The organism is Bradyrhizobium sp. LjRoot220 (assembly GCF_964252915.1).
GTDB lineage: Bacteria > Pseudomonadota > Alphaproteobacteria > Rhizobiales > Xanthobacteraceae > Bradyrhizobium.
In genome coordinates this window covers 1-57,144 of record NZ_CAXUPS020000016.1, presented here as the reverse complement: position 1 = coordinate 57,144, position 57,144 = coordinate 1, and the positions used below count along the sequence as shown (strand labels likewise).

The following is a 57,144-nucleotide window of genomic DNA, read 5'->3' as shown; positions in this document are numbered from 1 at the left end:
CGTGGCCAGCCTGCCCCTGATCATGTTCATGTGGGGCGAGCCGATCTTGCTTGCCACATACAGATCACACGGCGCTTCGAAGAGCTCGTCCGGCGTTCCGATCTGCACCACGCCGCCATCGCGCATCACTGCGATTTCCTCACCCATCGAGAGGGCTTCGAGCTCATCGGGTGTGGCGTAGACGATGGTGAGACCAAACTGGCGGTGAAGGCGCTTCAGTTCCGCCCGCATTTCATGGCGCAGCTTGGCGTCGAGATTGGTCAAAGGCTCGTCCAGCAACAGGATCCTGGGCCGGCGTATCAAGGAGCGACCCAGGGCCACGCGCTGCTGTTCGCCACCCGAAAGCGTATTCGGCTTTCGATTGATCTTCGTGTCGAGCCGGAGCATCGCCGCCGTCTCCTTCACGCGGCGATCGATCTCCTCACGGGGACGCTTTTCTTCGATCAGCGGATAGGCGAGGTTGTCGTAAACGGTCAGGTGCGGATAGAGCGCGAACGACTGAAACACCATTGATACGCCCCGGCCCGCAATCGGCTCATGGGTCCAATCCTTGCCAAAAATCTCGACATGCCCGCGTTCGGGAGTGATGAGACCGGCGATTGTGCGGAGCGTCGTCGTCTTGCCAACTGAGCTCGGCCCAAACAATACGAAGAAACGACCTTCCGCCACCCTGAAAGACAGGTTTTCGAGGGCCCGCACGCGGCCGTATGACTTGCCTACGTTTGTCAAACGCAGTGCAGATTTCTCAGACTGCCCCATTGCCGTTTCCCAGACCCCACCGCCGTCGTACAGGATGCCTATTCGCCGCCAACACTCACTACACGTTCCGCAAACACCGGCACTGAGCCGTATTGCTTCGATAGCTTCGTCGCCCCTCGGGCGGACTTGACTACCTTCCTTTCGGCACTTCCGAGCCGCATGACCTCTTTTCCTTTGTCCATCGCGACGCTTATCGACATCGGAGGCGACTCAATCGAACGCTGACAGCAGGCGATCGCGAGAGCGTTCAATATGAACGCGCATCGCTTGTTCGGCGGCCGCGGGGTCCGCAGCAGCGAAGGCCGCCAGTATGGCTTCGTGCTCGTCGAGAGCCTCTTCGGTGACGCGCGAATGGAACATGAGACGAAAAATGTGAAAGTGTGTGTGCTGGAAAGCGATGGCTTGACGAATGAGTTCGTTCTCGGCGCAGGCCAGGATCTTGTCGTGAAAGTCGGCATCCTGCCGCGCGAAGTTCGAGTACCGCAGGCGCTCGTCTTTGCCTTCCCTGCGGGCCATCAGGCCGGCCGCTTCGCGAAGCATCGCGAGCTTCGTGTCGTCCAATCGCGCCGCCGCCTTCGCGGCGCTGTAGGGCTCGAGACGCAATCGAAGCTCATAGATTTCGTCAAGCTGGCGCTTGGTGATCTGCGGCGCCGCGCGATAGCCGATCAAGTGCGTCTTCAGCACCAATCCTTCACCCTCGAGCCGACCTAGCGCCTCACGAATAGGCGTTTGCGAAACGTTGAATTCGCGGACCAGGCTGTCAACGGTGATGCGGGCGCCGGGCGCGATCTTGAGTGACATGAGCTGCGCAAAAATCGCCTCATACACGTCGTCCGCCAGACTGGTCGGGCGATCGATCTGCCCGCTGGCGGCGCCGGTTTGAGAAGGATTGATGACGTTCATCGATTTCGGCCTGCCTCTTGACACAAGTCGCTTCTAGCACGATCTTGCGCGATATTCAATCCTATATCATATAGGATTTAATCGATGAAGGTTGAACGGCGCCAAACCCAGGCGCGGGCGTGGGCTTGTTCATGGAGCGTAATGCCTTGGTAGCAAGTGAATTTCACCGTGCCGACGTGCTCGTTGAAGCCGAACTGACCGGGCACCCGTCGCATGGTCTGCAACGATTACATCGTATTCAACGCGGCTTAATGGTCGCGGGCCTCGCAGGTTCAGCGCTCGCGCCCGACATCCGCGCCATGCTCGACGCGGAATTCGTCTGCAGGGGCGATGTCATCCTTGCGATAAATCTGGGCTCCGCTCCGGAATTGGTACGGAGACTCTCCGACTATCTGGATCGGGTTCGCGCTGCGCCGCCGATGCAGGCCGGCGCGCCTGTCGGCAGCCCCGGCGATAGCGTGGCCCGCCTTCGTGCCGCGAACGGCTTTGAGATTGAGCCTCGCCTCTGGAGCGAACTCAACGGTCCCGCACAATCCAATTCGTCCGTCGCCGAAGGATATGCATGATGACCCTGTTCGCCGCCCTGAGGCTGCCCCGCGAGATTTTGTTTGGCAAGGGTCAGCGCCACGCGCTTTCCACCGTCGCCGCCAAACATGGACGCCGGGCGCTCCTGTGCACCGACGAGCGGTTCGCCGGCACGGCCGTTTTTTCCGAAATCGTCGCGGGCTTAAAAGCGTCGTCGGTGGAGGTTTTCGTTCATGATCGCGTGCAGCCGGACGTGCCGGTCGACACGGTCGGCGTCTGCGTCGAGGAGGCGCGGAGCTTCAGGCCCGACATGGTGATCGGCATCGGCGGCGGCAGCTGTCTCGATCTTGCGAAATGCGCAGCCTTGCTGATCAGCCATGGCGGCAAGCTTCAGGACTACTATGGTGAGTTCAAGGTGCCGGGTCCGATCCTGCCAGTGATCGCCGCGCCGACCACAGCGGGCACCGGTTCGGAAGTGACGCCGGTCGCGGTGATCTCCGATTCTGATCGAATTTTGAAGGTCGGCATTTCGAGCCCGCACCTGATTCCCACCGCTGCGATCTGCGACCCGGAACTGACGATGACGTGTCCGCCGTCCCTGACGGCAATCGCAGGGGCCGACGCCTTGACCCACGCGATCGAGGCCTTCACTGCGGTTAGACGCGGTGTCGCTTCCGACCTGCCGCAGAAACATGTTTTCATCGGCAAGACGGCGCTTACCGATCACTTCGCTCTGCTCGCCATCAAGCTGCTGGGACGCAGTCTTGAGAAGGCCTGCCGCGATGGCACCGACGAAGACGCGCGGGCGGATGTAATGATGGGCGCTCTGGCGGCCGGCTGCGCGTTCGGAACCGCGGGAACAGCGGCCGCGCACGCGGTGCAATATCCGATCGGCGCCCTGACCCACACGCCGCACGGGCTCGGCGTCGCGACCATGCTGCCCTATGTGATGAATTATAATTGCTCCGCGGCGACAATCGAAATCGCCAAAGTCGGCGCTGCTCTCGGCCTCGAGCGCTCGAGCCGGAGCGACGGCGAGATGGCCCGCGCGACGATTGAAGAAATCAGCCGCATGTTCGCGGCGATTGGGATCACGCCTACATTGGCCGGTCTTGGACTTCCCGCCGACAAGATTGATTGGACCGCCGAACTCGCCCTCGGCATCGATCGGCTGATCAAGAACAATCCCCGCCCGTTCGACCTTCCCGCGATGAAACGACTGGTGAAAGCCGCTTACGATGGCGACCTCGCCGGCAGCGCCATCTGAGCTGACAGGACCCCATCATGAACATGCCCCAGCACACGCTCAAGTCCGACCAGGAAACCATCGACCTCCGCGCTTATATGCGCGGCCTCTATATCGACGGCCAATGGCGGCAGGCCGCTGACGGCCGGCTTATCGAAGTGGACGATCCGTCCACCGAGCGCGTGATCGCCGAGGTTCCCGACGCAGCCATGGTCGACGTCGAGGCAGCGGTGGAGGCCGCCGCCCGGGCGGCCGCCGGCTGGCGCCAGACGCCGCCGCGCAAGCGATCCGAAATTTTGAGGCGGTGTTTCGAATTAATGACGCAGCGCTCGGAAACGCTCGCCGCGCTGATATCGATCGAGAACGGCAAGGCTTTGCGCGATGCGCGCGGCGAGGTCGCCTATGCCGCCGAGTTTTTTCGCTGGAACGCCGAGGAAGCCGTGCGAATCACCGGCGAATTCGGCCTCGCTCCTTCGGGCGCGAACCGCATCATCGTCGACTACCAGCCGATCGGCGTCTGCGTTTTGATCACGCCCTGGAATTTCCCCGCGGCCATGGCGACGCGCAAGATCGCTCCCGCCCTGGCAGCGGGCTGCACGGTTGTTCTCAAGCCGGCGAGCGAAACGCCCCTCACGGCCTACGCGCTCGCTGCGCTGTATCAAGAAGCCGGCGTTCCCCCAGGCGTCGTCAACGTCGTTACGGTTTCCAATCCTGGTCCGGCCACCGCCGCCATGCTGGCGGATCCACGGGTGCGGAAACTGTCGTTCACCGGCTCGACCGCAGTTGGCCGCCTCCTCCTCGCCGAAGCGGCCAAGCATGTCGTCTCGTGCTCGATGGAACTCGGCGGCAACGCGCCGTTCATCGTCTTCGACGATGCCGATCTTGAGGCTGCGCTCGACGGCGCGATGGTAGCGAAAATGCGCAACGCCGGCGAAGCCTGCACCGCCGCAAACCGCATCTATGTGCAATCCGGCATCCACGACGCCTTCGCCGAAGGGCTTCGAAAGCGCATGACGGCGCTCAAGGTGGGCGCGGGCGTCGAAGCCGCCACCGAATGCGGTCCGATGATCACGAAAAAGGCCGTCGATAAGATCGATCGGCTGGTTCAGAACGCCGTCGCGCGTGGCGCGCGCGTCCTGTGCGGGGGCTCGGTCGGAAGCGGGACGGGATTTTACTATCCACCGACAGTCCTCTGCGACGTGCCGACCGACGCCGCGATGGCGCAGGAGGAAATCTTCGGTCCGGTGGCGCCTATTTCGCGCTTCGAACGGGAGAGCGAGGCGATCGAGCGGGCGAACGATACGGAATACGGGCTCGCTGCCTACATCTACACACGCGATCTTGCCCGCGGCATGCGTGTAGCTGCGAAGATTGAAGCTGGTATGATCGCGCTCAATCGCGGCCTCATGTCGGATCCGGCCGCCCCGTTCGGCGGCGTCAAGCAGAGCGGCATTGGACGCGAAGGCGGGCAAGGACACGGCATCGCCGAATTCATGGAGGCGAAATATCTCGCCGTCACGATCTAGACAAAGGAGAGGTGCGGCGCGGTTCCTTGAACCGTGACCATGTTGCACCGTGGGTTGAGAAGCAGGATTGCGGTGGGATCAGAGCCGTCAGGCTCAGGCCCTTCGAAGACAAGAGAGAGGAGATTAATTATGCGCACCATCAAGGGACCGGCAATCTTCCTGGCTCAGTTCGCTGCCGAAGCTGCTCCGTTTGATACCTTGGATAACATATGCGCCTGGGCAGCGGGTCTTGGATACAAGGGCGTGCAGATACCCAGCTGGGTTTCCAGCTTTATAGACCTGGAAAAGGCTGCGACATCGAAAACATATGCGGATGAACTGCGTGGCACAGTCAATCGTCATGGACTCGAGATTACTGAATTGTCGACGCACCTTCAGGGGCAACTGGTCGCTGTGCATCCGGCCTATTCCGGTGCTTTTGATGGCTTCGCGCCGGCGGCGGTCCATGGCAATCCCTCCGCTCGGACGGCGTGGGCCATTCAACAATTGAAATGGGCCGCAAGGGCTTCGAGCAACCTTGGCCTGAATGCCCACGCAACCTTTTCGGGCGCGTTCGCATGGCCTTTCATCTACCCTTGGCCCCAACGCCCCGCTGGCCTGATCGACGATGCCTTTGGTGAACTTGGCCGCCGATGGTTACCAATTCTCGATGAGTTCGACCGCTACGGCGTAGACGTTTGCTATGAATTACATCCGGGCGAGGATCTGCACGACGGATCGACTTTCGAAATGTTCCTCGATCAAGTGAAGAACCACGTTCGCGCCAATATCCTTTACGACCCAAGCCATTTTGTGCTGCAGCAACTCAAGTATCTCGATTTCATCGATATCTATCACCAGCGCATCAAGGCGTTCCACGTCAAGGATGCCGAATTCAACCCAACCGGCAGGCAGGGTGTCTACGGAGGATTTCAGTCGTGGGTTAACCGCGCCGGACGTTTTCGATCGATTGGAGACGGTCAGGTTGATTTTCGATCGATCTTTTCGAAGCTCACGGCCTACGATTACGCGGGGTGGGCCGTGCTGGAGTGGGAATGCGCGCTGAAGCATCCGGAGGATGGCGCTCGGGAAGGAGCCCGGTTGATCTCCGATTACATCATACGGGTAACCGAGCGAGCTTTCGATGACTTTGCAAGCTCCGGCATAGACAGGGAAGCAAACCTGAAAATGCTTGGTCTGCCACCAAATGAGGGCATGTCATGAAAGACGGCGCGACGTCGCGGATTCGATTGGGAATGGTCGGTGGCGGGATCGGCGCCTTCATCGGCTATGTACACCGAATTGCATCGCGAATTGACGATGATTATGAACTGGTGGCGGGAGCTCTGTCCTCCGATCCTATCCGAGCTCAAGAATCTGGTAGAAGGATTGGGCTGGCTGAAGACCGGATATATACAAGCTTTACCGAGATGGCGGCGAAAGAGGCTGCCCGTGAAGACGGCATTCAGGCCGTCTCAATCGTTACACCCAATCACCTGCATTTTGCGCCGGCCAAGGCATTTCTTGAGGCTGGAATTCATGTGATTTGCGACAAGCCTCTGACGTCAACGCTGGATGACGCGCGTGCGTTGGCCAAAATCAAGCCAAGGAATGGCGCGAAGTTTCTATTGACGCACAATTACACCGGTTATCCCTTGATGCGGCAAGCGCGTGCAATGGTGGCGAACGGCGACCTCGGCAAGATTCGGGTGGTTCAAGTCGAGTATCCGCAAGATTGGCTAACTCGCCCCCTTTCAAGCAAGCAGGCGGATTGGCGCACGGATCCCGCTCGTTCAGGACAAGGCGGCGCTATCGGCGATATCGGTACGCACGCTTATAACCTTGCACGGTTTGTCACGGGTTTGAAAACGACGGCGGTAAGTGCGGACCTGTCGACTTTCGTGGAGGGCAGACCGCTCGACGACAACGTGCACATTCTGCTGCGGTTTGAAGGCAATGCACGCGGGATGCTGTGGGCCAGCCAAGTTGCCGTAGGCTGCGAAAACGGCCTGCAGCTTCGTGTTTACGGCGACAAGGCCGGGCTTGAGTGGCGCCAGGACAATCCGAACCAGATGTGGTTCACCGAATTTGGCAGGCCCAAGCAACTTCTGACGCGAGGCGGCGCCATCTCCGGTGACGCTCCTCCGATTCAGGTTCGACTGCCGAGCGGGCACCCCGAAGGTTATCTCGAGGCGTTCGCCACACTTTATAGTCAGTTTGCTCAGCTGATCCGCTCCGGAGATGCTGCCTGTCCCGAGCTGCCGTCGCTCGCTGACGGAATTGAGGGAATGGAATTCATCGCCGCCGCGGTCCAATCGAGTAACAATCAAAGCATGTGGACAAGCCTCAGCGACGTGTAAGGCGCGCGGTAGATCCGACGTCAAACGAACTCACAACGCGCTACGTTCAGGAGTGTGAAATGGCTCATAAACGCGGATAATCCTTTGGTTGGACCATAGCAGCGTCTATCCCGCAGTTCGGAGCGCTAAGAACTCGTCTTCGCCTTCCTGGCAACGATCTGCTGAAGGGCCCAGCGTGCGTTTTTTCTGACCTCGGGATCGGGATCATGATCGACAAGAACGAGAAACGGTTCTGCGGCGGGATCGGCAATTTCTCCCAACGCCGCCGCAGCTTCCTTGCGCAGATTTGCCTGCTCGTGCGTGATGCACTTGCCGATCGGAAGGACCGCGCGGTCGATCTTCATCTTGCCGAGGCTTCTGATCGCCTTGAGCCGCACCTGCCAGAAATCATCGGTCAACGCGGCAATCAACTGATCCGCCGCGACCATGCCGTTGGCGCTCTGGCCCAGCGTCTCCGCCGCCATCTCGCGGACCATCCAGTCCTCGTCCCCAAGCGCACGGGTGATCGATTCGGCCGCAGGCTTCAGATGCGAAAATGCCAGCGCGCTAACCGCCGCCCGCCTGACATGGGCATCCGGATCGCCCGTGGATGCCGTGAGCGCGGGTATCGATTCCTCAAGCTTCAAGAAGCCGATCACGCCGATCGCCTGTACGCGGACGGCGGCATCGCTGTCCCTGAGCGCCTCCAGCGCCGGCTTGAGCGTGTCCTTGCGCCGTAATTCCTTCAGCGCACGGAGCGCCCCCATGCGGACAAACGCGTGTCCGTGCGTGACCAGGGGAAGAATCGCAACGGCGCATGCCGGGTCCTTGAATTCAGCCATGCTGTCAGCCGCGGCGGAAGCGACCGCCGGCTCGGGATCCACGAGCAGTTTCGCCAGGGCCGCGGCCGACTGCGGGCCGTCGAATTCTCCCAGTGCCATCGCCACTTGCTGACGCACGCCAGCATCTGGATCGGCGACCATGCCGCTCAGATGCCCAACGGCCGCCGGATCCCCGGAATGGCCAAGCGCTATGATCGCGACCCGGCGCTCGCCCGGATCGGCAGCCCCCAGGCGTTCGCCGGCGTCTTCAAGATCGTCGTAGGATTCGAAGGGGCCCGACATGATTACCTCAGGAGGTAGGGAATGTTGACGGTAACGGCGCCGGTCGGGCAATCGGCTTCGCATGGCATGCAATACCAACACTCGTCGTAGGCCATGAAGGCCTTTCCGGTCATGTCACTGATGCGAAGCACGTCGAGCGGACAAACATCGACACACACGGTGCACCCCTTGTCGGCGATACACTTGGCATCGTCGACGACGACCGGCACGGAGGTCTGATAACTGGCGAGAGGCATTGCTAAATCTCCTGTTGCTTCGTAGCGGGACCGTTACGCACTGGCGCGGATACGTTGCTTGTCGTAGAGATCCTTCTCTTCGTCGGCGATCGGAACAACGTACGGCTCCACGTCCCGCTTCTCGCTGGTCATCCTGCCGTCCTTCTTGCTGAGAAGCGTGTGGCAGAACCAGTTCTCGTTGTCCTTCTCCGGGAAATCGGTACGCAGATGATACAGCCCCCAGCGGCTTTCCTCACGGTAAAGCGAGGCGTGGGCAGCCATGTCGGCGCAATCCAGTATCGACTGGGTCTCGAGCGCGCGAAGCAGTTCGTGCGAATTGCGCGCGATCATCTGCTGTTCCATATCCTCACGAACCTCCGCCAACCGGCGCTGGCCCAGTTCGAACTTGCGCGTGACCTTCGGCGGTTGCAGATAATCGTTCACGAGGCGACGGGCCTTGTATTCGATCTGGTTCGGCGGGATGCCGTCTTCCCGCCTGGTCGGCGCCATCACTCGGTCGCGCTCCCTGGCGACGTCGGCGGCATCGAACGTGGCGAAGTCATGGTTGTCCGCAAACTCCATCGCGTCGGTGCCCGCGACCGAGCCATTCGTAAAAGCGCCGAGCATGTAGTTGTGAGGTACGCTGGCCATATCGCCGGCGGCGTAGAGGCCAGGCACGGTCGTGCGCGCAAAATCGTCGACGAACACACCGGACGCGCTATGTCCTGAACAGAACCCGATCTCCGAGATGTGCATCTCGATCGATTCGGTCCGGTAGTCCGTACCCCGCCCCTTCTGGAACAGCCCGCGCGTCGGACGCTCGACCTTGTGGAGCGTGGACTCGATTTCCTCGATCGTTTTCTCGTGAAGATGCGAGAGCTGAAGAAACACCGGTCCCTTACCCGACGACAATTCGTTGTAGAACTCGAGCATCATCTGGCCCGACCAGTAATCGCATTCGATGAAGCGCGATCCTTCGTTGTTGGCGGTGAACGCACCGAAGGGACCGGCGACATAGGCGCAGGCCGGTCCGTTGTAATCCTTGATCAGCGGATTGATCTGGAAGCATTCGAGGTTCGCGAGTGCCGCGCCGGCATGATAGGCCATCGCATAGCCGTCACCTGAATTGGCGGCGTTCTCGTAGGTACCGAACATGTAGCCGGAGGTCGGAAGGCCGAGGCGCCCCGCCGCGCCCATGCAGAGGATGACAGCCTTGGCCTTGATGACCAGGATCTCGGCGGTGCGGGTATTGACGCTGATGGCCCCCGCCACACGCCCGTCGCCCGACGTCAGCAGGCGCGTGGCCATATACCGGTTCGAGATCAGGATTCTCGCGCGCCGGAGCTGCCGGTAGATCGCCTTCTTCACCGTCTCGCCGTTCGGCATCGGCAGCACGTAGGTGCCGATGTGGTGTACTTTCTTGACCGCGTAATCGCCATTCTCGTTCTTCAGAAATCGGATGCCGAAGCTGTCGAGCTCTTCGATGATCTTGTAGCAATTCTGCGCGTATTTATAGACGGCCTTCTGGTCGACGATGCCGTCGTTGGCGATGGTTATTTCCTTGGTGTATTGCTCCGGCGTCGCGTAACCGGGAATGACGGCGTTGTTCAGCCCGTCCATCCCCATCGAGATCGCACCCGACCGCTTGACGTTCGCCTTTTCGAGCAAAACGACATTCGCCTTGGGATTTTTCAGTTTCGCCTTGAGGGCAGCCATCGGCCCGGCCGTGCCGCCGCCGATAACGAGCACATCGCAGGAAACTTCCGAAAGCCCGTCGACGATCTCATCCATTGCCATTATTCGCTCCTGGTTCGGCGTGTTCGCCGTCTTGGTGCTAGATTTGTTCGGCTGCTCCTTCGGCGATAGCAATTAGTTGTCGCCGGTGAGAGAAACCCAATGTTTGGGCCGGTTGCCGAAATCGAGGTCAGCTTTTGAGCAACAAATAGGCAGGCACGGCCGCTATCGTTCAACGAAAGCTTTTTCGATGACGAAGTGCCCAGGCTCGCTATGACTGCCTTCGACAAAACCGCGCTCTGTGAAGATCACACGGAGTTCCTCCAGCATGCCGGGGCTTCCGCACAACATGATGCGGTCGGTCTCCCGGTCCAGCACCGGCAGTCCGGCGTCGTCGAAGAGCTGGCCCGATTCGATCAGGTCGGTGATGCGGCCGCGGTTGCGAAACGGCTCGCGGGTCACAGTCGGATAGTAGATGAGCTTGTCGACAAGCAGCGGCCCGAATAACTCGTCCTGTCGAAGCTTTTCCACGAGGCGTTCGCCATAGGCCAATTCGGAAACCTGGCGGCAGCCATGGGCGAGAATGATCGTCTCGTAGGATTCGTAGACATCGGGATCCTTGATGAGACTTGCGAACGGCGCGATGCCGGTGCCGGTCGAAAGCAGCAGGAGCCGCTTTCCCGGTACGAGATTTGCGGTGATGAGCGTACCGGTTGGTTTGCGACCGACGAGAATGATGTCGCCCTCCTTGATCTTCTGCAGGCGTGAGGTCAGCGGTCCATCGGCGACCTTAATGCTGAAGAATTCGAGGGCGTCCTCGTGATTGGCGCTGGCCATGCTATAGGCGCGAACAAGTGGCCGTCCATCGACCTCCAGTCCGATCATGGCGAACTGCCCATTCTGAAAGCGAAAACCGGGATCGCGCGTGGCTGTAAAGCTGAACAGGGAATCGGTCCAGTGCTTCACTGAGAGAACCGTTTCCTTCTGAAAAGCGCTCATCGTCCTTCTCCTCCTTCGATCGCTTGATCGCCATAACGCGCATGAGAGCGCGATGATGGAACGTTGGGTGAGAAGCGAAAATCTCGCAACGATGGACTTCAATTCTTGGTCGATTAGTTTCTATTTTTTTCGCAGCCTTAATCAGAACGAATGATACTTAACGCAGGCTAACGACAATCCGACATCCCTCCAAAGCCGGCTCGGTTCAATGACCCCTCCCGACCGGTGCAACATTGTCCTACCCCGCGCGATGTTCGCGCAGTGGTGTTCGCGATGCTGACGCGGGACAAGCAAGGAATTTCCAAAACCGGGATTCGGCGCCGGCCGGCAATTAGTTGCTATCTGTGCGATCACTCGGAACGTAACCTGTCCGAGGATGGATTTGCCGATGCCGACGTCACCGATTACAGCAGGAGCGAGTTGCGAGGTAAGCGCCGACCTCGCCTCGCTATCCATGATTGCAAACGACGAATCTCGGGTGACTCTTACGGCGGAGAAGCTTCGGCTACTCTGCAAATGCGCGCATTGCACCCGCGCGCGCTTCGACGAACGCTTCCCGGAACGTTTTCCCGGGATCGCCATCGTCGAGGTCGCTGACCTCGGCTACGGGCTGAATATTTCGTTCTCGGACGGGCACAACCGGGGCATCTACCCCAAAAGCTATTTGGCCCAATTGGCTGAGTCTTGATTCTGCTTGGGTTTTTCGCCCGCGTCTTCGGCCGCAACGATCAATCTGGCACGAAGATTGCTGCTTTTTAGATCAGTTCTTAAATGGTCTGGAGACCGGCAATGTTGTTGCAGGCTGGAAATGTGGTGAGCGGACGCTCGCCTTCGGCCGCGGCTGCGGCGACGAAATCAAGCTCATCCCTGCTTCTTTCCGAGAACCAGCAATTGATGGGCGGTCCACCGTCCCTGATGGAAAAGCTGACGATACGCGAGCGGGAGATCGTCCTCAAACAAGGGCGCCGCAAGGTCCTCAGTCGGGGGCAGACTATCTTCAGTCAGGGCGCGAAGCATGACGGCATCTTCCTGATCGAAAGCGGCCGCATCCGCGTATTTTATTCTTCACCGCTCGGACGCGAAATCACCCTCGCTTATTGGCATGCCGGCAATTTTGTCGGCGGGCCGGAGGTCTTCGACACCGGCACTCATCAGTGGTCCGGCGTCGCCTCCAGCAATTGCAGCATCGTGCAGCTTCCCGGCAAGGAACTGCGAACGCTCGCAGTTGAAATTCCCAATCTCGCGATTGGGCTGATCGAGGGCCTCGCGTTCAAAGGCAAATGCTATTCGGCGCTCGCCCAGATGCTGGGGACGCGCTCGATTACGCAGCGGCTCGCGCATCTCCTGTTGCACCTCATGGATCTGTACGGCGTCGAGGATCCGGACGGAGTCGTTATCGCGGCTGCGTTCACGCACGCCGACCTGGCGCACATGGTGGGCGCAACCCGGCAATGGGTGACGATCAGTCTCAAGCGAATGCAGAAAAAGCGGATTGTGCTGACGAAACGGTCGCAGATCGTCGTCTGCCTGCCAAATATCCTGGAAGAAATGCGCGGCCAGGCATCGGATTGAGCCTGAATGCACACGTAAGCGGCTTTGCACGGTAAAACTGCCCAACGAGTATGCAATCGGCCTTTAGCGGCAACTAATCTACTCCGATGGCAAGTCCGCATTTGCCTGGAACGCTGGCCCAACCAATCATGTGTGCAGTGCTTCCAACCGAATGGGGATGAACATGGTCCGCCAAGTCCAATCGATCTCGATAGCGATATCCATAGCGTCCGTGGCCTTGGCCTTGGCCCTGGCGCAGCCGGCCAGAGGCGAAACGGTCACAATCGGCATCGGCACTCAGGATACCACGACCAACACCGTGACGACCGGCATCGTCATCCGCCAACTGCGCCTCCTGGAGAAGTACCTTCCGACGGACGGCAAGTATGCCAAAATCAAGTTCGAGCTCGAATGGCAGAACTTCACCTCGGGTCCTCCCGTCACCAACGGCATGATGGCCAACAAGCTGCAATTCGGTGCCATGGGAGACTATCCCCTTGTCGTCAACGGTTTTACGTTTGAGAAAAACCCTGAAAGCAAAAGCCGCCTGATCGCCGTTGCGGCTTACAGCATGTCCGGCTCTGGCAATGGTCTCGTCGTCCATAAGGACTCACCGTATTACGAGTTCGCGGACCTCAAGGGTAAGTTGGTCAGCGTCCCCTTTGGGTCGGCCGCCCATGGCATGATGCTGAAGGCGCTGCAGGACCGGGGCTATCCGGCGGATTTCTTCCAGTTGGTCAGTCAAAGTCCCGAGGTCGGCTCGACGAACCTTCAGGAGAAGAAGATCGACGCCCATGCTGACTTTGTCCCGTTCGCAGAGCTGCTGCCGTTTCGCGGATTTGCCCGCAAGATCTTCGACGGCGTGGAGACGAACCTGCCGACCTGGCACGGCGTCGTGGTCCGGACCGACTTCGCCGAGAAGTATCCCGAGGTCGTCGTTGCCTACATGAAAGCGATCATCGCCGCTAACCAGTGGCTGCGCGCCGATCCCAAACTTGCGGCGGAAAAAGTCGCGGAATGGACCGGCATCAGCAAGGAAGTCGTCTACATCTTCCTCGGTCCGAGCGGCAACATGACCACCGACCCCACCATCAAACCAGCCCTGATCGACGCGGCGGAAGTCGATGTCAAGGTGCTGCAGAACCTTGGACGAATGAAGGAGTTCGATCCGAAGAAATGGGTCGACGACTCTTTCATCCGCAAGGCCTATGCCGACATGAAGCTGGACTATGATGCCCAGCTCGCCAGCACCAGGAACTACGAAATTACGGGCGACGACAAGTTCTGCAAGAAGCCGATTTCCGATCCCCGCAAGTCCGGCGAAGTATGGGTCGATGACTCCGGCATTCTTCCGTTCAGCAGCGCCACCTGCACGCTCAGTGCTTACGCGGATTTCAAGGCCAAGGGAAAGAAGATCAACGTCACTTACGTCTTCGACAGCATGCGCGGCATCAAATTGTTCGCGGACCAGGCTTTCTATGCGGTTGCCGGTAACGAAATCGCGCCGTTCCTGCTGAAGAAGGACGCCGAAGCTCACGCCGCCAAGAACAGCGGCAAGGTTCTTGGTTTTGAAGAGGCGGTGAAGTCGGCGGTGGGCGGAGGCAAGACATGAGCAGCAGTCCTGCGCATGCCCTGCATCCGACGGAACGCGAAACACCCGCGATCGCTGCCGAACCGACTCCCGCCGGGGCGCCGGTCCACAGTCCAGTCACGATCGGCGTCCTGGCCGCGCGCTGGTTCCGGCTCAACAAGGCTCGTCTGCGCGCGACGCTGATTGGCGCCCTTTCCCTGGTCGCATTTCTGATTCTCTGGCACCTGTTGACGAAATATCGCGTCGTGTTCTTCGTGCGATTCACCAACGTCCCTTCTCCACTTGCCGTCTACGACAGCTTCACGACAGCGATCCACGACCCCAAATTCCTGATGCATGTCCTGCTGAGCTGCCGCAGAATCATCTTCGGCTTCTCGCTGGCGGCGCTTGTCGCGGTACCGCTCGGTCTCGTCATGGGGCGCTTCAAGCTGATCCACGAAACTGTTTTCCCGGTTGCCGAAGTCCTTCGTCCGATTCCGGCGATCGCCTGGGTGCCGATGGCGATCATGCTTTGGCCGACAAACGAACAGAGCATCGTCTTCATCACTTTCCTCGGTTCATTCTTTCCGATCCTGGTGAATACACTGCACGGCATGGTCCTGGTCGATCCGGTTCTGGTTCGGGCGGCGCGATGCCTCGGCGCCAGGGAAGCTTCGATCTTTCGCGAAGTGTATTTTCCGGCCTCGCTTCCGCACATCTTTACCGGACTTACCGTTGGAATGGGCGTTGCCTGGGTCTCGCTGATCGCAGCCGAGATGATCTCCGGCCAGTACGGAATCGGCTATTTCACCTGGGAAGCCTATTCGCTGGTGCAGTACGCCGACATCGCACTTGGCATGATCGCGATCGGCGTGCTCGGCCTCACTTCCAGCGTGCTGATCCGCTCTGCGGGAAGGCTCGCAATGCCATGGGGGCGCACATGAGTCTCATCGAGGCAAAGGCAGGCGAAGGCCATATCGAGGTAAAGAACTTTGCGCTGAGCTATGAAACCATCGATGGGTCCGTTGCAGCCGTTACAAACACACAGATTCACGTCAAGCCGGGTGAATTCGTCTCGATTGTCGGTCCGTCGGGTTGCGGAAAATCCACGCTTTTGAACGCGGTCGCGGGCTTCCTCAAGCCTACCGCGGGAACGGTCACGGTCGACTGCGAAGAGGTAAAGGGTCCGAGCGCCGAACGCGGGATGGTCTTCCAGCAATACTCCCTCTTCCCCTGGAAAACCGTCCAGGAGAACGTCGAATTCGGACTCAAGATGCGCGGCATGGACCGGTCCCGTCGCGATCGAGCTGCTCGCACCCTGCTCGGACTGGCCGGCCTCGAAGCGTTCGGAAAGCATTACCCTGACCGGCTTTCCGGTGGCATGAAGCAGCGTGTCGGTATTGTGCGAGCCCTGGCGACAGGGCCGAAAGTTCTTCTGCTCGATGAGCCCTTCGGCGCCCTGGATGCGCAGACGCGGGTCATCATGCAGCAAATCCTCAATAACATGTGGCAACGACTGAAAATCTCAGTCCTGTTCGTGACCCACGATATCGACGAAGCGATCTTCCTTTCCGACCGCGTCTACTGCATGACGGCTCGCCCCGGCTCAATCAAAGCGGAAGTTCCCATCCCGCTGGAACGGCCTCGTCAACAATCGATGATGATGTCGTCGGAATTCCTGGCACTGAAACGTGGCTTGATGTCGCTGATTCGCGAGGAAAGCCTCAAAGCAATGGGAGGCGAAATCAGCGACCAGGGTTTGCAAGGGCTCAATATAGACTTGCACGGGCAGTCGTTGGCCGAAATACTTTGAGCAGCTGTGCTTCAAAAGCGCGCTGACCAGGCCTTGGCGTCGACGTGGAAGCCGAACTGGCCCGTACAATCCCACCAACAAACGCTCGTGTGTCGGCGCAACAATCCGCGATTGCGAGGAAGCCGCCGGTCAAGAGACAGGGGGAGCGCGAGGTCGATTCTGGCACTGCTCCCTAACCAACCCTCATTTGTGCAGCCGGAGTCCGGTCAACCTCGGAAGCAACGTCGGTTAATATCTCGCGCAACCACGCCAGTGCGGGATCCATGTGAAACGATGCCGGCCATTGCAGGGCCTCCCGAAATGCAGGGATGCGGACCGGCGCGCGAAGCAGCTTCAACGGAAAGTTTCGCGCAAAGATCGCAGCTAACCGATGATGCATCGTTGCGATACGGTTTGTCCCGATCACCATGGCGGCCATCGCGGTAAAGTTCGGGGCAATGAGCTCGATACGACGCCTGTAACCGAGCTGGACGAGCGCCCGTTCATCAAAAGATGCCCCGCCCATTAGCCCGAGTTGCGCGGTTATATGTCCGGCTTGAAGATACCGCCGGAGCGAGATCGAGCGACCAATCTCGCGGTTTCCTCGCCAGGCGACGCAGCAGAATTCGTCCGCAAACAAATGTTGGCTGGGATGGCCGTCAATGAGATTGGACGCAGGAACTATCACAAAATCGACCTCTCCTCGCTGAAGCTGCTCGTCGACCCGGTCACTAAAAGGAAGAATCTCAAGGCAAACGCCCGGAGCATCCCGATAGACGCGCTTCATCACGGCATGCATCAATACGATGCTCGCATAATCGGAAACGACCAGCCGAAAACGCCGCTCTGAATTCGCCGGGTCGAATTTCGGAGGCGAGATCAAATTGGTCCGGATGCGCAGCAATATGTCCCGCGTCGGCTTTTCCAGCGATTGCGCCAACGGCGTTGGCACGAGCTTTCGCTGCGAAATCGTGAAAATCTCGTCATTGAAATACTGACGCAATCTTCCGATGGCGGCGCTCATCGCCGGCTGACTGAGATGAAGGCGCCGACTGGCCCCCATGACACTGCGCTCTTCAAGGATCGCATCAAGAGCGACCAGGAGATTGAGATCAAGGCCTTCGAACCGCATCGGCTGACATCCATATTGTAAATATCACGGATCATTATAATCGATTTTTCAAATTCCAAAAACCCGGGTAATCGAGAATCTGCCGCCAAGCCGCCAACCAAGAACGGTCATGCCGGAGGAGGAACGCACTTTGATCAAGCCATGGATTTTCGAGTTCATGCAGGCCCCGCATCCGGGCGATGGGGAGCCCCTGCCCGGCACTGTGACCGCCGTGTTCAATGAAGGTTTCGCATTCTGGCTAGAAGCCGAGCGGCTGGGATTCGAAGGAATATTCTTCAGCGAACATCACTTCGGTCATTCATTGAGCCCCTCCCCCAACCTCCTGATCGCAGCCATTTCCCGCCATACCAGCCGGCTGCGCCTGGGGACGATGGGAAACGTCGTGCCGCTCTATGAGCCGTGGCGCATCATCGAAGAGCTGACGATGCTCGACCATCTGACAAATGGCCGCCTCGAGATCGGCTTTGCCGCCGGCGTGCCCCAGGAATTGCAGCGGATAGGCCTCGGAATGGAGGAGACCCGTGAGCGGTTCAACGAGGCTCTGGAAATACTTGATGCGGCCCTGATCAATCCCGTCGTCAGCCACAGCGGAAAGTATTGGAAGTTCGAAAACCTCAGCCTGATGCCGGGCGTCTTCCTGCAGCCCGCGCCGCCGAAATGGACAACTGTCGTAAGCACCGGGTCCGCGCAGAAATCGGCCCAAAGACGATCCAGGATTTGCACCGGCTTCGAATCGGTCTCTCGCATATCGGAAATCTTCGACGTGTATCGAAGTGAATGTGCGCGACTGGGACTGCCGGCAGGCCCGGATCAGCTCGCCATCCGGCGCAATATCTCCATTTCACGTGATGCAGCCGAGGCGCGAGAAGAAGCCAAGGCCGCGAAGGAAGCTACCCTGAAGGTCGTGGCTGGCGATCCCCGCGTCGTCAAGCACGCCCACTCAACGCTCGATGCGCCGAGAGCTGGAGCCGGATTTTCCTTGCATGACGACGACTATATCGCCGGCACGCCGGCGCAAGTCGCCGAACAAGTCATTGATCAATGCCGCAAAACCGGTTCGGGCCATTTCCTCGCGATGCTGGGCAGGAGCATTTCGCCGCGTCGCCGCGAATCGCTCGCCCTGTTCGGCGAGGAGGTACTTCCCCAGATGCGCCGCGCACAGATTGGTTGACCGGTCCGACCGATCGAGCGGGCATCCATCGGCTGCACGCGCGCAGCAACTGCGGTACCACCGACTGGCATGGAGCAGAGGATGATGCAGAATAGACCTCTCATTGTCGGGATTGGCGGCACGCCGCGGCGCGGGTCGTCATCCGAACGCGCGCTCTCGATCAGCCTCAAGGCGGCGGAAGATAAAGGCGCCAGGACAATTCTCCTGTCCGGCGCAGAGCTGCTTCTGCCGATGTATATGCCAGGGCAGCAACAATCCGACCAGGCTTCACGTCTGCTGGCCGCGCTTCGTGAATGCCACGGCATCATCATCTCGTCCCCTGCTTACCACGGATCAATATCCGGCTTGATCAAGAACGCGCTCGACTACGCCGAAGAACTCAGGGCAGACGCGCGCGCGTACCTTGACGGAATTCCAGTCGGCTGCATCGCATGTGCCGGCGGGTGGCAGGCAGTCGGGCAGACATTAGCTGCACTGCGGACGATTGCTCACTCGCTCAGGGGCTGGCCCACGCCGTTTGGCGCTGTCTTGAACACGTCCACGGCCCTATTCGACGCCGAAGGCAATTGTACCGATGTGGCAACCCAACGTCAGCTCGAGACGGTGGGGCACCAGGTGATCGACTTCGTGCGCACGCAACGTCTTGGCAGGCAGAGAGCACAATCCATCCCGACAGACGCGATGGTCGAACCATAGTCCCGGCGCACCGGGCAAGCACGAACTCGGCAAGGAGTTTGACGTGACATTCGAAACGACAAGACTCGAAATAGATGGCGTCGACACGGTGACAAAGGTGATCGGAAAGGGCCCTTCTGTGCTGGCGCTCCACGGCGCAGCAACGATCGAGGGCCATGAATGGGCGCGGGAATTGGCCGACAGGTTTCGGGTCTATCTGCCGTTTCATCCCGACTTCGGCGAAAGTGGACCTGCGCCGCATATCTGCGGAATGCAGGATTTGATCGTTCATAACCTGCGGCTGATCGCAGCCCTGGGTCTGGATCGACCGCACCTCGTGGGACATTCCATGGGCGGGTGGATGGCGGCGGAAATGGCCGCAGTCGCCGGTGAACGTTTTGCTCGTCTGGTGCTCAATGCGCCTGCCGGGCTCAACCACCCTGATCATCGCGGCGCCGATCCCACCAAAATCGCCCCGCAAGATTTGCCACAGTACCTGGCCCATCGCACGGAAGTCGCGGCCCGGTACTTTCCTGGAGGTTCGCTTGCTCCTCCGACAGAGCAATTCATTGCGACAAGGGAAAGGGAAAGCCACGCGCTGCGCAACATTCAGAAAGCCCACGGCATGGGACACCCGAATCTCCGCCGATGGCTGAGCCGGGTACCCAACGAAACGCTCATCCTGTGGGGCGACAAGGACAGGGTGGCACTTGCCAGCCAGGCTGAGCTCTGGGCGAGAGAGATTCCGAAAGCCCGCATCCATATCGTGCCCGGTGTCGGGCACCTCGCCATGCAGGAAGACCCGAGCTGTGTCACGACGATTGGCGATTTCCTCGCGGGTTGAGCGCAAGTTTGCTCGAGCCGCTTTCTTATACTTCCAATAATACAAGGGAGACAAACATGAGGGCCATTGCAATCGCGTTCGCTTTCGTCGCGGGCATGATATCTCCATCGCTGGCACAAACGTGGCCCACCCATTCCATTCGACTCGTCGTCAATTTCCCTCCGGGAGGGGCCGCCGACCTGCTTGCACGCCTGATAGGTCAATCCCTCAGTGAAACTTTTGGTCAGCCGGTGGTCGTCGAGAACAAGGGCGGCGCAAACGGAAATATCGGCGGAGAAATGGTGGCCCGATCCGCGCCCGATGGCTACACCTTGCTGATGTCGTCGGGCGGAATGGTTGCCATCAATCCACATCTGTATGCCAGCATGGCCTTCGACCCGGTAAAGGATCTCGTTCCCGTGGCTTCCGTCGCGCGTGTCCCCTTCTATCTCGTCGTTCGCACGGAAAATCCGGCGCCGGATCTCAAGGCATTTGTCGCCGACCTCAGGGCCAACCCGGGAAAACGCAATTTCGGATCGCCCGGCATCGGCAGCTCTCCGCATCTGGCCACGGAATTGCTCAAGAAGATGACGGGCACGGACGCCGTACACGTGCCCTATCGTGGCGCAGCACCAGCGCTCAACGACCTGATTGCCGGACAGATCGACTTCCTGTTCGACCCCGGCATCGCCATTGAGCATGTGAAAGCAGGTAAGCTACGCGCCCTTGCGATTGGAAGCCCGCAGCGCTCGCCTCAACTTCCCAACGTGCCGACGTTGGAGGAACTCGGCCTTGCAGGCTTTGACGCGGACGCTGTTTTCGGCGTCTACGCGCCTGCCGGAACGCCGGCCGATATCATTGCACGCTTGAATGCCGAGATTAACCGGGCGCTCGCGACGGCTGCACTCACCGAGCGCATTGCGGCAGTCGGTAACGTCCCTGCGGCGATGTCTCCCGATGCGTTCAGGGAAAGGTCTCGCAAGGATTCCGAACGGTTCGGCGCAATCATCCGGGAACGGGGAATTGTGGCCGGCAACTAATGCCGGAAGTTTGAACCCTACGGACAGGACACAAGCGTGGAAGCTACGCTGCAAGCAGCCGATTCCGCAGAGAAAGAGCGGCAAATGCCCACACCTCCAAGCGACTGCTCGGTGCTGATCGTCGGCGGCGGCCCATGCGGCCTCATGCTCGCCAACGAGCTGGGCCGGCGCGGCGTGACCGCCGTTCTCGTGGATCAGAAGGCGACCACTGCCTTCAATCCGCAAGCCAACGCAACGCAAGCCCGCACCATGGAGCATTTCCGGCGGCTGGGGTTCGCACATGAAATTCGCGCCTTGGGCCTGCCGCCCGACTTTCCGACCGACATCGCCTATTTCACCCGTTACGCAAAGCACGAACTCGCGCGCTTCAAGCTGCCCTCTGCGCGCGAAGCGGTCGATCGCGTGAAGCAGCTCTCGGGATCGTGGAGCGCTGCCGAGCTCCCCCATCGCGTGTCCCAGAAATTCGTCGAACAGGTACTGAGGCGGCATGCCGAAGCCCTGCCCGAGGTGTCGGTTCATTATGGCTGGCGGCTTACCGGTTTCAGGGAGACGTCTCAGGGCGTCGAAGCCGAGATCGAACAGGTGAGCGACGGCAAGGCACATCGCATCCGTTCTGCGTTCCTTGTCGGAGCCGACGGCCCGCGCAGCACGGTGCGTCAGGCGCTCGGTTTCCAGTACACCGGTGAGGAAGGCGCCGTGCGCGACTTCTTCGGTGGTCGTATGTTTGCGATCTACCTGCGCGCGCCGGAATTCTACCACGCTGTGCCACATCCGCCCGCCTGGATGAACGTCACCTTCAATCATGAACGTCGGGCCTTCATGGCGGCGGTCGACGGCAAGGGCGAGTTTGCCTTCCACACCCAATTGCGTCCCCACGAGGTCGAAGGCGAGATCACGCGGGAACGCGCGCTCGCGATGTTTCAGGAAGCCGTTGGCGCGCCGATCCAGGCCAAAATCCTGTCGCGCGGCACCTGGATAGCCGGCTATGCGTTGGTGGCTGACCGATTCCGGCGCGGCCGCGTATTCATCGCCGGCGATGCCGCGCATCTGTTCACCCCTGCCGGCGGACTTGGCTACAACACCGCCATCGAGGACGCAGTAAATCTTGGCTGGAAACTCGCAGCCACCATCCGCGGGAGCGGCGGTCCTGCCCTGCTCTCCAGCTACGAGGCCGAGCGGCAGCCGAACGCCAGACGCAACACGGCCTACGCGCGGCAGTTTGCCGACTCGCTGGGAACGTTCGTGCCGGTCTCGGAGATCGAGGACGAGACACCCGACGGTGCGGAAGCACGCCGCCTGGCCGGCACCTACCTCGAGGCGCACGGCAAGGCCGAATTCAATATCCCCGGAATCACCTTCGGCGCGCGATACTACACCTCGCCCATCACGGTTTCGGACGGAACGGAGCCGCCGCCCGATGCGGCCAATCTGTATGTTCCCTCAGCCTGCCCCGGCGGACGCGCACCGCACCTGTGGCTATCTCCGGAGCAATCCCTCTACGACATTTTCGGCTTTGGATGGACGCTGCTGCGGCTTTCTGACCGCGCCGACGGGCGACAGATAGCGGCGGCAGCCAGTGCCTTGGGGCTCGACATGAAAGTTGTCGACCTCCAGTCGGCTGAGGCGCGCGATCTCTATCAGGCCGACCTCGTCCTGATCAGGCCTGATCAAATCGTCGCATGGCGCGGCAACAGCGATGAAACTGCGACGGATATCCTCCGGCGCGTTCTCGGCCGGGAACACCTGAGTTGCCAACAACCGTCGTGAAGCGGGCGACGCATAGCGAAAAGACGTGGGGACCCAATGAGGAATTTCAACGAAACCACCATCACCGGCGCCGTGATCGAGCGCATCAAGGACGCCCCCGATGCGTGAGTCAAAGAGATCAGCGCTTCGCTGATCCGCCATCTCCATGATTTCGTGCGTGACGTGCGCCTGACCGAAGGAGAGTGGTCTTACGCGATTGATTTCTTGACACGCACCGGCAAAACCTGTGACGGAAATCGCCAGGAATTCATCCTGCTCTCCGACACGCTCGGCGTGTCGATGCTGGTCGACGCCATCAATCACGCCTCTCCAGGCGCCACGGAAACCACCGTGCTCGGCCCCTTCTATGTCGAGAATCCCCCGGAATACCAGTCAGGCGCCGACATCAGTGGGACGCTGGAAGGCGATCCTCTCTATGCCCAGGGACGGGTGACGTCCACCGGAGGTGCTCCACTGGCGAACGCCGTCGTCGACGTGTGGCACTCCGACAAGGAGGGTTATTATGATGTGCAGCACCTTGAGCAGACCGAAGGCCTCGCCGGCCGAGCGCGCCTGCGCACCGACGCCGACGGGGTTTACCGCTTTTGGTCGATCAAGCCGGCGGCCTATCCGATCCCCTACGATGGCCCGGTCGGCGAGATGCTCACGGCTCAAGCGCGCCATCCCTGGCGGCCGGCGCATGTGCACTTCATGATCGAAGCGCCCGATCATGAGAAGCTCACCACTCACGTCTTCGTCAATGGCGACCGATATCTTGATTCTGACGCCGTCTTCGGGGTCAAGGATTCGCTTATCGCAGATTTCGTCCGCCATGAAGCAGGCAAAGCGCCGGACGGACGCATACTGGATGTCCCCTTCTTCACATTGGCGTATGATTTCGTACTGCGGCAAAGAGCATGATGGCCTGACTCGGCGACATGAACCCGCCCAGAGACGGAGAGCTGATCGTCATGCAGTCATTTGTCTATAACGCCTTACCCGGTCGGGTCATCTTCGGCCAAGGCACGGTCTCGGCCCTGAAATCCGAGATGGAGCGTGCCGGCTGCACGCGCGCGCTGCTGCTCAGCACCCCGGAACAGGCTGCGGCGCTGAAGGACATCGCCGCTTCCATCGGGGCGCTGGCGGCAGGCATCTTCACCGATGCCGCCATGCACACCCCCACCGATGTCACTGATCGAGCACTACGAGCGGCAAGGGATTGCGCGGCCGACTGCACCATCGCCTTTGGCGGAGGCTCCTCGACCGGGCTCGGCAAAGCCATCGCGCTCCGCACGGATCTGACCCAGATCGTTATCCCAACCACCTATGCCGGTTCGGAAATGACTCCGATCATCGGCGAGACCGAAGGCGGCAGAAAGGTCACGCGGCGCACGCTGAAGGTGCTTCCGGAGATCGTCATCTATGACGTCGATTTCACTCTCACCTTGCCGCCGCGATTGACCGTCACGTCGGGCACCAATGCCATTGCGCACGCGGTGGAAGCGCTGTACGCGCAGGACCGCAATCCAGTCATCTCGATGATGGCCGAGCAGGCGATATCAGCGATGGGGCGCGCGCTGCCTGCAATCGTCGCCCATCCCCAGGACCGGGAGGCGCGTGCGGAGGCGCTCTACGGCGCGTGGCTGTGCGGAATCTGTCTTGGATCGGTCGGTATGGCATTGCACCACAAGCTTTGTCACGTGGTGGGGGGATCCTTCAACCTGCCGCACGCGGACACGCACACGGTCATTCTGCCTTACGCCATGGCCTACAATGCAAAGGCAGCGCCGGAGGCTGACCAGGTGGTTGCTCGCGCCCTCGGCGGCCGTAGCGGGACACAGGCCCTCGTCGATCTGGCAAGGAAGCTCGAGAGTCCCACCAGTCTCAAATCGATTGGAATGGAAGAGCGCGACATCGAACGGGCGGCCGATCTCGCCGTGCAGAGCCCATACTGGAATCCGCGCCCGATCGATCGGAGCGCCATCCGCGATCTTGTCGCTAGTGCCTGGGCGGGTGATATTGAACGTTACATGTCAGGCCCATGAACCACGAGTGGCGTGCGGTCGCAGCGGCGAGTAGAAGCCCCACCGTCACCGCAAGATCGTCTGACCGATCGCCGCGCGGGGCGCAAAAGCTGTTGGCCTACCGCAAGGTCCCGTCATTTCCCGCAATATTATTGCATTGCCGCAACCTCGCAGACCCAAAGGACCACGGGACGGGTACGAAATTCTGCCTGTCATTGACATGGTTACGTCTGGCAAAATATCCTTCGGAACCCGCGGTCGATCCTCAGGCTGACCGGCTTTCTTGCTGCAATACCACTCGTCAGAGATCGGAGAACAAAATGCCCTCCCGTATTCTAGCAAGATTCGCCGTGGTGGCTGTGACGCTCGGCTTACTCACCGGCGCTGCCAAGGCGCAAGAAAAGTGGCCATCGAGGCCCGTGACGGTCATCGTGCCGTTCGCCGCCGGTGGCAACACGGACGTCATGGCGCGCATTTTTGCAGAGCAACTGACGAAGCGGCTCGGCCAGCAGTTCATCGTCGAGAACAAGGCCGGTGCGGGCGGGGTCAACGGCCTGCACGCGATGACGCGCGCGGAGCCGGACGGCTACACCATTGCGGTGGCGACCTCCGGTGGAATCGCCATCAATCCGATACTGATCAAGGACAAGATCCCCTACAACGTCGAGAAAGACTTTACCTACCTCTATGGCATGGCAGCACAGCCGAACATCTGGCTCGTCAATCCGTCCGTGCCGGCCAACACCATGGCGGAGCTGATCGCCTGGCTGAAGGCGAACCCGGAGACGCCGTATGCGACATCCGGCCCCGGCACGACGCAACATATCTGCGGCGCGATGCTGGAGGACGCCGCCGGGCTCAAGATGACGGCCGTCTCCTACCGCGCATCTAACATCAGCATCCAGGATCTGATTGGTGGTCAGATCAAACTGGCCTGCGACAACTTCGCCGTGGCATACGAGCAGGTGAAAGGCGGCAAGCTGCGTGCCATCTCGATCACCTCGCCTGGGCCCTACCCGCTCGCCAAGGAGATCGAGCCGACAGCCGCGACCCTGCCGGGCTTCGAACTGATGCCGGCATTCGGCTGGGTCGGCCCCGCCAACATGCCGCCCGACATCGTGAAGAAGCTCATTGAAGAGCTTGTCGCGGTCGGCAAGATCCCTGAAGTCCGCACCGCACTCGAAAAGTTTGGTGTACTCCAGACCGAACTGCCGGGTCCGGCCTACGCCGAGGCGCTCGCCAAGGAGCGTGCAGGGTACGCACGTGTGATCGAGCGTGCCGGGATCAAGGTGCAGTGAGTCGCCGGACAACCGCAGATTTGGGGGCGGAGCGCGCTTGGGCGGGAATGGAGTTGCTTACATAGCGAACTCAGCCGCTTGATGCTGGCTGGCGACGCAGTGCTGATCGCACCTGTCTCCGGGGAAACTTCCCTGCAAACGAAGAAATTGGCGATCTCGGCGGCTGGGAGACTGGTCCACTGGCCAGGGAACGCTGTAGTGCAGCATCTTTCCAGGCAATTCCCCGCGCCAACTAACAGGGAATTTCACTTGGTGAACAGCGTATTGCTGCGGACATAACAGGAAGCCCGAAGGCGGCCTCGGCAGTCCCGGAGCCGCCGCCGCCAGTACGCCTGCAAGGCAGCCGCAAGCGCATTCGATCATTGCACCGTAGCATACTCCGAAGGAGCTGTTCGATATCGCCAGCACGGTACGGGTACGCATCCATTCTTTCGGGTGCTAACGACCGCAGACGGCGCAGCCATTCTGACGGCCCACGCTCCAATACTAGGTCCATGTACCAAATAATTAGGCTATCCACTCCGCGGGGCCCTTCGCCGAGGCGACAAGCAGGGCCTGGGCAGCATTTTTTCTGATTTTGTCGTCTTGGCGCCGACATTTGGTCCATCTTCTTCAAACAGGTCGGCTCAAAGCAGAAATTGGCTCGACCTAACGGGTCGTCAGCACCTCGCCAGCAAAGTCAGTCCATTGGCCGCGGGTTAACTTTGCGTGACAACCTGACCACTGGAGGAGGGCTAAGGGCTTTCGCTCTCTTTGGTCCAGACCACGAGAAGTTCCCAGATCACGGCCAGGACTATAGGCCCCAGAAAAAGGCCGGTGATCCCGTAGGAAATGGTACCTCCCAGTACTCCAATCAAAATAATCAACATCGGGGTGTCCAGCCCCCGCGCCATGACAAGCGGGCGAAGAACGTTGTCCAACAGACTAACCGGGATGAAATAGATCGTGACAAGGACGGCCGCCGTCGGATCCATAGTGATCCAACTCCAAATAACGATCGGGAAAAGGATAATCGACGGGCCAAGCTGAATGATTCCACAGATGAGGACCGCTAAAGTGATCAAGCTGGCATTCGGAATTCCAGCAGCGACAAGCCCGAACCCGGCTAAAAGTGCTTGCAATGCTGAGACGCCAATAACACCCCGTGACACAGCCCGGATGGTGGCTCCGGCGATCTGGACGAACTTCTCACCCCGCCCTGAAGCGAGCCTTTGTGAAAACAACGAAATTGCATTGACCAACGATGGCGCCGGCGAGAACAAAAAGCCGGCCAAAACAATTGCAATAAAGAACTTGATGACGCCAACGCCCGCGCCTTCGGCGAATGCAAGCAGGGTGCTGCCGATTGGTTTCAGCACGGGTGCGGTCTTGACTAGCGCGGCCTGAAAGTTGGTCGAAGCCAAATCCCAAAACTGATAAATCGAGCTACCTACAATAGGCCAGCTCTTTACCGCAACTGGTGGCGGAGGCAGTACGAGGCTGGAGAGATCGAGATGCTCCGACATATGTCGGATACTATCGATCAGGCCTAGAGTGAGCCACGTAGCCGGTCCTATCACGATCAGCAGATTGAATAGGGTAAGAACGAGAGCCGCCAGTCGACGGCGTCCACCCAGCCAGCCGGCCATCACGTCATACACGGGATAGAGCGCGACGGTCAGCACGACGCTCCAGACAACCATGGTGATGAATGGACGAATCAGAGTGAACGCAAAAAAGAGCAATAGTCCGAGGACACCAAGCCGGATGACCAGTTCGACCCAGGTTGCCGTGAGCCGGTCGCGACCGACTGGATCATCATCAGCGCTGGACATAACATCCCCTCCCTCTGGAGCCCGGGCCGGCACACTTGTTTGCCGCAATGAACGCATGGGATCGGGGCATGCGGGGTTGCGCCGGATCGAGGGCCATGCACGCCATCATGCGTCGTGGACCACTAAATGCGCCAACGCGATCTCGCCGTCGGTAATGTAGTGGTTGACATGCGCGGTCACGATGCCTTGACCGGACCGGTAAACTTCCACGGCATCGATCATTCGACTTTTCATCAGTTCTGCGACGATATGGTCGCGCTCGGCATTGGTGTCCGAATCTGTGGCATGCGTGATTTGAAACGTCAGCCGGGTTAGCGATAGGCCGATATCTCTGGTACCGGCGCCAACCCACATAACACGCTCGTTGTCCGGTGGCCGGTCGGTATTTAGCCAGAAGTCCGCTGCGCCCCAGGTGGCTTGCGCACGCGTTAGGCTCAAAGCCCAAAATCGTATGTGATGACGCTTCCGCGGGCTGTTATCGATTGCTTTCTGGAATCCGATGTCCTGCCCGCGACCGAAGAGATAGAGAGTGCTAAATGGCGCGGTGGGGTAAGGCGAGTTGAACACGAACGCCCGGATCATGCCCCAGGAGCTTGCCAGTCCCAGTCGATCTGCTTCCGACCAGCCGAGAATTCTGAAGGCCGATCGAAGCTGCTGTAGCGTACCTACAAGGGCGACATTGACGGGATCTCCCGGCAGTCCGTCACCTGTGATGGTGTAGCTCGGTACTCGTTTATGCTGCAGAATTTTGAGACCGAGGCGAATGGCCCGCGGAAGGACAATATAGGCAGCAAATCCGTAAGTAATGCTCAACGCCAAAATCCAGGGCAGCCTGCGGTCCGCGGTTTCAAAGACCACGAAAACAATCAGCCAAACACAAAATACGCCTAAACCAAAAATCGCCAGGCGTTGGAGGAAGCGCATGACCATCTCACGACCTCTTCGTCCGCCAAACCGCGGGATAACGATGTGGAACGTGCCCTATGGTCCTTTCAGTATCAACCGATGTTTCGGGCAGGTTAGAGATTGATGAGAAAGAGTTGGCGGCAACTCGGGAATGAGCCGCCGCCAACCATTGGTCACTTAGCCGTTTGCGACCGGCACGGCGACGTAGTGGGACGCTTCGCCCGAACGAAGGCGCATCAACACGCTGCTCTTCTTGTCTGCGCGAGCAGCATCGAGCGCTTCGCCAATGTCACCGGGATTCGAGACGTTTTTTCCGGCGACTTCCAAGATCACGTCACCCTTCTTAATCCCGCGATCCGCAGCGGCGCTCTTCGGTTCCACCTTCGTGATGACAACGCCTTCCTTGCCGGCACCGTCCATCTTGCCCGCCGGGGCAACCGAAAGGCCCAAACGCGGAACGTCAGTGCCATGGGTCGACCCCTTGCCAGCGGCTTCAGCGTCGATCTTGGCTTGCTGGGCATTTGGCAGCTCACCCAAGGTCAGACTGACAACCTTCTGCCGTCCCTTGTGCAGCACGTCCAGCTTCGCGGTACTGCCCGGCGCAAAGCCACCGATGATGCGGGCCAGTTCCCGGGCATCCTTGACCGGCTGGCCATTTGCCGCGGTAATGACATCGCCCGAGACGAGGCCGGCCTTTGCTGCAGGTCCATCCTTCTGGGGATCGGCAATCAGCGCACCTTCGGCTTTTTTCAGTCCCATGCTGTCGGCGATTTCCTGCGTGACCGGCTGAATCTGAACACCGATCCAGCCGCGGGTGACACTTCCCTTGTCCTTGAGCTGAGCGATCACGCTCTTCACGGTCGCCGCCGGGATCGAGAATGCGATACCGACGCTGCCGCCGGACGGCGAATAGATCGCCGTGTTTACGCCGACCACCTCGCCCTGCATATTGAAGGCCGGCCCACCCGAATTGCCTTTGTTGACGGGAGCATCGATCTGGATGAAATCGTCGTACGGACCGCTACCGATGTCACGGCCGCTGGCCGATACGATTCCGGCCGTTACCGTGCCGCCCAAACCAAACGGATTGCCTACGGCAAGCACCCAGTCACCAACCCTGGCCTTCCCTTCGGAAAGTTTTGTAAACGGGAAGTCCGAGCCCTCGATCTTGATCAAGGCCAGGTCCGTCCGGGGATCGGTCCCGATCACCTTCGCGGCGTAGGTCTTGCCACCATCCGTCGTTACTTCGACCTTTTCGGCGCCTTCAACGACGTGGTTGTTGGTCACGGCATATCCATCGGATGAAATGAAGAATCCGGAGCCCTGGCCCATCTTTTCGCCATCCCGGCCCTTCCCCCCGGGATTTTGCGGTCCCCCATTCGGACCACCGAACTGGCGAAAGAAGCGCTCCATCGGCGAGTCCGACTCGTCCTCGTTCGTGGCTTTCGCGTTGGTGGTCTTGTCCTTCATGGTGACCTTGACCGAAATTACCGATGGCTTCACCCGCTCCACCGTATCGGCAAACCCGACGGGCTGTGCGGCGCCGGCACCAGCATTATTCACGCCGGCGTAAGCCGAACTGCCAAGCATTGGCAGGTGATCGGGCGACAAGCTGATGCCGCACATCACGAGCGCGGCCACCGCTGACGCCATCAATGCAGCCTTTCGCGCCGAAAGCAGGGAGTGCCGCTTCTGCTCCGGATCACGGGAGGCAACAGGACTAAGTCGGTTCGTCATAAGAAATCTCCACAGAGAGGATTTTGGCGAGCGAGTGCCGCCCTTGAGCTTCCGTAGATGCAGGGTCCAGGATTACGCCGCGCTGTCCGGTGAATTAATGTTTCGAAAGAAACGAAGCTAATGGTAAGTCGAATTGCCCGTTGAGCTGCGGGCGGCTATGCTTCAATCCATGCTGCCAAAGCCGCCGGCTGTATGGCACATTCGAGCTTCAGACTGCCGATTTTGCATAGGCTCCCCGCGATCTTTTTCGTAGAGATTGATGGTTCATCAACAGGCCTTCAGACAATGCCCGAAGTCAGCCGTGTGGTCTCGTTAAGCTGTATATCTCTGGCCACGCTCGCGGCCGGCATGCTTGTGCAATGCACGTCCCTGTTTGCCCTCGAACCGCCGAGCAAACCCTTCCTCGACAAGAATAGTTTCTATCTGTCCTCTGCGGGCTTCAAAGTTCATTTCGCCAACGACGCCGCCGGCAAAAGGGCAATGCACGCGCTGCCATCGCATCGCTTCGTGGTTCATAATCTCAGCGGTGGTGACGTCCGATATCTGTATTCCGAGCCGCAGCATTGCGTGTGCGTCTTCATCGGTACCAGGGACGCCTATCAAAACTATCGAGCGATTCTTCGACAGCCCATACAGCAGCCGGATGATGTTGCTGCGGACTACAAATCACAGGTAAGCGCGGTGCTGGATGGCGATCCAGTCGATATGGTCGGCAACCCGCCATATGCCGCCGAGTATTTCCACAATTACTACTGACTGGAGCATCGTGGCTGATCTCACAGCCGGTCCGGCGCGCAGCAGCTATTCACTGCTGCGCTTCTGACGTCCACTCGTACGTATCGCAGCGTCTACGGTGTGGGTACGCAGCGGTTGTAGGGCGCATAGAAATAGTAGCCGTATGGACAACCGACCGGGGCAGGCGCGCCGTAATAGCCCGGCGCGTAATAAGCACCGGCGGCAGCAGCGCCCACTGCGGCGGCGCCGACCGCAGCAGCACCGATGCCCACCGCCACTCCGGGGCGTACACCGCGGTAGACGCCGCCACGGTAAACCCCACCGCGATAGACACCGCCGCGATAAGCACCACCGCGATAATAGGCAGAAGCGTCAGTTGAAACTGTACCAACAAACCCGATGCCGATGATGACTGATGCAGCGAGTGACAGGATGGCTCTACGCGACATGTTGAGTTCCTTTTCTAAGATCAATCAAAAGCACATTCGGCGGACAACGCATTGCAAACCGGCGCTGCGTTGCCGGTGTCGGAGAGTGATCACGCCAAATGCGACATCCGCGTACGCCGCACCCTCGCGAGCAAACAGCCGTCTCAGTCCGGCAGGGTAGTCGGAGCAACACTTGATGACTATGCGGTTTCGGCCTCGGGCGCATTTTCGATTAGAATGTTGATTGTGTCGGTCGGCCGCACACGACGAGTCCACCGAGACATTCGGCGCGGCCAGATTTCGATCAGGCCCGCTCTCGACGCTCCAGGCGTGGACCGCTGCGAACTTCGCTCAATGACCAGGTCACTCCGGGGCAGTTTTGCTGAGACGAGATGCGAACCGCTCCGTCAACACCGGACCAACCACCGATGTAACGAACACAAGCACAAGCACAACGTTGAACATGCGGTCGTCAAGCAGGCGCTGACCGCTCGAATTGAGCGTGTCATGGGCGACCAATGTCGCGGCAAGTGTAGCTGCAACCTGCGGCAGCGTGAGTGACCAAATGTTTAGCCGTTCGTTACGGCTATATCCGAACATGCGGCCGACGACCCATGCGGCTATCCATTTGCCGACGAGCAAAGCTCCGATAATTCCGGCAACGAGGAAGAAATTGTCAAATATCCCATAGACGAACTTGACCGGGTCAATCAGGAAGCCGGTAACCACGAAAAAGATCGGAATGAAGAACGACTTGCTTAGAAACTCAAGCTTGAGGCTGGCCGGCGCCTTTTGTGCAGAGGCATTGATGGCGAGTCCCGCTAGAAACGCTCCGACAATGCCCGGCAATTGGATCGCAGCCGCAAATACGCCCGCGACTGCCATGATGCTCAACATGAGAATGAAATAGGCATCTTCTTCATTTTCCACTCGCTTGAGCACGTAGGCTCCAAAACGACTCAAGCCGAACAAGACCAGCAGGATATAGCCGACAATCTCAACCAGCAGGATCGCGAGCCCTTCCGGCGAGAACCCGGTAGTGTAAATCGAGACGCAAACGGCAAACACCACGAGCGACAGGGTGTCGGACATCACCGTGGCACCGACGGCGACTGTAACTGACTCCGACGTTCCCAGGCCGAGCCCGTTCACGATGGCCAGTCCAAGCAATGTGTGTGAAGCGAGCAGCGAGCCGATCACGATCGCTGGCACCGCGCCATAGCCGAAAGAAAGCCCAACGATGGCACCGAGCAACAGCGGAAACACCGTTGTGGCGATGCCAAAGGTAATCGAGCGGTGACGGGCTCGCCGAAACAAGGCGAGATTGATCTCCAGACCCGCGAAAAACATCAGCAGCAATTTTCCGAGTTCTGCGAGAAAATCCGCGATCGGCCGAACCTTGCCGAAGATGTCGAGAACGTAGGGTCCTACGATAATTCCACCAAGCAGCAACCCCACTGTTGGCGGGATGTGCACCCGGCGGGAAAGCCGAGGGATCACGACAAGCATCACCATCCCCACCGCGAACTTTGCGAGTGGCGGCATGGAGAAAAGGTGATCCCGGAGAGCTTCGATCATTTGCCGAGGGTACCCCGCTCTCGCGCAGCGTCGTCAACGCGAGCGCGGTCGAATTGCCTCAAGCCGGCCAGCATAGCCCGTACAAATCGAAATCTTGCTGGGCCGGAAAGCATCGAGCGCGCACCACCGTCACGATAGGCGCTAAAGCGAAGAAGTTGTTCGAATCGTCGCCTGAACGCTATGCACATTCGGCATTTTGGGACGGTCGAACGAGAATTCATCCGACCGCAGAATAGATATGAGGGCATACTCACGTCTCCCTCCTCCGGGCAACAGGTCATATTGCGGCCGCCGCGATCCCATCCATCCCGACCAAATCACGGGTGCGATCTTCGACGCGGTGGCATGTCAGCAACGTGAGGTTTGGTCATCTCGTTTAGATTGTTGCCGCTCCTCCAAGGATGCCGAATGTGCATAGCGAACATTCGGAGAGTGAATAATCTCCGCCCGGAGAACCAACGCGGTCGAACCACGTCGAGTCCACCGCTTCAAGGAAGCGCGTCGCTCCAGTCATGAAGGTACGGCAATGATCCGACTATCCCTGGCCGTGCTGTTCGCAGCAGGCCTCCTGACGATCAATCACGCTCCGGCCTCTGCCCAGACTGGCATATCGCAATATCCTTTTTGTATGCAGGGACAGGATAATCCCGGCTGGAGCGGATGCTCATTCAACACCCTGGCGGCCTGTCAGGCCTCGGCTTCAGGCCTCGAAGCCGAATGCATTACCAATCCCTGGTATCAGTCTGGCGCTGCTGCCCCACCACCTCCGCAAGGACCGGCGGGCATGGGTGGACCACTTCCGATTGGGCCGCCTCCGCAACAATGAGGCGTGCATCGATAACGATCCTGAGAAGCAATGCCGGCGCTCCGAACGATCGCGACAACCCTGCTCTTCGGATTCTGAACTTCGTCCTCTCGTTGCTCGATCGACCAGAGTTAAAAAGTGCAGGCTTTTTGATACGAACTTTCCAGCGTCCAGAAGGCCGAAATCGCATAGCCTGCAGCGAGCTCTTCGGCCACTCTCTGTCCCATCATCTTTGAAAGCCAGCGCATCCGCTGATGGGTACGGAGTTCATCATGACCAATATGAACAGAACAAGGTGTATGACAATCGCTCTCCTGCTCGCCGGGCTCGTATCGGCGCAGGCCCAAACCGCGCCGGCGACCCAGCACGCCCAGCTCCAGAAGACGATTGGCCAAGCCAAACCTGAGATTGTCCCGTCGCTGATCGTGATGAATGCGCGCGGTGCCAGCCTGCAGGGCGGGCAGCTGGTACTCAACGGGGTGGCGCCGAATTCGATCGTCTTCGCGGACCGGCCGGTGCGCGCGGCCGGTCATTCATTGACGACCGACCTGATGGAGGAATGGTCGAAGAGCAACACCAGCGAACAGAGCTTTGCCAAGGATCCTCCGAACGCAACCGTCTCTGTGTTCAGCAAGGACGGAGCGAAAATCCGCGATGCCGTTGTGGTGTTGAAGACGGCCAAGCTGGAGGGTGACCGACTGACCTTCGACGTCGATGTGCTCGAAGGCGAGTTGACTGGCGGCGATGGGCCAGCTGCGCTCTTCATAGACCGCTTTGGCGGCGGTTTTCATGCCGGCGGGTTCCACGCGGGTGGCTTTCACGCCGGTGGCGTCGGCGGCTTCCACGCTGGCGGTTTCCACGCTGGCGGCGGCTACGTCCACGGGGGCGCTGTTGGCGTAGGCCGCGTCGGCGCAGCCGGAGTCTGGCACCGCCCCTACGTTGCGCGCGGTGCCTACTATCGTGGGGGCTACGGGGCTGCAGCAGTCGGAGCCGCGGCCGTGGGTGGGGCGGCTCTAGGTATGGCGGCCGCCAGCAACTATCCCTACAATGGCTACGGCGCCACCTGCGGCTACTATCCTTATCCACCGTGCTACTGAAGAACGCCGCATGCCATTGGCTTTATATGCGGGTCTCCGGCGCGGCTTGGCGACGCAATGGCAAGAGCGAGAATGCAAAGGCCCGAAACGCCCTCCTCGCCGCTGGGGTCAAGGTCCGCGATAGCAGCGCCGCATTTGCGCTCACGCATCAGAAGTCCATGGTTATCGACGACAGGATAGGTTTCGTGGAATCCCTCAATTGGGAACCACGCGACCTCACCGAAACACGCGATTATGCGGTCACCACGACCAAGAAGAGCGAAGTGAAGGAAATGACTCAGGTGCTTCAACGCCGACTGGGCGCGCAAGCCCTTCAAGCCTGACCGCAACTCACGCCTGCTCTGGTGCCCCAATAACGGACGTGAACGGATCGCGGCCGTCATCGACGAGGCGAAGAAATCGCTCTGGCTTCAAAATGAGCGCTATCAGGACACGGTTATCGTTGAGAGGATCGTTCGTGCCGTGACTCGCGGGGTCCGCGTCAGAATCATGGCGCGCGCGCCCCACAAACTTTCGGGCAAGAAGCTCGCCGAAGGCATTGGCGGCCTACGAATTATGCATGACGTCGGGGCAAAAGTTCATCTGCTAAAGGGCCTGAAGTTGCACGGCAAGATTGTGATCGCGGATGGCACGCGAGCTATTGTCGGATCCATCAACCTCAGTCCGGGCAGCTTCGACTCTAGGCGTGAGCTGGCGATTGAAACCAAATCCAAGCGGGTGTTGAAACGCCTCATCGAGGTATCGCGTCGGGACTGGAAGAACTCGCGAAGGATCGATTTGTCCGATCAAGGGATTCTCGCAGACTTGGAAAAGCACGGTAGCAAGGATGCAAACCTGCTTGCTCTCAGGCCGTAAGACCAGAACGGACCGAGATGAGCCGGCCGAGATGAGGCGGCTGAACAGGCGCTACGCTGGGTACTCTTGACGGCAGCAAGGCGGCCGCACAGGTCTACTTGCTGGGTGCTGCAACAAGATCTAGCCGCCATGCCCTATTTTGCATAGGCGGCCAATCCGATGACAGCTAAACTGCAGATCTGGGAAGGAACGTCACGGTCGCTTGGTAATCGCGGTCTCTTGGTAATCGCGGGACCGCTTGGCCGCACCGCATCTAGAGATGCGATCGGATTGTATCCGGCTTCGTACCACTGAAATGGCGGTCATGACAGCCAGTTCGAGTGCTTATACGCCGCCACCGTCCGGATCGTCGGAACTTAAAGGTGTGCGCATTTTGCTGGTTGAAGATTCCTGGCACGTCGGAAACGCCATCAAGCGCCTGCTGCGTGCGCTGGGCGCGGATGTAGCGGGCCCCGCTGCCGCCATCGCTGACGCCGAGCGCCTGATCGCCGAGTGCAAGCCCGATGTGGCGATCGTAGACATCCACCTGCGAGATGGCGAGCAGGCCAATCCGCTGCTCGACAGACTTCAAGAAGAACGCATCCCGGTTATCGTCATTACGGGATTCACAACCGCTCCCATAAAGCCTGGAGCAGTCGAGGCAGTTCTGCAAAAGCCGGTCAGCGTGGAACGGTTTTTGGCAGTCTTGGGTCCTATCATTGCTAGATTGCCGAATCGATAGGCGTTTCTATTTTCACGCCGAGTATCCCAACTGTCTGTGCGGTATCTCAATTCTACATGACACGCCTTCGGGCTGGAACGACAAGTCGACGGAACCGCCAAGCTCGTGGGGGATCAGTTCGCAAATGAGACTGATTCCGTAGCCGACTTTGCTTGGAGCTGGTGCTAACGGACCACCCGTCTCACGCCACTGGATTGTCAGGCCGATTGTTTCATCTTCGCTGTCGCGGTACTCCCAGCTGACTGACACTCGACCCTCAGGGGTAGATAGTGCACCGTACTTTACGGCGTTGGTCACCAGCTCGTGCAATACCATCCCTACCGCTTCGGTTGCCGCGGCGTTGAGCACGATCTCGGGGCCGCCGGTCGTCGTGTTTGCGTCCGTGGCACAGGCGGCCAACTGATGCCGAACAAGATCTGCAAGGCGAACGCCTCGCCAACTACCGTGGCTTAGCAGTTCATGCGCAACCGCCATGCTCTGGATGCGGCTATCGAGCGCCTGGATGAACTCGTCTATGGTGCCACTGCGCTCGCGCGTATACATGGCGACCACGGCAACGCGCGCGAGCACGTTCTTGACACGATGATCGAGTTCTGCGACCAGCGCGCGCTGGTGCTGTTCAGCCCGCTTCGCTTTCGTGATGTCACGCGTCAGACCCTTGATGTGCAGGCAGTTTCCAGCAGCGTCAAATTCGGCTGTCGCCGTTTCTTCAAGCCACATTTCTCGAGTGTCCGAACCTATCACGCGAAATGTGACGGAATAGGATGGCTGGTCGGGTCGGACACTCCTCATCTGCGCGCAGAAGTGCTCGCGATCTTCGGGATGAATCAGCGCCAGAAATTTAACGGCCGAAAGCGGCGCTCGTGGATGGTATCCGAGGAGACTTGCCGCATTCTCGCTGCGACTTGATAAACCGGTACGCGCGTCCCACTCAAAGGTCATCACGGCCCCCGCCGCGAGGGCCTTTTCCAGGCGCGCAGCACTTTCCCTGAGGGCGGCCTCCTGGCGACGCCGCTCTGCGAATAGCGCGGCGAGAATCAGCGTACAAAGTGACGTTGTCAAAATGCTCGCCTGGGCGCCCAAGATGCGGTCCTCGATCGGGCGGTCTGGGTCACCAAAGAAGCCAATGCCGAACGTGGTTGTCCACACGATCGTCAACGCAATGATGAACGCGGCTCCCGCGGCGAATACCGGCTGGCATCGAGCCGCCAGCCAGAGCAATAGAGGGAATAAAACAACAATCGGCACCACGTTCACGAATGGAACACGCGGCAGAAAGATCACAAGTGTACTGGTCAGCGTAATTGCGAACAGTGCTAGCGCACCTTCCAGTACTTCGTTCTGCGGCGGGTGGTCACGCGCGGCCGCGGCTGCTCCGATTAGCAGCGGCGCTACCGTTAGAATGCCAAGTGCGTCGGATGCGAACCAGTGCTGCCAGATGCTCGCACTCGACGCGGGCGAAAGGTGAAACAACTTGAAGCCTGCAACTCCACCGACTCCCGAGATCGCGCAGCTTACCATTGCTGCAGCCAGCAAGCCCAAAACCGAGCGAAGGCTGTGGAGGGTGAACTCAGGGCCAAAATAGCGCCGGATAAGGCCAGCGGCGAGCATCGCTTCTCCGGCGTTGCACAGGGCGAACGTGACCGCGCCTGCAAGGCTTCGGTCCCCGAGGAGATTGGCGGCGATTGTTGCTGCAGCTGCTCCGATGGCCACCGGCCATTTCGCCCGGTGACCAAGTGAAATCATGGCACCCGCGGCAACGCCGGAGGCTGGCCAGAACACCGCAACGCCATCGGGCTTCGTCAGTAGCGAAAGACTAAGTCTGGCCGCCAGGAAATATATTATGCCGACGACCATGGCGAGCCCGATCGAGTTGATCCACGGCCAGGCCGGATCCGCGATGGTGAGCCGCTCCTTGCGTTCCGGTTTACGAGGAATCGGTTCCCGCGTCATTCGCTACCTGCTCACCGGTCAACATACACTGACGTTCGCCGAAGATATCGGATGTACAAGATCAAATCAGCCAGTTCCAAACGATCGTTTCATCCAGCCGCCGCGGTGGATCGGGTCGTTTGCCGCGACATGTGGACAGCCCGGGCTTCCGTACGCCGCATTTCATCGAGCGCCATAAATTCTCGTGAGCGAGTGACGGTGTCGAGAAGTCAATCGGGAAGAGTATTCCGGCCATTTGCGTGCGCTATGCAATTTCGGCAGCTGATTGATTGGACCTGCGGACTCGTTAGAGCCGATATCGCCGACGGATCGGTTGGCACCCGGCCCAATCACCTTCTGGACGTACCGAAACTGCATAGCGTCGGACAGGATTCCGCTCTATTTTTTATGTCACCGAGGTCGGAATGACTTGGCGAAACGGCTGATATCAGCGCGATAACTAGCTTACACACTAAAGTCGATAGCCTACCTCTGCGTAGCGGCATTTTTTAAGAAAGACACGCCTCATGTCGAACTACGATGAAAATGCAGCTGCGCCCGGTGTGGCAACAAATGCCGCTTCCGCGATAGACCTCGGCCTCCGCGCCTTCATGCTGCGCGTGTACAATTACATGGCCGCCGGCGTTGGTTTGACCGGAATTGCCGCGTTCTTGACCTACCAATTGACCGGCCCCGAACTACTTCAAAGCCCGCTGATGTGGGTGCTGATGCTGGCGCCGCTGGCGCTGGTGTTCTTCATCAGCGCGCGGATCAACACGTTGTCGGCAGCAGCTGCGCGAGGACTGTTCCTGCTTTATGCGGCCCTTGTCGGCGTATCGTTGTCGACCATCTTTCACATTTATACGGAGTCATCGATCACGCGCGTGTTCTTTATCTCGGCGGCGGCCTTCGGCGCGCTCAGCCTTTGGGGTTACACAACACGGCGGGACTTGTCAGGATTTGGCACTTTCCTTTTCATGGGCCTGATCGGCGTCATTATCGCAAGCCTGGTCAATCTATTCCTGCGATCGAGCGGGCTGGATTGGTTGATCTCCATCATCGGAGTCGGCGTCTTCGCGGGCCTGACGGCGTACGATACCCAGCGGATCAAGGGGATGTACGACCGCGGCGATGACGCCACTTCGGCAGGCCGCAAGGCCGTGATGGGCGCGCTGTCGCTCTACATCAACTTCATCAACCTGTTCATGATGCTGCTGCGGCTGATGGGCGGCCGACGCTAGGGAGCGGATCCCCGCACGACAATTCCGACTACCAATCTCTTGAGGGAGAACGAAGATGCTTCGATCCTTGATCCTCGCAGTGGCGCTGTTGACAAGCGCTCAGGCGGCGATGGCGCAGGCTCCCAGGAATTGGACCCAGGTGGGAATGCTGACGTGCAAGCTGAACCCCAGCATTGGCTTCGTGATCTTCGGCCATCAATCGATGGAATGCCGCTTCGTGCAAAACCCGCCTCAGCCGGTACAGCTCTATGAGGGCGCGCTCAATACCGTCGGCGTCGATATCGGCATTTCGGCAGGGGGCGTATTGGGCTGGGCCGTGCTCGCGCCGACCGCCGGTCCCCCGCCGGGGGCGCTTGCCGGCGAATACGTCGGCGCCACCGGCGAAGTCGGAATGGGGCTGGGAGCCGGCGTCAACGTGTTGGTCGGCGGCTCCGGAAGGAGCTTTGCCTTGCAACCGGTCTCCGTCGAGGGATCGGTTGCCCTGAATGTCACGCTGGGCCTTTCATCTCTCCAGTTACGCGCCGCGCGCTGAACTCATTTCGCGCGCGATTGTAGAGAGATCCCTCGGACAGGCATCGATGTGGGTTTAAGCCGCAGAACTCGCCTCACCGTGTTTGCGAAACAGGGCGGCTCTTTGCCATGCTAGGTACGTTGATCAATGGCATACGCCGCAATTCTGTTTCGCATTGCTTGACGGAGGGTTTCCGAAGGGCGCTCTCCAAATGTTTTTCGGTATTCAACCGAGAAACGCCCCAGTTCAACAAAGCCAAGACCGGTGGCGATTTCGGTCACCGAGCTACCGCCGACCGACATCAGCGCCCTCCTTGCATGGGACAACCTCAACCAACGCAGCCGGCGGCAGGGCGGCAACTGGTGGATCTTTTGAAATGCCTTGCGCAAGGTCCGCTCGCTGACAGCCAGCGCTCGACACAATGTTGAAATTTCAATTGGAGCCTGGACGTTGGCCAGGACCAGGTTCTCCGCTTCCTCGACCAACCATCGCGACCTATCTGCGGGGGCGCGTGCCGGGACCCTAGATCGATGCTGATCGGACATATGACACCAGACAAGCTGCGAGCCGAGCTAGCGGCTTTGGCAAGCTTGGGCGCCTTCGCACAGGAATGATATTTCCCTTTGGTCCAATGTGATGGCTTCAGTTTCTTCGAAGATCGGGAGCGCGATTATCGGCTGCCGTGGATCTAGCTCTTGCGCCCGCATCTGACATATAACTCGGACATTCTTGCCGAACATGCGCTGGCCGTGGCCGAGTAGGCCCTCAGGTAGCGATCTCAGGACAGGCACGGGGAGAATTGAAGTAAGCGACAGGGCCAACGAGAGGGGAAGCCGACATGAAGCTCATCGACGTACACGTCTTTGTTCGCGCCGCACTGGCTGCAGTGCCCCTGACAGGCGCCTACACGCGAACACTCGCCGCTGGCGGTGCGCCGACACCCGAACTCGACAACGAGATCCCCGATCGGATTCTGCCGCCCGACAAGGTCGAGACTCGCATCGGGATGAAGAAGAACTTTGTCGCCTTCGTCGCGACCGCGACGATTGCAGGTTCGCTCGCCGCGACGCCCGCAAGCGCACAGCGAGGCGCCACCACAGGCGAGGCGACTCCCGGCCGCTATTACGAGCCCGCCCCTTACGGATCAGGTCGCGGACGATACGACTATTTCGGCAGTTGCGAATGGGTGCAGCAGCGCTTCTATGACGGGCACGCCTGGCGGATCCGCCGCGTGCGAGTCTGCGGTTGATCTGCGATTACGGCCTGCATTGAACAGCTCCTGGCAACCATCGACCGGAGCGGGAAAGGTCGAGATGATTCGACGTCCCATGGACCTGCATCGAAAAATGCTTAACATCGGTTGAGAATGTCGGGGCGAGAGATCGGAAGAAGCCTTGATGACAATTCGCTACACCACTGGACTGGTGTTTCAACTCAAGGAGAGCCGAGCCATGAGACGTACCAAGCAATCGTTCTCCGTTGTTACTGTGCTCTTCGTGGCGCTTCTGTCATCGAGTTCGGAAGCGCTGGATGCACGCGCTTCTCCCACCATCGCGGCGGCCCACACCGCCAAACAGCAATGCACCAATCTTTGCCGTGAACGATATCGCGCCTGTTTTTCCTTGAAGCAAATACCGTCCTTCGAATGCCGGGGCGTTTACCAGGATTGCGTACGATACAATTGCACGGGTTTAGGACCGGGATGAACCATCTGCGTCTTGCCTGCGTCCTCCAGGCTTAGACCGCTCGAAGTTCTGCTATCCAATGCAGTGCAATTTTAGGTCGAGGATGGCACTTTTCAGACATGGTCAGCATAAACTGACGATGTTTGCTTGCGAGGACAGGTCAGGGCCTCGTCCCCGAATGAACACGACGCGCCGTCGTGGCTGCCTGAAACACGATGAACAAGCGTTGGATACCCAAAAATGTTTGCCGAAGCACATTTTGCCGTTCTGCTGGTATTGCTGGTGGCCGTCGCTGGACCGTTGCTGGCGGAGCTTCCGGTGGGATTTCGCGTCCCGGCCGTCGTGCTCGAAGTCGTGTTGGGAATCATCATTGGTCCGCAAGTGCTGGGGTTGGTGCACTTCGACGGCATCGTGGCCGCGATGTTCGCGTTCGGTATGGCCGCAACCCTCTTTATGGCAGGCATGGAGCTCGATTTCGAACGAGTTCGGGGCCGGCCGTTGTGGCTGGCGCTGGGCGGATGGGGAATGTCGGTCGCTCTTGGACTTTCTGCCGCAGCCGTGCTGCATGCAAGTTCGCTGCATGATCCCATGATGGTCGCATTGGCGCTGACGACAACCGCGTTGGGCACGCTGCTGCCGATCTTGCGCGACGCCGATCAACTCGACACACCCTTCGGACGCCTTTTTATCGCTGCCGGTACGATGGGCGAGCTAGGACCGATTGTCGTGATGTCGTTGGTCCTCAGCAAGCAGTATACCACTTTGCAGGAGTTGGGCTTCCTGATGGTTTTCCTCGTGGTCGTGATTTTGGCGGCCGCGATCAGCTTGGGATTACGGCCGCCGCGCGTTCTGGCGCTTCTGGGTCGCACGATGCATGCGAGCTCACAGCTTCCAGTACGTTTCACGTTACTCTTGTTCGCTGCCTTTTTTGTGCTCTCGGAACGATTTGGCTTCGAGAGCATACTCGGCGCTTTTGCCGCGGGAATGGTGGTAGGATTGGCGACCCAGGGAGCCGAAGGCAAAGCGCCGCGTATGAAGATTGATGCCATCTTCTTCGGCTGGTTCATTCCGTTCTTCTTCGTCGGCACCGGTATCAAGTTCGATTTCGGCTCGATAATCGGCAGCACCTCGACCATGCTGCTGGTCCCGATCTCCCTTGCGCTCTTTTTGCTCGTTCGCGGCGCGCCTGTATTGCTGTATCGCAACGATCTGACGGCCGTAGAGCGCACTTCCTTTGCGCTCTACAGTTCGGTCGCCTCGCTTTCGCTGGTGGTAGTAATCACCGAGATCGGTGTTCGCGGGAAGACCATGAGCCCGCAGACGGCTTCGGCGCTCGTCGCTGCCGGGGTTTTGTCCGTGCTGCTGTTCCCGACGATTGCCGGGCACCTTCTTCATCAACGGCCGAGCCGGGCTGAGTAGGACAGGCAATCGACTTGGTCGATGCTTGGAGGTATCGAACCTCCGAATGGCGGAATCAACATCCGTTTGACTATTTGACGATTTCAAAGCGCATTTGGAAAAATCTAAAAATGCCATTTAGCGATTTCAACAGCTTGGCCGCCATTTCCCAATGAGAAGCGAGGCGCAGGAGAGAATCATCGACCGCGCCCGCGAAGCTTGCCTGCTCCGCCGGCGCGGCCATTGGACACTTACGCGGCGCGAACGTAGCCGTAGCGCAGGTTCGAGGGCGCCTTGGCCGCCAGCGCGTACTCGCTCTTGAGCGAAGCGAGACGGTCCTCGGAAAAGGCCGGCATCCTGGTGTTCTCAGCCGCTTTCAGTCTGATCTTGTAGAATTTGATGGCGTTGCCGCCGAAGATCAGTTGCTTGGTGGCGCTATTGGCGTCGCCGAGCGGCGCAAAGGCGTATTTCTTCTGCATGTCCTCGGGAATTTCGAGGCGGCGCAGCGCCTCGATCTGCCATTGCGGTGAGCCGTACCAGACCGAGTCAGTACCCCACATGACGTGATCAACCCCCATACCCTTGATCAGCGTGCCGACCAGCGCGGCGCAGAACTTCGGATGCGCCACCGCCGAGTTGGCAAAGGATGTGCCTAGCTCGGCATAGACGTTGGTGACGCCGAACTTTTGCGGGATTTCCGCGAGATCCGTAGCCCACTGGATGCGGCCGGTCTGCTCAAACTCGGCCCAGGCCTTGTCCGGCAGTTCGAGGAAAGCCCGCAGCGCCGAGTGATAGATCACGAAGTTCATCTGCGGCCAGTCCTTCGCCGCCTTTCCGATGTCCCACGCGGTGGCATATTCCCATACGCCGGCGAACGACTTCTCGTAATCCGGCGGCAGCAACCCCTTGTGGATGCATAGCGTGTTGATTCCGGCCTTCACCGCTTTTTCGTAAAACGGATACATCACCTGCTCGTCGTCGAGCCGCCATGGGAACTTGGAGGGCGCCAGCGGATCGCCGATCGTGTAGGACTTCCAGGAATCCGGCTTGTAGACCTCGATCGCCTTGTCGACCTCCTCCATCCAGCCGGGCTGCTTTGGGGTGATGACGCTGTGCGCCAAAAGGCGGCGCGAGCCAGCGAAGTCGTTGATGAGTTCGCGTGCCTTGACGATCTGCTCGTTGGACAGAAGCCACCAGCTCGGATCGTCGAACGGTGCGCCGCTCAACAGCGCAATCTGGGTGTCGCTGTCGTAGTAGATCTCTTTCACATAGTTCTGGAACTTGTAGCGGGCGAGCGAGGAGACGCCCTCCTCCTTCATCTTCGGGTTCCAGTGCTGGCTCGCAAAGTCCGCCAGACCCAGCAGCTCCTTGTGATCGAAGTCGTCGCGCACGAAATGGGTCTGGACGTCGAAGATGAACTGGCCGGCGAGGCCTTGCGAGCGCGCCAGCATCAGCTCGGGCTCGCGGGCCTCTGCGGGCGAGACCTGGAAAACATTGCCGTAGATGTCGTTCATGGCGAGAAATGCCGCCGCCATGCCGCAGCTCGTGTGCAGGAACTGCCTGCGGCTCAAGCCGAGGTGCTTGCCGTTCAGGTCGGCGAGTTCATTGATCCGCGCTTCGACCTTCTTCTGTGTGGCGCTCTGCGGGGGCGGGAGATACTCGCCGTTGGAAACAATTTGAGTGGGGATCGGCGTTGCCGCCGATGCCGCTTCCGCACCCGCGACGAGGCGCTGCTCTCGTTCACTAAGCCAAGTGCTCATCGCTCTCCTCCCTGTTGATGACCGAAGCGTGTGCTGATCGTTGCTCGCATGGAGGCTGTGTGTGTGTCTGGCTGCCTCATAGCGGTCAGCAGGCCGGCTCGTCACACCGTCCCTGCTCGCTCAAAAATTGCATCGCGGCCGCGCATGACGCGACGAATTCAACGCTCAAATTTCCAGGATCGCAAGCGGAGTAATCCGGCAGCCGCACTGTCCCAAACTCATTTCGCTTCTGATCATTTTCAGAATTCGAGAACGAAACACTTGTTAGCTGAGTGGAGCACTCCTGTGGTCCTTAGCTGCCCTCGTGTGCCAACGTCTGCTTTGCATCGTGGGCGAGCAAGCCAATTATCAGTCGCCTTGCTGCCTATGTAATCCGCGATTCGTAGATGTCTTGAGGACCTATGAACGAGACTTTGATATCCGCCTGCATGATGTTATCGCGCATCGATCCGAGTCACCGCTGCCTTGCCGAATTGCGTTGGTGCCCGGCGATGATCTGCGCCGCGGCGCCGATGCCTTGCCGGAAGGCCTCGTCGAACGTGACGGCCGCAAGCTGCCATTGCCGCGACCTGCCCTGCCAATGGAGCTGCCAGTCCGAGTTCCACCGCAGCTCTTGATCGTCCCAGACCAGGCGGACGATCAGCACAACCTCCCCGCCTCGCCCGGCCACGGCTTCAGCGATCTTCGCGGGCGCGATGCCCGCAAGCGCATGCTCATTGGCGCCGGCGCCGGCCAGCGCTGCGGCATCGGGCAGCACGATGGGCATTCCCCGCTTGGCCGCGGCCGCCAGCAGGGCAGCCCGCTGCAGATCCGTCTCTTTCGAGTCGGCTGCAACCAGGTATCGTCGCGCGCCCGGCTGCATCTCCACGAAGACGCCAAGCACCGGGCGGCGGGTAAGCCATGGCTTGGCGCCCAGCTTGGCAAGTATGGCGTTGATGGCGGCCTCGTCGAACTCGGCCGTCAGAATGAAGGAGCGGTCGCGGGTACCCTGCTCGTCGTTCTTCGGCTTGCCGCCCTTTTCATCGCGGTAGGAAAAGTCCCGAACCAGTTTCGCAGCATCGGCTTTGTATGGGTCGAGGCGCGGGTCGCCCGTAAGCTGCAGCATGCCGCTTACCTTGATGAGAACGTCTTCCAGGCACGCTGCGAAGCCGAGGATGCGGTTTGCCTCGCCCTGTCCCGTCACGATGGTCTGCGCGCGATAGAGTTCTGCCGGTGGAATAGCGTTTGTCGGGTTGGCGACGGCCGGTTGCTGTGGCGTGGGTTCGGCGGCGACGGCGGGGAGCGCAAGCAGCACTGCCGCCGCGATTGCAGCCAGAATGCAGGGAATGGAGCGTGTCGTCGCGGGATGCGTCCTCAAGGCCGAAAGCCCTCACTTGCGGCTGGCTGGGGCGGGAGGGATCGAACCTCCGAATGGCGGAATCAAAATCCGCTGCCTTACCGCTTGGCTACGCCCCAACAGGCCTCTCGGGAACGCGGCAGGAAGCCTGCGGCGGATTCCCCTCCGGCCCCGCCGGTCTATAGAGAGAGGTGAGCCATTTCAACCGGCTAGAGCATGATCCGGAAGGGTGGGCACCCGTTTTCCGGAAAGATCACGCTCAATCAAACGGATAGGCTGCGAATTTGGGCCTGAATCAGCCTGGAAAGACGACCATCTTTAATGGGCCTGAGGGCTCGTCCGGTGTGGACGCCCTGCCGCGATGGCCTCAAACCACCCGGCCTCTCCACGCCCGACCTCCCCGCCCATCGGAGAGTTGAGAGAACCGCGGTTTCGTGGGAATACGGCAACCCGCTAGTCCCGTCCAAGCGAGTAACCGTCATGACCTACCGCGCGCCGATCAACGACATCCTGCTGGCCCTCAACCATGGCGCCGGCCTCAAGGCCGCCGTGCAAGCCGGTCATTACGGCGATTTCGACGGCGACATTACCGCGGCCGTGCTGGAGGAAGCCGGCAAATTCGCCGGCGACGTGCTGGCGCCGCTGAACCGAGTAGGCGACGAGCACGGCATCAAGCTTGAGGGCAACAAGGTGACGACCGCACCCGGCTGGCCCGACGCCTATCAGCGCTGGGCAGCCGCGGGCTGGAACGCGGTGTCGGGCCCGGAAGCGTTCGGCGGCCAGGGCCTGCCGCTGGCGATCAACGCCGCCTGCACCGAGATCTGGAGCGCGTCCAACATCGCCTTCGGCCTTTGCCCGCTGCTGACGCTCTCCGCGATCGAAGCGCTCGACGCCCATGGCAGCGAGGAGTTGAAGCGGATCTATCTGGAAAAGCTCGTGTCGGGTGAATGGACCGGCACCATGCAGCTCACCGAATCCCAAGCGGGCTCCGACGTCGGCGCGCTGCGCACCCGCGCCGAGCGCGCACCGGACGGCAGCTATCGCATCAAGGGCACAAAGATTTTCATCACCTATGGCGACCACGACATGACCGATAACATCGTGCATTTCGTGCTGGCCCGTCTGCCCGATGCGCCCGCGGGCACCAAGGGAATCTCGCTCTTTCTGATTCCAAAATTCCTCGTCAATGCCGACGGCTCGCTCGGCGCGCCGAACGACATCTATCCGAGCGGCGTCGAGCACAAGCTCGGCATGCACGCCTCGCCGACCTGCACCATGACGATGGGCGACAGCGGCGGCGCGATCGGGTACCTGATCGGCGAAGAGAACCGCGGCATGCTCTGCATGTTCACGATGATGAACCAGGCCCGCCTCGGCGTCGGCCTCGAAGGCGTCGGCATCGCCGACCGCGCTTATCAACAGGCGCTGGCCTACGCGCAGGAGCGCCGGCAGGGCCGCGCCGCCGGCTCCAACGGCGAGGGGATGGATGCCATCATCGTGCATCCCGACGTCAAGCGCATGCTGCTGCAGATGCGCAGCATGACGGCCGCCGCGCGCACCATCTGCTACGCCACCGCCGTCGCGCTGGATATTTCGGTGCGCGCCAAGGATGCCAAGGTCCGCGCCGACGCCGCCGCCCGCGGCGCGCTGCTGACGCCGATCGCAAAGGCTTTCTCGACCGATATCGGCAACGAGGTGGCCTATCTCGGCGTGCAGGTCCACGGCGGCATGGGCTTTATCGAGGAGACGGGCGCCGCCCAGCATTACCGCGACGCGCGCATCACCTCGATCTATGAAGGCACCAACGGCATCCAGTCGATCGATCTCGTGACGCGAAAACTTGGCGCCAATGGCGGCGCCTCGGTCTGGGCCCTGCTCGACGAACTCAACGGCATCGTCAAACAGGTCGAGGCTTCCAACGATCCGGCCTTCGGCACCACGGGGGCAAAACTGCGCGACGCGCTCGGCTCGCTGGAACGTTCCAGCAAATGGCTGCTGGAGAAGGTCGCCTCCGCGCCTAACGACGCGCTGGCGGGTGCCACGCCATACTTGCGGCTGTTCGGCTCGACGCTCGGCGGCTGCATGCTCGCCGGCGAAGCGCTGGCGGCCAAGAGCGATGCCGGCGGCGATGCGCAGCGCTATGTCACGCTGGCAAGGTTTTTTGCCGAAAACATTTCAGTGCAGGCCACTTCGCTGGAAAAGACCGTCATCGACAGCGCCGATGCCGTCAACGGCGCCGACGCGGTGTTGCTGGCATAATCCGATGCCACTTCGTAGGGTGGGTAGAGCGGAGCGAAACCCACCACCACAAGCAACTAACCCGACCAGAGCAGCACGTTCTTGAATCCAGGCGCATCCAGCGCCGCAAAGCTGCCAACGCAGGAGCCACCATCCCCATGTTTGATTTCGATCGCGTTATTGACCGCCGCGGCACGCACGCGTCGAAGTGGGATATGATGGCCAAGCTTTCGGGGATCACGGCAGCGGACGGCATTCCGATGTGGGTCGCCGACATGGATTTTGCGGCGCCTCCCGGCGTCACCGAAGCGCTGTCGGCGCTCGTCACCCGCGGCGTCCACGGCTATTATGCCGATACCGGCAGCTGGGCAGCGGCGCTTTCAGAATGGATGGCACACCGGCACGATTTTGCGATCGACCCGGCGTGGGTCAGCCCGACGCCCGGTGTGGTCTCGGGCCTCGGCCTGATCCTGCAAGCCGTCACCGAAGCGGGCGATGAGGTCGTGGTGTTTCCACCGGCCTATCATGCCTTCCGCAAGATCATTCTCGCCAACGAGCGGCGCATCCTCGACGCGCAACTGGTCGAGCGTCAGGGCCGTTACGAGATGGACCTCGATGCGCTCGCAAGGCAACTCACGCCACGCACCAAAATCGTGTTCTTCTGCAGCCCGCACAATCCGGGCGGCACCGTCTGGTCTCCAGAGGAAATCCGCGGCCTTGCCGCCTTCTGCGCCGAACATAATCTCATTCTGATTTCCGACGAGATCCATTGCGACCTGCTGCTCGGCGGCGTAAGGCACACGCCGACGCTGTCAGCCGCACCCGAGATCGCCGATCGCCTGATCACCAGCTTCGCCGCAACCAAGACCTTCAATCTCGCCGGCGCCCATGTCGGCGCCTGCGTCACCTCGAACCCGGCGCTGAAGGCGCGGCTCGACGCGCGTATCGCGGCAAGCGGGCTCGCCTCCTACAACGCCTTCGGCATGATCGCGACCGAGGCGGCCTGGCGAACCGGCGAGGCCTGGCTCGATGCGCTGCTGCCGTATCTTGCCGGCAATCGCGACATGCTCGCCACACGAATTGAGCGAGCGGCGCCTGGCGCGCGCGCGATGCGGCTCGATGCCACCTATCTCGCCTGGGTCGATTTCTCCGGAACGGGATTGACCGCAGCTGATGTCGCCGCACGGGTGAGAGACCGCGCACGCATTTTTGCCAGCCCCGGCGAGCAGTTCGGGCCCGGCGGCGAGACCTGGCTGCGGTTCAACTTCGCCACGCCGCGTCCCGTTCTCATCGAGGCGCTCGATAGGCTGGACGACGCCTTTCGCGACCTCCGAAGTCAGGCCTAAGGGGCGGTCCTTAACGCAACGGCATCGGCGGCCGGGGCACCGAGGCCAATTCCGGATCGCTCAGCGTTTCAGCCGCGGTTAGCGGCTCACCCTGTCGCGGCACGTAGGGTGGCGACGCCAGCGGCACGGCGGCTGATGACGAGATCGGAGCGGCAGCTTGCCGTGGCGGCCGCGGTTGCGCGGGCGGCACCGACGTGCGCGCCGGCGCTCCTGTGGCGGCCGGCTGCGGCGCTGCCGGTCTTTTGGCGCGCACGTTTTGCGCGGCAGATTTCTCCGAAAGCATCGCCACGAGTTGCTGCTGGCTGGCCTTCAGCTGCTCGACGCTGGCCTTGAGCTGTTCGATCTCCTGGTTTGCGCTGGCAAGATCGCGCGCCATCGTCTGGAGCGATTGCGACGGGTCTGCGGGCGCGGCCGCGGCCGGCGGCGCGGCGGCCGACTGCGTAGCGGCCGACGGTGTAGCGGCCGCTGGCGTAGCGGCTACCGCTGGCGCTGCCGTTTCGGCTGCGGCCTGTGCCTGAGGCGCAGGTTGAGCCGCTGAAACATTCGGCGCGTCGGCGTCGGCATCGACGCCAGCCAGCACCGGCTGCGCGGTGAGCCCGGTCTTTTCCGCAGGCTGCGATGACTTCCGGGCAAACAGCGGCGCCCATTCCGCGATGATCTGCTGAGCCGCCTCGGCATGGTAATGCCAGGCCATGGCCGCGCCGCCGATACAGCCCGCCAGCACCAGCGCGGTGACGGCACGCATCGCGCGCCTCACCATCGACGACCTCGACCGGCGGCGGCTCTTGGCCAGGACATCTTCGACGGCGGCGGCGCGAAACGTGATTTCATCGACCGCGGTTGCGCGAAAGGTGGCGTCGACCGGCGGCACCGCTGCTCCGCCCGGGAAGACTGGTTCGATGTGCTGCTGCGGACCCGAAGGCGCGCGCACGGCATCCGGCGCCCGCTGGTCCTCCGCAGGTGTCACCTTGACGGCATCGGGTGCGACCACAAGCATATCGTGCGGATCATCGATTGGTTTCGGTTTCAGGATGGCTTGCATTGGCGCTCCGTACTCGATCGAATGTCCCCCGCCTCAAGAGAGCCTGCCCCAAGATTTTTGCCCAGCTCTGCCAAGTGCGGCCGGCGGATTTCGTGAGATCGACGACTTCCAGCCCCAGAATTTCCTCACACGTCGTTTCCGTTACCTCATTCCGGTTTGACCAAAGCAAGGCGGCACGATGGAGAGGTTGCGGCGGCGGGAACCCGACCCCGGTGGTTCCCACCGACCGCCGGCCATAGCCAAGCACCTGCCCGTACTTGGTGTTATGTGGAAATTTCGGTTCGCGCGGCAATCAAGACTTGCGCCGATTGCGTTGCCTCATCTGCGGTCGAAACGGCGCCGAAATAGGAATCCCGCGCGCTGGCTCATCGCGCCGAATATTGCGCGTCGCTGACCTTTTCCATCCAGTCGACGGTCTGCCGTCGAGCGCCTCCTGAATGGCCAGATGCGTCATTGCCGTGGTCGGCGCCGCTCCGTGCCAGTGCTTCTCGCCGGGCGGAAACCAGATCACGTCGCCGGGCCGGATTTCCTCGATCGCTCCGCCCCAATGCTGCACCAGGCCAAAGCCGGACGTGACAATCAATGTCTGTCCAAGCGGATGGGTGTGCCACGCCGTGCGCGCGCCGGGCTCGAAGGTGACGCTGGCACCGACGACGCGCGCTGGATCGGTCGCCTTGAACAGCGGATCGACGCGCACGCTGCCGGTGAAATAATCCGCCGGTCCTTTGCCAGAGGGCTGCGAGCCGCTTCGTTTGATGTCCATGGCTATTGTCCCTGGTGGTGTGGGTGCCGTCGTTGCGGCAACGGGTCGAGCCGCCAGCATGGCGAGGCCGCCGCTGGCTGCAAGCAGGTGTCGGCGCGTGATCATCGCGGGCGCGGAGCGGGATTGGCGCTCATCCCACTTCCGGCAGCCGGTCGAGCAGCTTGTCGAGCGTGATCGGATAGTCGCGCACCCGCACGCCGGTCGCGTTGTAGGTCGCGTTGGCGACGGCGGCAGCGACGCCGCAGATGCCGAGTTCGGCGATGCCCTTGGCCTTCATCGGCGACGACATCGGATCGGTTTCGTCGAGGAAGATCACGTCCTGGTGCGAGATGTCGGCATGCACCGGCACCTCGTAACCGGCGAGATCATGATTGACGAAGAAGCCGTGGCGCTTGTCGACCACGAGCTCTTCCATCAGCGCAGCGCCGACCCCCATGGTCATCGCGCCGATCACCTGGCTGCGCGCCGTCTTCGGATTGAGGATGCGGCCGGCGGCGCACACCGCAAGCATGCGCCGCACGCGAATTTCGGCGGTCGCGGTGTCGACGCCGACTTCGACGAAGTGCGCGCCGAAGGTCGACTGCTGGTGTTTCTTGGCGAGTTCGCCATCATATTCGATGGCGTCCTCTGCGGCGAGTTCCTTGTCACCTGCGGCCTGCGCCAGCGGCACGCTGCGATTGCCCGATTTGACCTGGCCGTCGGCAAACACCGCTTCGGCGGAGTTGACGCCGAGCTTCTGCGCCACGGCCTCACGCAACTTGATACACGCCGCATAGACGCCGGCCGTCGAATTGTTGCCGCCCCATTGTCCGCCCGATCCTGCCGACACCGGAAAGGCCGAATCGCCGAGGCGGACCACCACCTTCTCGAACGGCACGCCCATCATCTCGGCGGCGGTCTGTGCGATGATCGTATAGCTGCCGGTGCCGATATCGGTCATGTCGGTCTCGACCGTGACGACGCCGCTGCTGTCGAGCCGGACCCGCGCCGCCGATTTCGTCAGCAGGTTGTTGCGGAACGCCGCGGCGACACCAGTGCCGACCAGCCAGCGCCCGTCGCGCGCCCTGCCCGGCTGCGCAACGCGCTTGCTCCAGCCGAAGCGCTCGGCGCCGGTGCGCAGGCATTCGACCAGACGGCGCTGCGAGAACGGCCGCTCCGGCTTTTCCGGATCGACCTGGGTATCGTTGAGAATGCGCAACTCGACCGGATCGAGCCCGAGCTTCTCCGCCAACTCGTCGATCGCGATCTCGAGCGCCATCATCCCGGTCGCCTCGCCCGGCGCGCGCATCGCATTGGCTTCCGGCAGATCGAGCGTCGCAAACCGGGTCGCGGTCATGCGGTCGGCGCCGGCATAGAGCAGCCGCGTCTGGCTGACCGCGCCGTCGGGCTTGCCGCCGGGCAGATCGCCGGACCAGCTCTCATGGCCGATCGCCGTGATCTTGCCGTCCCTGGCCGCACCGATGCGGATGCGCTGGATTGTCGCCGGACGATGCGTGGTGTTGTTGAACATCAGCGGCCGCTGCAGCGCCACCTTGACCGGCCGTCCGGCCATCCGCGCCCCGAGTGCGGCGAGCAGCGCGTCGGCGCGCGGAAACAGCTTGCCGCCGAAGCCGCCGCCGATATACGGCGAAATCAGCCGAACTTTCTCCTTCGGTATGTTCAGCGTCTTGGCGATGTCAGCCACATTCCAGGCGATCATCTGGTTCGAGGTCCACAGCGTCAGCTTGTCGCCCTCCCAGGCGGCCATCGTGGCGTGCGGCTCCATCATCGCATGCGCTTCGTCGGGCGTGGTGTAGGTAGCGTCGAGTTGAACCGGCGCCGCGGCAAAAGCGGTGGCGAAATCGCCGACGGAGGTATCGGCAGGACCGCCCGTAATTTTCTCAGGCCTGGCGGAGTCCGTCAGCTTCGCAAGCTCGAACGCGCCCTTGTCACTGCTATAATCGACGCGGACCAGTTGCGCCGCCGCGCGCGCCTGTTCGAACGTCTCCGCGACCACCACCGCAATGGCCTGGTGATAGTGCTGAATCTCGGGGCCGCCGAGCAGTCTGGCGGTATTGAGACTCCCCTTCTCGAGCTTGCCGGCATTCTCGGCCGTGACGATGGCAAGCACACCCGACGCGGCCCTGGCTGCGGTCAGGTCGATCGCATTGATGCGGCCCTTGGCGATGGCTGAACCGATGATGTAGCCATAGGCCGGCTTCGGCGCCGCGTCGTGCCATTCATAGGCATAGGTTGCGGTGCCGGTGGTCTTGCGCGGACCGTCGATCCGGCTGACGGGTTGGCCGATCACCTTGAGCTGGTCGATTGGATTCGTGGTGGCCGGGGTATCGAATTTCATGGCTCAGCCTCTCGCCTCTGTCAGCACCGCGGCGAGCGTGCGCTCGGCCAGCGGCAGCTTGAATGCGTTCTCGCGCGTCGGCTTCGCCTCGCCAAGCAATTGCGCGACGGTGGCCCGCGCGCCGCGCGGCAGCGCGGCCTCCGCCGCCTCGACGCGCCACGGCTTGTGGGCGACGCCGCCGAGCGCGACCTGCCCGGAGCCGTCGCGCTGCACGATGGCGGCGACCGAGACCAGCGCGAAGGCATAGGACGAGCGGTCGCGCACCTTGCGATAGAGCTGCTTGCCGCCGACCGGTTTTGGCAACGTCACGGCGGTGATCAGCTCACCCCGCGCCAGCGTGGTCTCGATGTGCGGCGTCTCGCCGGGCAGCCGGTGGAGCTCCGCGATCGGGACGGTTCGCGCGGCGCCGTCAGGGCGCACCGTTTCCACGGTCGCGTCGAGCACGCGCATCGCCACCGCCATGTCGCTCGGATGGGTCGCGATGCAGGCCTCGCTCGCGCCGATCACGGCATGCTGACGGCTGAACCCGCCAATCGCCGCGCAGCCACTGCCGGGCTGGCGCTTGTTGCACGGCAGGTTGGTGTCATAGAAATACGGGCAACGCGTCCGCTGCAGCAGATTACCCGCGGTGGTCGCCCTGTTGCGCAATTGCCCGGAAGCGCCCGCGAGCAGCGCGCGCGCGAGCACGCCATAGTCGCGCCGCACCCGCTCATCTGCCGCAAGATCGGTGTTGCGCACCAGCGCGCCGATCCGCAGACCGCCATCGAAGGTCGGCGCGATCTTGTCGAGTTCGAGGTGGTTGACGTCGATCAACCGCTCCGGCGTCTCGATCTCGAGCTTCATCAGATCAAGCAGATTGGTGCCGCCCGCAATGAACTTGGCGTCTGGGCTATCGGCGGCGGCCGCGGCGGCCTCGGCGGGAGTTTTTGCGCGTTTATAGGTGAAGGATTTCATGCCCGCCTCCCGGCGACTTCGGTTACTGCATCGACGATGTTGGAATAGGCCGCGCAACGGCAGATGTTGCCACTCATCCGCTCGCGCAGCTCAGCGGCCGAAAATTGCGGCGCCGCGCTCAGATCGGCGCTGATGTGGCTCGGGATGCCGGCCTTGATCTCGTCGAGCACGGCGACCGCCGAGCAGATCTGCCCGGGCGTGCAATAGCCGCATTGATAGCCGTCATGCTTGACGAACGCGGCCTGCATCGGATGCATGTTTTCTGGCGTGCCCAATCCCTCGATGGTGGTGACGCTCTCGCCCTCGTGCATCACCGCCAGCGTCAGGCAAGCATTGATCCGGCGCCCGTCGACGATGACGGTGCACGCGCCGCACTGGCCGTGATCGCAACCCTTCTTGGTTCCGGTCAAATGCAAATTCTCGCGCAACGCATCGAGCAGCGTGGTCCGCGTATCGACCTCGAGTTCGTGCGCCCTGCCGTTCACGTTGAAGGAAACTTTGGACATCACGGGAGTTCCGGGAACTGCAGGCTTCAGGGCGACTTCGGCCTTGGCCACAAAGGGCGCCGTGGTCACCGCAACGGCTGGCGCCGTGAGGGTAGCGGCGCCGACGATCAACAGGTCGCGCCGAGAGAATCTGAAATCGCCGGGGCTTCGCATGCCATCAATCCTTCTTGAGCGTTTTGCCGCTTCGATATCGCGCAATCTCGTCCCCTAACGCTGATCGCGGACCAAGGTTGCGGAGAGCTCGCATCGCGCAGGTAACGACCGCGTGGCTTTCGGCATTTAGCCAGTGCAACGATTTCGCATTAGGCCTAATAATCCGCATGCAGTTATGAGTCTGGCTCACCAATGCTCGGGAAAAACACGCACGATCTCATGGCGTTCCTCGCGGTGGCGCGGGAACGCAGCTTTACGCGGGCCGCAGCCCAGCTCGGCGTTTCGCAGTCGGCGCTCAGTCACACCATTCGTGGATTGGAAGAGCGGCTCGGTTTGCGCCTGCTGACGCGCACCACACGCAGCGTGGCGCCGACCGAGGCCGGAGAGCGGCTGCTTCGAACCGTCGGTCCCAAATTTGAACAGATCGATTCGGAACTATCAGCGCTGACCGAACTTCGGGAAAAACCGGCCGGCACCATCCGGATCACGGCCGGCGAGCATTCCGCGCAGACGATACTCTGGCCGTGCTTGACGGCGCTGCTGCCGCGTTATCCCGACATCAAGATCGAGCTGATGATCGACTACGGCCTCACCGATATCGTCGCGGAGCGATACGACGCCGGCGTTCGCCTTGGCGAACAGGTGGCAAAGGACATGATCGCGGTGCGCATCGGGCCGGATTTTTGCATGGCGGTGGTCGGCGCGCCCGCCTATTTCGAACGCAAGCCGATACCGAAGAAGCCGCAGGATCTCACGGCGCATGATTGCATCAACATCCGCCTGCCGACCTATGGCGGAATCTATGCCTGGGAATTCGAGAAGCGCGGCCGCGAACTGAAGGTGCGGGTCGATGGTCCCCTGGTGTTCAACAACATCGGACTGCGGCTGAACGCTGTGATGGCCGGGCACGGTCTCGCCTATCTGCCGGAAGATCAGGTCAAGCCGTACGTTGCCGATGGACGGCTGGTTCGCGTGCTCGACGACTGGTGCGCGCCGTTTCCCGGCTATCACCTCTATTACCCGAGCCGCCGCCAGCAATCGCAGGCGTTCACGGTGCTGGTGGACGCCCTGAAATATCGCGAGTGACGAGCCGT

Annotated in this window: 51 protein-coding genes, 1 tRNA gene and 2 pseudogenes (1 of these 54 only partly in view); 31 read left to right on the top strand and 23 right to left on the bottom strand. The window is 60.7% G+C overall.

Annotation, left to right across the window (positions count from 1 at the left end; all coding sequences use genetic code 11):
* Together ACSQ84_RS35015 and ACSQ84_RS35010 are read right to left on the bottom strand one after the other, a co-directional pair.
* Positions 1–759, bottom strand: partial view of an ABC transporter ATP-binding protein gene (locus tag ACSQ84_RS35015; RefSeq protein WP_436216313.1) — the 5' portion only. Its footprint begins 333 nt before the window's first position; only the first 759 of its 1,092 coding nucleotides appear in the window; it begins with the start codon at positions 757–759; its stop codon lies off the left edge, out of view.
* Between the two features lie 210 nt (positions 760–969).
* A complete protein-coding gene (locus ACSQ84_RS35010; protein WP_436216312.1) occupies positions 970–1,662 on the bottom strand; it encodes a GntR family transcriptional regulator in 693 nt (230 codons plus the stop codon).
* 125 nt (positions 1,663–1,787) lie between these two features.
* On the opposite strand from ACSQ84_RS35010, the gene ACSQ84_RS35005 reads away from it, so the two are divergent.
* The 5 genes from ACSQ84_RS35005 to ACSQ84_RS34985 all read left to right on the top strand — a co-directional run bounded on the left by ACSQ84_RS35005 (position 1,788) and on the right by ACSQ84_RS34985 (position 7,298).
* A complete protein-coding gene (locus tag ACSQ84_RS35005; RefSeq protein WP_436216311.1) occupies positions 1,788–2,228 on the top strand; it encodes a hypothetical protein in 441 nt (146 codons plus the stop codon).
* Complete coding sequence (locus ACSQ84_RS35000; protein ID WP_436216310.1) at positions 2,228–3,454, top strand: iron-containing alcohol dehydrogenase; 1,227 nt, start codon at positions 2,228–2,230, stop codon at positions 3,452–3,454. Before ACSQ84_RS35005 ends, ACSQ84_RS35000 begins: the two co-directional genes overlap by 1 nt.
* Positions 3,455–3,471: 17 nt before the next feature.
* Positions 3,472–4,959, top strand: coding sequence for an NAD-dependent succinate-semialdehyde dehydrogenase (locus ACSQ84_RS34995; protein ID WP_436216309.1), 1,488 nt, complete (start codon positions 3,472–3,474; stop codon positions 4,957–4,959).
* A gap of 129 nt (positions 4,960–5,088) precedes the next feature.
* The gene (locus tag ACSQ84_RS34990) at positions 5,089–6,162 is read left to right on the top strand and encodes a sugar phosphate isomerase/epimerase family protein (protein ID WP_436216308.1); all 1,074 of its coding nucleotides are present in this window, start codon (positions 5,089–5,091) and stop codon (positions 6,160–6,162) included.
* On the top strand, positions 6,159–7,298 hold the full coding sequence (locus ACSQ84_RS34985) for a Gfo/Idh/MocA family protein (RefSeq protein ID WP_436216307.1): 1,140 nt from the start codon (positions 6,159–6,161) through the stop codon (positions 7,296–7,298). Before ACSQ84_RS34990 ends, ACSQ84_RS34985 begins: the two co-directional genes overlap by 4 nt.
* A gap of 125 nt (positions 7,299–7,423) precedes the next feature.
* On the opposite strand, the gene ACSQ84_RS34980 is transcribed toward ACSQ84_RS34985, so the two are convergent.
* The 4 genes from ACSQ84_RS34980 to ACSQ84_RS34965 form a co-directional block, all read right to left on the bottom strand.
* On the bottom strand, positions 7,424–8,401 hold the full coding sequence (locus ACSQ84_RS34980; RefSeq protein ID WP_436216363.1) for a HEAT repeat domain-containing protein: 978 nt from the start codon (positions 8,399–8,401) through the stop codon (positions 7,424–7,426).
* 2 nt (positions 8,402–8,403) lie between these two features.
* Positions 8,404–8,637: a 4Fe-4S dicluster domain-containing protein gene (locus tag ACSQ84_RS34975; RefSeq protein WP_108522320.1), complete on the bottom strand. Its 234-nt coding sequence runs from the start codon at positions 8,635–8,637 to the stop codon at positions 8,404–8,406.
* Between the two features lie 33 nt (positions 8,638–8,670).
* Entirely contained in the window at positions 8,671–10,413 is a 1,743-nt protein-coding gene (locus tag ACSQ84_RS34970) for a fumarate reductase/succinate dehydrogenase flavoprotein subunit (RefSeq protein ID WP_436216306.1), read from the bottom strand.
* 162 nt (positions 10,414–10,575) lie between these two features.
* Positions 10,576–11,349 (bottom strand): ferredoxin--NADP reductase, encoded by a 774-nt coding sequence (locus ACSQ84_RS34965; protein WP_436216362.1) that lies wholly within the window; start codon positions 11,347–11,349, stop codon positions 10,576–10,578.
* A gap of 388 nt (positions 11,350–11,737) precedes the next feature.
* On the opposite strand from ACSQ84_RS34965, the gene ACSQ84_RS34960 reads away from it, so the two are divergent.
* From ACSQ84_RS34960 to ACSQ84_RS34940, 5 genes are all read left to right on the top strand, one after another.
* Positions 11,738–12,037, top strand: a complete 300-nt coding sequence (locus tag ACSQ84_RS34960; RefSeq protein WP_436216305.1) for a gamma-butyrobetaine hydroxylase-like domain-containing protein — start codon at positions 11,738–11,740, stop codon at positions 12,035–12,037.
* Positions 12,038–12,138: 101 nt separating this feature from the next.
* On the top strand, positions 12,139–12,921 hold the full coding sequence (locus ACSQ84_RS34955; RefSeq protein ID WP_436216304.1) for a Crp/Fnr family transcriptional regulator: 783 nt from the start codon (positions 12,139–12,141) through the stop codon (positions 12,919–12,921).
* A gap of 151 nt (positions 12,922–13,072) precedes the next feature.
* Positions 13,073–14,512 (top strand): ABC transporter substrate-binding protein, encoded by a 1,440-nt coding sequence (locus ACSQ84_RS34950; protein WP_436216303.1) that lies wholly within the window; start codon positions 13,073–13,075, stop codon positions 14,510–14,512.
* A complete protein-coding gene (locus ACSQ84_RS34945) occupies positions 14,509–15,414 on the top strand; it encodes an ABC transporter permease (protein ID WP_436216302.1) in 906 nt (301 codons plus the stop codon). Before ACSQ84_RS34950 ends, ACSQ84_RS34945 begins: the two co-directional genes overlap by 4 nt.
* The gene (locus ACSQ84_RS34940) at positions 15,411–16,283 is read left to right on the top strand and encodes an ABC transporter ATP-binding protein (RefSeq protein WP_436216301.1); all 873 of its coding nucleotides are present in this window, start codon (positions 15,411–15,413) and stop codon (positions 16,281–16,283) included. The genes ACSQ84_RS34945 and ACSQ84_RS34940 overlap by 4 nt, the downstream gene beginning before the upstream one ends.
* Before the next feature lie 172 nt (positions 16,284–16,455).
* On the opposite strand, the gene ACSQ84_RS34935 is transcribed toward ACSQ84_RS34940, so the two are convergent.
* Positions 16,456–17,394: a LysR family transcriptional regulator gene (locus ACSQ84_RS34935; RefSeq protein WP_436216300.1), complete on the bottom strand. Its 939-nt coding sequence runs from the start codon at positions 17,392–17,394 to the stop codon at positions 16,456–16,458.
* A gap of 109 nt (positions 17,395–17,503) precedes the next feature.
* Between ACSQ84_RS34935 and ACSQ84_RS34930 the strand changes: the two genes are divergently transcribed.
* The 8 genes and pseudogenes from ACSQ84_RS34930 (at position 17,504) to ACSQ84_RS34895 (ending at position 26,171) form a co-directional block, all read left to right on the top strand.
* Positions 17,504–18,565 carry an LLM class flavin-dependent oxidoreductase gene (locus ACSQ84_RS34930; protein WP_436216299.1) on the top strand — a complete coding sequence of 354 codons (1,062 nt, stop codon included), beginning with the start codon at positions 17,504–17,506 and terminating at the stop codon, positions 18,563–18,565.
* Positions 18,566–18,646: 81 nt separating this feature from the next.
* Complete coding sequence (locus ACSQ84_RS34925; protein WP_436216298.1) at positions 18,647–19,261, top strand: NADPH-dependent FMN reductase; 615 nt, start codon at positions 18,647–18,649, stop codon at positions 19,259–19,261.
* Positions 19,262–19,304: 43 nt separating this feature from the next.
* Positions 19,305–20,084, top strand: a complete 780-nt coding sequence (locus ACSQ84_RS34920; RefSeq protein ID WP_436216297.1) for an alpha/beta fold hydrolase — start codon at positions 19,305–19,307, stop codon at positions 20,082–20,084.
* A 56-nt stretch (positions 20,085–20,140) separates the two neighbouring features.
* Positions 20,141–21,103 carry a Bug family tripartite tricarboxylate transporter substrate binding protein gene (locus tag ACSQ84_RS34915; RefSeq protein WP_436216296.1) on the top strand — a complete coding sequence of 321 codons (963 nt, stop codon included), beginning with the start codon at positions 20,141–20,143 and terminating at the stop codon, positions 21,101–21,103.
* A gap of 84 nt (positions 21,104–21,187) precedes the next feature.
* On the top strand, positions 21,188–22,870 hold the full coding sequence (locus ACSQ84_RS34910) for an FAD-dependent oxidoreductase (protein ID WP_436216361.1): 1,683 nt from the start codon (positions 21,188–21,190) through the stop codon (positions 22,868–22,870).
* A 36-nt stretch (positions 22,871–22,906) separates the two neighbouring features.
* A pseudogene (locus ACSQ84_RS34905) lies at positions 22,907–23,770 on the top strand (intradiol ring-cleavage dioxygenase).
* 17 nt (positions 23,771–23,787) lie between these two features.
* Entirely contained in the window at positions 23,788–24,894 is a 1,107-nt protein-coding gene (locus ACSQ84_RS34900) for a maleylacetate reductase (protein ID WP_436216295.1), read from the top strand.
* Positions 24,895–25,226: 332 nt separating this feature from the next.
* On the top strand, positions 25,227–26,171 hold the full coding sequence (locus tag ACSQ84_RS34895; protein ID WP_436216294.1) for a Bug family tripartite tricarboxylate transporter substrate binding protein: 945 nt from the start codon (positions 25,227–25,229) through the stop codon (positions 26,169–26,171).
* Between the two features lie 734 nt (positions 26,172–26,905).
* Here ACSQ84_RS34895 and ACSQ84_RS34890 read toward each other — a convergent pair.
* The 3 genes from ACSQ84_RS34890 to ACSQ84_RS34880 form a co-directional block, all read right to left on the bottom strand.
* Positions 26,906–27,985, bottom strand: coding sequence for an AI-2E family transporter (locus ACSQ84_RS34890; RefSeq protein WP_436216293.1), 1,080 nt, complete (start codon positions 27,983–27,985; stop codon positions 26,906–26,908).
* A gap of 105 nt (positions 27,986–28,090) precedes the next feature.
* A complete protein-coding gene (locus ACSQ84_RS34885) occupies positions 28,091–28,915 on the bottom strand; it encodes an LssY C-terminal domain-containing protein (RefSeq protein ID WP_436216292.1) in 825 nt (274 codons plus the stop codon).
* A 153-nt stretch (positions 28,916–29,068) separates the two neighbouring features.
* The gene (locus tag ACSQ84_RS34880; RefSeq protein ID WP_436216291.1) at positions 29,069–30,628 is read right to left on the bottom strand and encodes a Do family serine endopeptidase; all 1,560 of its coding nucleotides are present in this window, start codon (positions 30,626–30,628) and stop codon (positions 29,069–29,071) included.
* A 285-nt stretch (positions 30,629–30,913) separates the two neighbouring features.
* Between ACSQ84_RS34880 and ACSQ84_RS34875 the strand changes: the two genes are divergently transcribed.
* Positions 30,914–31,384, top strand: a complete 471-nt coding sequence (locus tag ACSQ84_RS34875; protein WP_436216290.1) for a hypothetical protein — start codon at positions 30,914–30,916, stop codon at positions 31,382–31,384.
* A gap of 92 nt (positions 31,385–31,476) precedes the next feature.
* Here ACSQ84_RS34875 and ACSQ84_RS34870 read toward each other — a convergent pair whose 3' ends face one another.
* Both ACSQ84_RS34870 and ACSQ84_RS34865 read right to left on the bottom strand, forming a co-directional pair.
* A complete protein-coding gene (locus tag ACSQ84_RS34870; protein WP_436216289.1) occupies positions 31,477–31,836 on the bottom strand; it encodes a hypothetical protein in 360 nt (119 codons plus the stop codon).
* 318 nt (positions 31,837–32,154) lie between these two features.
* Positions 32,155–33,369, bottom strand: a complete 1,215-nt coding sequence (locus ACSQ84_RS34865) for a cation:proton antiporter (RefSeq protein WP_436216288.1) — start codon at positions 33,367–33,369, stop codon at positions 32,155–32,157.
* Between the two features lie 526 nt (positions 33,370–33,895).
* Here ACSQ84_RS34865 and ACSQ84_RS34860 point away from each other — a divergent pair.
* From ACSQ84_RS34860 to ACSQ84_RS34840, 5 genes are all read left to right on the top strand, one after another.
* On the top strand, positions 33,896–34,195 hold the full coding sequence (locus ACSQ84_RS34860; RefSeq protein WP_436216287.1) for a DUF3551 domain-containing protein: 300 nt from the start codon (positions 33,896–33,898) through the stop codon (positions 34,193–34,195).
* Between the two features lie 260 nt (positions 34,196–34,455).
* Entirely contained in the window at positions 34,456–35,271 is an 816-nt protein-coding gene (locus tag ACSQ84_RS34855) for a hypothetical protein (protein ID WP_436216360.1), read from the top strand.
* Positions 35,262–35,594, top strand: a complete 333-nt coding sequence (locus tag ACSQ84_RS34850; RefSeq protein ID WP_436216286.1) for a phospholipase D-like domain-containing protein — start codon at positions 35,262–35,264, stop codon at positions 35,592–35,594. Before ACSQ84_RS34855 ends, ACSQ84_RS34850 begins: the two co-directional genes overlap by 10 nt.
* Positions 35,595–35,607: 13 nt before the next feature.
* Complete coding sequence (locus tag ACSQ84_RS34845) at positions 35,608–36,126, top strand: phospholipase D-like domain-containing protein (RefSeq protein WP_436216359.1); 519 nt, start codon at positions 35,608–35,610, stop codon at positions 36,124–36,126.
* Between the two features lie 304 nt (positions 36,127–36,430).
* Complete coding sequence (locus ACSQ84_RS34840; RefSeq protein WP_436216285.1) at positions 36,431–36,847, top strand: response regulator; 417 nt, start codon at positions 36,431–36,433, stop codon at positions 36,845–36,847.
* A gap of 12 nt (positions 36,848–36,859) precedes the next feature.
* On the opposite strand, the gene ACSQ84_RS34835 is transcribed toward ACSQ84_RS34840, so the two are convergent.
* Positions 36,860–38,800, bottom strand: coding sequence for an MASE1 domain-containing protein (locus ACSQ84_RS34835; RefSeq protein ID WP_436216284.1), 1,941 nt, complete (start codon positions 38,798–38,800; stop codon positions 36,860–36,862).
* A 506-nt stretch (positions 38,801–39,306) separates the two neighbouring features.
* On the opposite strand from ACSQ84_RS34835, the gene ACSQ84_RS34830 reads away from it, so the two are divergent.
* Together ACSQ84_RS34830 and ACSQ84_RS34825 are read left to right on the top strand one after the other, a co-directional pair.
* Positions 39,307–40,020 carry a Bax inhibitor-1/YccA family protein gene (locus ACSQ84_RS34830; protein WP_436216283.1) on the top strand — a complete coding sequence of 238 codons (714 nt, stop codon included), beginning with the start codon at positions 39,307–39,309 and terminating at the stop codon, positions 40,018–40,020.
* Between the two features lie 55 nt (positions 40,021–40,075).
* Positions 40,076–40,552 carry a DUF992 domain-containing protein gene (locus ACSQ84_RS34825; protein WP_436216282.1) on the top strand — a complete coding sequence of 159 codons (477 nt, stop codon included), beginning with the start codon at positions 40,076–40,078 and terminating at the stop codon, positions 40,550–40,552.
* A gap of 110 nt (positions 40,553–40,662) precedes the next feature.
* Here ACSQ84_RS34825 and ACSQ84_RS34820 read toward each other — a convergent pair whose 3' ends face one another.
* Positions 40,663–41,016: a helix-turn-helix domain-containing protein gene (locus ACSQ84_RS34820; RefSeq protein WP_436216281.1), complete on the bottom strand. Its 354-nt coding sequence runs from the start codon at positions 41,014–41,016 to the stop codon at positions 40,663–40,665.
* A gap of 353 nt (positions 41,017–41,369) precedes the next feature.
* Between ACSQ84_RS34820 and ACSQ84_RS34815 the strand changes: the two genes are divergently transcribed.
* Positions 41,370–41,780, top strand: a complete 411-nt coding sequence (locus tag ACSQ84_RS34815) for a hypothetical protein (protein WP_436216280.1) — start codon at positions 41,370–41,372, stop codon at positions 41,778–41,780.
* Positions 41,781–42,456: 676 nt separating this feature from the next.
* Positions 42,457–43,635, top strand: a complete 1,179-nt coding sequence (locus tag ACSQ84_RS34810; protein WP_436216279.1) for a cation:proton antiporter — start codon at positions 42,457–42,459, stop codon at positions 43,633–43,635.
* A 70-nt stretch (positions 43,636–43,705) separates the two neighbouring features.
* Here ACSQ84_RS34810 and ACSQ84_RS34805 read toward each other — a convergent pair whose 3' ends face one another.
* The 4 genes from ACSQ84_RS34805 to ACSQ84_RS34790 form a co-directional block, all read right to left on the bottom strand.
* Complete coding sequence (locus tag ACSQ84_RS34805) at positions 43,706–43,858, bottom strand: hypothetical protein (protein ID WP_436216278.1); 153 nt, start codon at positions 43,856–43,858, stop codon at positions 43,706–43,708.
* A gap of 7 nt (positions 43,859–43,865) precedes the next feature.
* Positions 43,866–45,374, bottom strand: coding sequence for an amidohydrolase family protein (locus tag ACSQ84_RS34800; protein ID WP_436216277.1), 1,509 nt, complete (start codon positions 45,372–45,374; stop codon positions 43,866–43,868).
* Positions 45,375–45,828: 454 nt separating this feature from the next.
* Positions 45,829–46,731 (bottom strand): DUF2066 domain-containing protein, encoded by a 903-nt coding sequence (locus ACSQ84_RS34795; RefSeq protein WP_436216276.1) that lies wholly within the window; start codon positions 46,729–46,731, stop codon positions 45,829–45,831.
* A gap of 23 nt (positions 46,732–46,754) precedes the next feature.
* Positions 46,755–46,829 (bottom strand) — tRNA-Gln (locus tag ACSQ84_RS34790).
* 361 nt (positions 46,830–47,190) lie between these two features.
* Here ACSQ84_RS34790 and ACSQ84_RS34785 point away from each other — a divergent pair.
* Together ACSQ84_RS34785 and ACSQ84_RS34780 are read left to right on the top strand one after the other, a co-directional pair.
* Positions 47,191–48,969, top strand: a complete 1,779-nt coding sequence (locus ACSQ84_RS34785) for an acyl-CoA dehydrogenase (RefSeq protein WP_436216275.1) — start codon at positions 47,191–47,193, stop codon at positions 48,967–48,969.
* Positions 48,970–49,106: 137 nt separating this feature from the next.
* A complete protein-coding gene (locus tag ACSQ84_RS34780) occupies positions 49,107–50,294 on the top strand; it encodes a MalY/PatB family protein (RefSeq protein WP_436216274.1) in 1,188 nt (395 codons plus the stop codon).
* 10 nt (positions 50,295–50,304) lie between these two features.
* Here ACSQ84_RS34780 and ACSQ84_RS34775 read toward each other — a convergent pair whose 3' ends face one another.
* The 5 genes and pseudogenes from ACSQ84_RS34775 to paoA all read right to left on the bottom strand — a co-directional run bounded on the left by ACSQ84_RS34775 (position 50,305) and on the right by paoA (position 56,050).
* A complete protein-coding gene (locus tag ACSQ84_RS34775) occupies positions 50,305–51,336 on the bottom strand; it encodes a hypothetical protein (RefSeq protein ID WP_436216273.1) in 1,032 nt (343 codons plus the stop codon).
* 365 nt (positions 51,337–51,701) lie between these two features.
* Positions 51,702–52,099: pseudogene (locus ACSQ84_RS34770) on the bottom strand ((R)-mandelonitrile lyase).
* A 130-nt stretch (positions 52,100–52,229) separates the two neighbouring features.
* Positions 52,230–54,437, bottom strand: coding sequence for an aldehyde oxidoreductase molybdenum-binding subunit PaoC (gene paoC, locus ACSQ84_RS34765; RefSeq protein ID WP_436216272.1), 2,208 nt, complete (start codon positions 54,435–54,437; stop codon positions 52,230–52,232).
* 3 nt (positions 54,438–54,440) lie between these two features.
* Positions 54,441–55,391, bottom strand: a complete 951-nt coding sequence (locus ACSQ84_RS34760; RefSeq protein ID WP_436216271.1) for an FAD binding domain-containing protein — start codon at positions 55,389–55,391, stop codon at positions 54,441–54,443.
* A complete protein-coding gene (paoA, locus tag ACSQ84_RS34755; RefSeq protein ID WP_436216270.1) occupies positions 55,388–56,050 on the bottom strand; it encodes an aldehyde dehydrogenase iron-sulfur subunit PaoA in 663 nt (220 codons plus the stop codon). The genes ACSQ84_RS34760 and paoA overlap by 4 nt, the downstream gene beginning before the upstream one ends.
* A 192-nt stretch (positions 56,051–56,242) precedes the next feature.
* Here paoA and ACSQ84_RS34750 point away from each other — a divergent pair, with 192 nt between their 5' ends.
* Entirely contained in the window at positions 56,243–57,136 is an 894-nt protein-coding gene (locus ACSQ84_RS34750) for a LysR family transcriptional regulator (RefSeq protein ID WP_436216269.1), read from the top strand.
* Positions 57,137–57,144 lie beyond the last annotated feature (8 nt).

Coding starts and splice junctions, on each gene's coding strand:
- ACSQ84_RS35010 (WP_436216312.1), bottom strand. CDS start 1,662: ATGAACGTCATCAATCCTTCTCAAACCGGCGCCGCCAGCGGGCAGATC.
- ACSQ84_RS35000 (WP_436216310.1), top strand. CDS start 2,228: ATGACCCTGTTCGCCGCCCTGAGGCTGCCCCGCGAGATTTTGTTTGGC.
- ACSQ84_RS34995 (WP_436216309.1), top strand. CDS start 3,472: ATGAACATGCCCCAGCACACGCTCAAGTCCGACCAGGAAACCATCGAC.
- ACSQ84_RS34990 (WP_436216308.1), top strand. CDS start 5,089: ATGCGCACCATCAAGGGACCGGCAATCTTCCTGGCTCAGTTCGCTGCC.
- ACSQ84_RS34985 (WP_436216307.1), top strand. CDS start 6,159: ATGAAAGACGGCGCGACGTCGCGGATTCGATTGGGAATGGTCGGTGGC.
- ACSQ84_RS34980 (WP_436216363.1), bottom strand. CDS start 8,401: ATGTCGGGCCCCTTCGAATCCTACGACGATCTTGAAGACGCCGGCGAA.
- ACSQ84_RS34975 (WP_108522320.1), bottom strand. CDS start 8,637: ATGCCTCTCGCCAGTTATCAGACCTCCGTGCCGGTCGTCGTCGACGAT.
- ACSQ84_RS34970 (WP_436216306.1), bottom strand. CDS start 10,413: ATGGCAATGGATGAGATCGTCGACGGGCTTTCGGAAGTTTCCTGCGAT.
- ACSQ84_RS34965 (WP_436216362.1), bottom strand. CDS start 11,349: ATGAGCGCTTTTCAGAAGGAAACGGTTCTCTCAGTGAAGCACTGGACC.
- ACSQ84_RS34960 (WP_436216305.1), top strand. CDS start 11,738: ATGCCGACGTCACCGATTACAGCAGGAGCGAGTTGCGAGGTAAGCGCC.
- ACSQ84_RS34955 (WP_436216304.1), top strand. CDS start 12,139: ATGTTGTTGCAGGCTGGAAATGTGGTGAGCGGACGCTCGCCTTCGGCC.
- ACSQ84_RS34950 (WP_436216303.1), top strand. CDS start 13,073: ATGGGGATGAACATGGTCCGCCAAGTCCAATCGATCTCGATAGCGATA.
- ACSQ84_RS34945 (WP_436216302.1), top strand. CDS start 14,509: ATGAGCAGCAGTCCTGCGCATGCCCTGCATCCGACGGAACGCGAAACA.
- ACSQ84_RS34940 (WP_436216301.1), top strand. CDS start 15,411: ATGAGTCTCATCGAGGCAAAGGCAGGCGAAGGCCATATCGAGGTAAAG.
- ACSQ84_RS34935 (WP_436216300.1), bottom strand. CDS start 17,394: ATGCGGTTCGAAGGCCTTGATCTCAATCTCCTGGTCGCTCTTGATGCG.
- ACSQ84_RS34930 (WP_436216299.1), top strand. CDS start 17,504: ATGCCGGAGGAGGAACGCACTTTGATCAAGCCATGGATTTTCGAGTTC.
- ACSQ84_RS34925 (WP_436216298.1), top strand. CDS start 18,647: ATGATGCAGAATAGACCTCTCATTGTCGGGATTGGCGGCACGCCGCGG.
- ACSQ84_RS34915 (WP_436216296.1), top strand. CDS start 20,141: ATGAGGGCCATTGCAATCGCGTTCGCTTTCGTCGCGGGCATGATATCT.
- ACSQ84_RS34910 (WP_436216361.1), top strand. CDS start 21,188: ATGCCCACACCTCCAAGCGACTGCTCGGTGCTGATCGTCGGCGGCGGC.
- ACSQ84_RS34900 (WP_436216295.1), top strand. CDS start 23,788: ATGAACCCGCCCAGAGACGGAGAGCTGATCGTCATGCAGTCATTTGTC.
- ACSQ84_RS34890 (WP_436216293.1), bottom strand. CDS start 27,985: ATGTCCAGCGCTGATGATGATCCAGTCGGTCGCGACCGGCTCACGGCA.
- ACSQ84_RS34885 (WP_436216292.1), bottom strand. CDS start 28,915: ATGGTCATGCGCTTCCTCCAACGCCTGGCGATTTTTGGTTTAGGCGTA.
- ACSQ84_RS34880 (WP_436216291.1), bottom strand. CDS start 30,628: ATGACGAACCGACTTAGTCCTGTTGCCTCCCGTGATCCGGAGCAGAAG.
- ACSQ84_RS34875 (WP_436216290.1), top strand. CDS start 30,914: ATGCCCGAAGTCAGCCGTGTGGTCTCGTTAAGCTGTATATCTCTGGCC.
- ACSQ84_RS34865 (WP_436216288.1), bottom strand. CDS start 33,369: ATGATCGAAGCTCTCCGGGATCACCTTTTCTCCATGCCGCCACTCGCA.
- ACSQ84_RS34860 (WP_436216287.1), top strand. CDS start 33,896: ATGATCCGACTATCCCTGGCCGTGCTGTTCGCAGCAGGCCTCCTGACG.
- ACSQ84_RS34855 (WP_436216360.1), top strand. CDS start 34,456: ATGAACAGAACAAGGTGTATGACAATCGCTCTCCTGCTCGCCGGGCTC.
- ACSQ84_RS34840 (WP_436216285.1), top strand. CDS start 36,431: ATGACAGCCAGTTCGAGTGCTTATACGCCGCCACCGTCCGGATCGTCG.
- ACSQ84_RS34835 (WP_436216284.1), bottom strand. CDS start 38,800: ATGACGCGGGAACCGATTCCTCGTAAACCGGAACGCAAGGAGCGGCTC.
- ACSQ84_RS34830 (WP_436216283.1), top strand. CDS start 39,307: ATGTCGAACTACGATGAAAATGCAGCTGCGCCCGGTGTGGCAACAAAT.
- ACSQ84_RS34825 (WP_436216282.1), top strand. CDS start 40,076: ATGCTTCGATCCTTGATCCTCGCAGTGGCGCTGTTGACAAGCGCTCAG.
- ACSQ84_RS34815 (WP_436216280.1), top strand. CDS start 41,370: ATGAAGCTCATCGACGTACACGTCTTTGTTCGCGCCGCACTGGCTGCA.
- ACSQ84_RS34810 (WP_436216279.1), top strand. CDS start 42,457: ATGTTTGCCGAAGCACATTTTGCCGTTCTGCTGGTATTGCTGGTGGCC.
- ACSQ84_RS34805 (WP_436216278.1), bottom strand. CDS start 43,858: ATGGCCGCGCCGGCGGAGCAGGCAAGCTTCGCGGGCGCGGTCGATGAT.
- ACSQ84_RS34800 (WP_436216277.1), bottom strand. CDS start 45,374: ATGAGCACTTGGCTTAGTGAACGAGAGCAGCGCCTCGTCGCGGGTGCG.
- ACSQ84_RS34785 (WP_436216275.1), top strand. CDS start 47,191: ATGACCTACCGCGCGCCGATCAACGACATCCTGCTGGCCCTCAACCAT.
- ACSQ84_RS34780 (WP_436216274.1), top strand. CDS start 49,107: ATGTTTGATTTCGATCGCGTTATTGACCGCCGCGGCACGCACGCGTCG.
- ACSQ84_RS34775 (WP_436216273.1), bottom strand. CDS start 51,336: ATGCAAGCCATCCTGAAACCGAAACCAATCGATGATCCGCACGATATG.
- paoC (WP_436216272.1), bottom strand. CDS start 54,437: ATGAAATTCGATACCCCGGCCACCACGAATCCAATCGACCAGCTCAAG.
- ACSQ84_RS34760 (WP_436216271.1), bottom strand. CDS start 55,391: ATGAAATCCTTCACCTATAAACGCGCAAAAACTCCCGCCGAGGCCGCC.
- paoA (WP_436216270.1), bottom strand. CDS start 56,050: ATGCGAAGCCCCGGCGATTTCAGATTCTCTCGGCGCGACCTGTTGATC.
- ACSQ84_RS34750 (WP_436216269.1), top strand. CDS start 56,243: ATGCTCGGGAAAAACACGCACGATCTCATGGCGTTCCTCGCGGTGGCG.